This window comes from Oceanobacillus sp. E9 (assembly GCF_001741975.1).
In the GTDB taxonomy this organism is placed as follows: Bacteria; Bacillota; Bacilli; order Bacillales; family Amphibacillaceae; genus Oceanobacillus; species Oceanobacillus kimchii.
On sequence record NZ_LSNA01000009.1, the window covers coordinates 57,672 to 115,342 of the forward strand.

At 34.1% G+C, this 57,671-nt stretch carries 59 protein-coding genes, 1 pseudogene, 1 riboswitch and 1 other annotated feature (2 of these 62 cut by a window edge); of the genes and pseudogenes, 18 read left to right on the forward strand and 42 right to left on the reverse strand.

What is annotated here, in order from left to right; all coding sequences use genetic code 11:
- The 3 genes from AQ616_RS16505 to AQ616_RS16515 form a co-directional block, all read right to left on the reverse strand.
- Nucleotides 1–513: the 5' portion of an RluA family pseudouridine synthase gene (locus AQ616_RS16505; RefSeq protein ID WP_069686297.1), read on the reverse strand. Its footprint begins 399 nt before the window's first position; 513 of the gene's 912 nt are visible here — the first part of the coding sequence; the start codon lies at nucleotides 511–513; its stop codon lies off the left edge, out of view.
- Between the two features lie 80 nt (nucleotides 514–593).
- A complete protein-coding gene (locus AQ616_RS16510; protein WP_026133724.1) occupies nucleotides 594–824 on the reverse strand; it encodes an excisionase family DNA-binding protein in 231 nt (76 codons plus the stop codon).
- Between the two features lie 24 nt (nucleotides 825–848).
- The gene (locus tag AQ616_RS16515) at nucleotides 849–1,136 is read right to left on the reverse strand and encodes a GNAT family N-acetyltransferase (RefSeq protein WP_011065253.1); all 288 of its coding nucleotides are present in this window, start codon (nucleotides 1,134–1,136) and stop codon (nucleotides 849–851) included.
- A gap of 240 nt (nucleotides 1,137–1,376) precedes the next feature.
- On the opposite strand from AQ616_RS16515, the gene AQ616_RS16520 reads away from it, so the two are divergent.
- On the forward strand, nucleotides 1,377–2,279 hold the full coding sequence (locus tag AQ616_RS16520) for a GNAT family N-acetyltransferase (protein ID WP_069686298.1): 903 nt from the start codon (nucleotides 1,377–1,379) through the stop codon (nucleotides 2,277–2,279).
- Nucleotides 2,280–2,463: 184 nt separating this feature from the next.
- Here AQ616_RS16520 and AQ616_RS16525 read toward each other — a convergent pair whose 3' ends face one another.
- The 3 genes from AQ616_RS16525 to AQ616_RS16535 all read right to left on the reverse strand — a co-directional run bounded on the left by AQ616_RS16525 (nucleotide 2,464) and on the right by AQ616_RS16535 (nucleotide 5,704).
- Nucleotides 2,464–3,687: an MFS transporter gene (locus AQ616_RS16525; RefSeq protein WP_069686299.1), complete on the reverse strand. Its 1,224-nt coding sequence runs from the start codon at nucleotides 3,685–3,687 to the stop codon at nucleotides 2,464–2,466.
- Between the two features lie 64 nt (nucleotides 3,688–3,751).
- A complete protein-coding gene (locus AQ616_RS16530; RefSeq protein WP_069686300.1) occupies nucleotides 3,752–4,324 on the reverse strand; it encodes a DUF2087 domain-containing protein in 573 nt (190 codons plus the stop codon).
- Nucleotides 4,325–4,750: 426 nt separating this feature from the next.
- A complete protein-coding gene (locus tag AQ616_RS16535) occupies nucleotides 4,751–5,704 on the reverse strand; it encodes a D-2-hydroxyacid dehydrogenase (protein WP_069686453.1) in 954 nt (317 codons plus the stop codon).
- A 171-nt stretch (nucleotides 5,705–5,875) separates the two neighbouring features.
- Here AQ616_RS16535 and AQ616_RS16540 point away from each other — a divergent pair, with 171 nt between their 5' ends.
- Together AQ616_RS16540 and AQ616_RS16545 are read left to right on the forward strand one after the other, a co-directional pair.
- Nucleotides 5,876–6,748 carry an ATP-binding protein gene (locus tag AQ616_RS16540; RefSeq protein ID WP_069686301.1) on the forward strand — a complete coding sequence of 291 codons (873 nt, stop codon included), beginning with the start codon at nucleotides 5,876–5,878 and terminating at the stop codon, nucleotides 6,746–6,748.
- 12 nt (nucleotides 6,749–6,760) lie between these two features.
- Nucleotides 6,761–8,677, forward strand: a complete 1,917-nt coding sequence (locus AQ616_RS16545) for a vWA domain-containing protein (protein WP_069686302.1) — start codon at nucleotides 6,761–6,763, stop codon at nucleotides 8,675–8,677.
- 98 nt (nucleotides 8,678–8,775) lie between these two features.
- Here the strand turns inward: AQ616_RS16545 and AQ616_RS16550 are convergent, their stop codons facing one another.
- Nucleotides 8,776–9,804 (reverse strand): PTS sugar transporter subunit IIC, encoded by a 1,029-nt coding sequence (locus AQ616_RS16550; RefSeq protein ID WP_017795992.1) that lies wholly within the window; start codon nucleotides 9,802–9,804, stop codon nucleotides 8,776–8,778.
- Between the two features lie 389 nt (nucleotides 9,805–10,193).
- Here AQ616_RS16550 and AQ616_RS16555 point away from each other — a divergent pair, with 389 nt between their 5' ends.
- The 3 genes from AQ616_RS16555 to AQ616_RS16565 are packed head-to-tail and all read left to right on the forward strand — an operon-like array spanning nucleotide 10,194 to nucleotide 13,753.
- Nucleotides 10,194–10,940 carry a DeoR/GlpR family DNA-binding transcription regulator gene (locus AQ616_RS16555; RefSeq protein WP_069686303.1) on the forward strand — a complete coding sequence of 249 codons (747 nt, stop codon included), beginning with the start codon at nucleotides 10,194–10,196 and terminating at the stop codon, nucleotides 10,938–10,940.
- Nucleotides 10,941–11,852, forward strand: coding sequence for a 1-phosphofructokinase (pfkB, locus tag AQ616_RS16560; protein ID WP_069686304.1), 912 nt, complete (start codon nucleotides 10,941–10,943; stop codon nucleotides 11,850–11,852).
- Nucleotides 11,853–11,872: 20 nt separating this feature from the next.
- Nucleotides 11,873–13,753: a PTS fructose transporter subunit IIABC gene (locus AQ616_RS16565; protein WP_069686305.1), complete on the forward strand. Its 1,881-nt coding sequence runs from the start codon at nucleotides 11,873–11,875 to the stop codon at nucleotides 13,751–13,753.
- 173 nt (nucleotides 13,754–13,926) lie between these two features.
- On the opposite strand, the gene AQ616_RS16570 is transcribed toward AQ616_RS16565, so the two are convergent.
- Nucleotides 13,927–14,136 (reverse strand): DUF2187 family protein, encoded by a 210-nt coding sequence (locus tag AQ616_RS16570; RefSeq protein ID WP_017795988.1) that lies wholly within the window; start codon nucleotides 14,134–14,136, stop codon nucleotides 13,927–13,929.
- Between the two features lie 202 nt (nucleotides 14,137–14,338).
- Here AQ616_RS16570 and AQ616_RS16575 point away from each other — a divergent pair, with 202 nt between their 5' ends.
- A complete protein-coding gene (locus AQ616_RS16575; RefSeq protein ID WP_017795987.1) occupies nucleotides 14,339–14,722 on the forward strand; it encodes an SLAP domain-containing protein in 384 nt (127 codons plus the stop codon).
- 289 nt (nucleotides 14,723–15,011) lie between these two features.
- The gene (locus AQ616_RS16580) at nucleotides 15,012–15,635 is read left to right on the forward strand and encodes a response regulator transcription factor (protein ID WP_017795986.1); all 624 of its coding nucleotides are present in this window, start codon (nucleotides 15,012–15,014) and stop codon (nucleotides 15,633–15,635) included.
- 41 nt (nucleotides 15,636–15,676) lie between these two features.
- Here the strand turns inward: AQ616_RS16580 and AQ616_RS16585 are convergent, their stop codons facing one another.
- The 9 genes from AQ616_RS16585 to AQ616_RS16620 form a co-directional block, all read right to left on the reverse strand.
- On the reverse strand, nucleotides 15,677–17,608 hold the full coding sequence (locus AQ616_RS16585) for an FtsX-like permease family protein (RefSeq protein WP_069686306.1): 1,932 nt from the start codon (nucleotides 17,606–17,608) through the stop codon (nucleotides 15,677–15,679).
- Nucleotides 17,598–18,359, reverse strand: a complete 762-nt coding sequence (locus AQ616_RS16590; RefSeq protein WP_069686307.1) for an ABC transporter ATP-binding protein — start codon at nucleotides 18,357–18,359, stop codon at nucleotides 17,598–17,600. Before AQ616_RS16590 ends, AQ616_RS16585 begins: the two co-directional genes overlap by 11 nt.
- Before the next feature lie 113 nt (nucleotides 18,360–18,472).
- Nucleotides 18,473–19,477, reverse strand: a complete 1,005-nt coding sequence (locus AQ616_RS16595) for a sensor histidine kinase (protein WP_069686308.1) — start codon at nucleotides 19,475–19,477, stop codon at nucleotides 18,473–18,475.
- 5 nt (nucleotides 19,478–19,482) lie between these two features.
- On the reverse strand, nucleotides 19,483–20,166 hold the full coding sequence (locus AQ616_RS16600; RefSeq protein ID WP_069686309.1) for a response regulator transcription factor: 684 nt from the start codon (nucleotides 20,164–20,166) through the stop codon (nucleotides 19,483–19,485).
- Nucleotides 20,167–20,185: 19 nt separating this feature from the next.
- Nucleotides 20,186–20,893, reverse strand: a complete 708-nt coding sequence (locus tag AQ616_RS16605) for an N-acetylmuramoyl-L-alanine amidase (RefSeq protein ID WP_069686310.1) — start codon at nucleotides 20,891–20,893, stop codon at nucleotides 20,186–20,188.
- Between the two features lie 189 nt (nucleotides 20,894–21,082).
- The gene (locus tag AQ616_RS16610; protein WP_017795980.1) at nucleotides 21,083–21,337 is read right to left on the reverse strand and encodes a spore coat protein; all 255 of its coding nucleotides are present in this window, start codon (nucleotides 21,335–21,337) and stop codon (nucleotides 21,083–21,085) included.
- 12 nt (nucleotides 21,338–21,349) lie between these two features.
- Nucleotides 21,350–21,535 (reverse strand): hypothetical protein, encoded by a 186-nt coding sequence (locus AQ616_RS16615; RefSeq protein WP_069686311.1) that lies wholly within the window; start codon nucleotides 21,533–21,535, stop codon nucleotides 21,350–21,352.
- Between the two features lie 75 nt (nucleotides 21,536–21,610).
- Nucleotides 21,611–21,787 carry a hypothetical protein gene (locus AQ616_RS19680; protein ID WP_017795978.1) on the reverse strand — a complete coding sequence of 59 codons (177 nt, stop codon included), beginning with the start codon at nucleotides 21,785–21,787 and terminating at the stop codon, nucleotides 21,611–21,613.
- Nucleotides 21,788–21,845: 58 nt separating this feature from the next.
- A complete protein-coding gene (locus AQ616_RS16620; protein ID WP_069686312.1) occupies nucleotides 21,846–22,907 on the reverse strand; it encodes an NAD(P)H-dependent flavin oxidoreductase in 1,062 nt (353 codons plus the stop codon).
- Nucleotides 22,908–23,074: 167 nt separating this feature from the next.
- Here AQ616_RS16620 and AQ616_RS19320 point away from each other — a divergent pair, with 167 nt between their 5' ends.
- Nucleotides 23,075–23,314 carry a DUF2651 family protein gene (locus tag AQ616_RS19320; RefSeq protein ID WP_240490520.1) on the forward strand — a complete coding sequence of 80 codons (240 nt, stop codon included), beginning with the start codon at nucleotides 23,075–23,077 and terminating at the stop codon, nucleotides 23,312–23,314.
- Nucleotides 23,315–23,352: 38 nt separating this feature from the next.
- On the opposite strand, the gene fosM is transcribed toward AQ616_RS19320, so the two are convergent.
- The 3 genes from fosM to AQ616_RS16635 are packed head-to-tail and all read right to left on the reverse strand — an operon-like array spanning nucleotide 23,353 to nucleotide 25,079.
- A complete protein-coding gene (gene fosM, locus AQ616_RS16625) occupies nucleotides 23,353–23,772 on the reverse strand; it encodes a FosM family fosfomycin resistance protein (RefSeq protein ID WP_069686313.1) in 420 nt (139 codons plus the stop codon).
- Complete coding sequence (locus AQ616_RS16630; RefSeq protein WP_069686314.1) at nucleotides 23,768–24,328, reverse strand: GNAT family N-acetyltransferase; 561 nt, start codon at nucleotides 24,326–24,328, stop codon at nucleotides 23,768–23,770. The genes fosM and AQ616_RS16630 overlap by 5 nt, the downstream gene beginning before the upstream one ends.
- A gap of 16 nt (nucleotides 24,329–24,344) precedes the next feature.
- Nucleotides 24,345–25,079 (reverse strand): sulfite exporter TauE/SafE family protein, encoded by a 735-nt coding sequence (locus tag AQ616_RS16635; protein ID WP_069686315.1) that lies wholly within the window; start codon nucleotides 25,077–25,079, stop codon nucleotides 24,345–24,347.
- Nucleotides 25,080–25,412: 333 nt separating this feature from the next.
- On the opposite strand from AQ616_RS16635, the gene AQ616_RS16640 reads away from it, so the two are divergent.
- Nucleotides 25,413–25,709 (forward strand): hypothetical protein, encoded by a 297-nt coding sequence (locus AQ616_RS16640; RefSeq protein ID WP_017795973.1) that lies wholly within the window; start codon nucleotides 25,413–25,415, stop codon nucleotides 25,707–25,709.
- On the opposite strand, the gene AQ616_RS16645 is transcribed toward AQ616_RS16640, so the two are convergent.
- From AQ616_RS16645 to AQ616_RS16670, 5 genes are all read right to left on the reverse strand, one after another.
- On the reverse strand, nucleotides 25,702–26,229 hold the full coding sequence (locus AQ616_RS16645) for a DUF4269 domain-containing protein (protein WP_069686316.1): 528 nt from the start codon (nucleotides 26,227–26,229) through the stop codon (nucleotides 25,702–25,704). The genes AQ616_RS16640 and AQ616_RS16645 overlap by 8 nt on opposite strands.
- A 324-nt stretch (nucleotides 26,230–26,553) precedes the next feature.
- On the reverse strand, nucleotides 26,554–27,024 hold the full coding sequence (locus AQ616_RS16655; RefSeq protein ID WP_017795970.1) for a GNAT family N-acetyltransferase: 471 nt from the start codon (nucleotides 27,022–27,024) through the stop codon (nucleotides 26,554–26,556).
- 275 nt (nucleotides 27,025–27,299) lie between these two features.
- Nucleotides 27,300–29,210 (reverse strand): threonine--tRNA ligase, encoded by a 1,911-nt coding sequence (gene thrS / locus AQ616_RS16660; RefSeq protein WP_069686317.1) that lies wholly within the window; start codon nucleotides 29,208–29,210, stop codon nucleotides 27,300–27,302.
- A gap of 689 nt (nucleotides 29,211–29,899) precedes the next feature.
- Nucleotides 29,900–30,586: an SRPBCC domain-containing protein gene (locus tag AQ616_RS16665; protein WP_069686318.1), complete on the reverse strand. Its 687-nt coding sequence runs from the start codon at nucleotides 30,584–30,586 to the stop codon at nucleotides 29,900–29,902.
- 1 nt (nucleotide 30,587) lies between these two features.
- Entirely contained in the window at nucleotides 30,588–30,893 is a 306-nt protein-coding gene (locus AQ616_RS16670) for an ArsR/SmtB family transcription factor (protein WP_017795967.1), read from the reverse strand.
- A gap of 129 nt (nucleotides 30,894–31,022) precedes the next feature.
- Between AQ616_RS16670 and AQ616_RS16675 the strand changes: the two genes are divergently transcribed.
- Nucleotides 31,023–31,946, forward strand: a complete 924-nt coding sequence (locus AQ616_RS16675; RefSeq protein ID WP_069686319.1) for a MazG nucleotide pyrophosphohydrolase domain-containing protein — start codon at nucleotides 31,023–31,025, stop codon at nucleotides 31,944–31,946.
- Nucleotides 31,947–32,259: 313 nt separating this feature from the next.
- Here the strand turns inward: AQ616_RS16675 and AQ616_RS16680 are convergent, their stop codons facing one another.
- Complete coding sequence (locus tag AQ616_RS16680; RefSeq protein WP_069686320.1) at nucleotides 32,260–33,195, reverse strand: NADP-dependent oxidoreductase; 936 nt, start codon at nucleotides 33,193–33,195, stop codon at nucleotides 32,260–32,262.
- A 305-nt stretch (nucleotides 33,196–33,500) separates the two neighbouring features.
- On the opposite strand from AQ616_RS16680, the gene AQ616_RS16685 reads away from it, so the two are divergent.
- Nucleotides 33,501–34,541, forward strand: a complete 1,041-nt coding sequence (locus AQ616_RS16685; RefSeq protein WP_069686321.1) for an enoyl-CoA hydratase/isomerase family protein — start codon at nucleotides 33,501–33,503, stop codon at nucleotides 34,539–34,541.
- 77 nt (nucleotides 34,542–34,618) lie between these two features.
- On the opposite strand, the gene AQ616_RS16690 is transcribed toward AQ616_RS16685, so the two are convergent.
- The 5 genes from AQ616_RS16690 to AQ616_RS16710 all read right to left on the reverse strand — a co-directional run bounded on the left by AQ616_RS16690 (nucleotide 34,619) and on the right by AQ616_RS16710 (nucleotide 41,567).
- Nucleotides 34,619–36,079: a CoA-acylating methylmalonate-semialdehyde dehydrogenase gene (locus AQ616_RS16690; RefSeq protein ID WP_069686322.1), complete on the reverse strand. Its 1,461-nt coding sequence runs from the start codon at nucleotides 36,077–36,079 to the stop codon at nucleotides 34,619–34,621.
- Nucleotides 36,076–36,975, reverse strand: coding sequence for an NAD(P)-dependent oxidoreductase (locus tag AQ616_RS16695; RefSeq protein ID WP_017795961.1), 900 nt, complete (start codon nucleotides 36,973–36,975; stop codon nucleotides 36,076–36,078). Before AQ616_RS16695 ends, AQ616_RS16690 begins: the two co-directional genes overlap by 4 nt.
- The gene (locus tag AQ616_RS16700) at nucleotides 36,968–38,620 is read right to left on the reverse strand and encodes an acyl-CoA dehydrogenase family protein (RefSeq protein WP_069686323.1); all 1,653 of its coding nucleotides are present in this window, start codon (nucleotides 38,618–38,620) and stop codon (nucleotides 36,968–36,970) included. Before AQ616_RS16700 ends, AQ616_RS16695 begins: the two co-directional genes overlap by 8 nt.
- A 137-nt stretch (nucleotides 38,621–38,757) precedes the next feature.
- Nucleotides 38,758–40,482, reverse strand: a complete 1,725-nt coding sequence (locus AQ616_RS16705) for a sigma-54-dependent Fis family transcriptional regulator (protein WP_069686324.1) — start codon at nucleotides 40,480–40,482, stop codon at nucleotides 38,758–38,760.
- Between the two features lie 356 nt (nucleotides 40,483–40,838).
- Complete coding sequence (locus tag AQ616_RS16710; protein ID WP_026133721.1) at nucleotides 40,839–41,567, reverse strand: MurR/RpiR family transcriptional regulator; 729 nt, start codon at nucleotides 41,565–41,567, stop codon at nucleotides 40,839–40,841.
- Between the two features lie 91 nt (nucleotides 41,568–41,658).
- Here AQ616_RS16710 and AQ616_RS16715 point away from each other — a divergent pair, with 91 nt between their 5' ends.
- The gene (locus AQ616_RS16715; RefSeq protein WP_069686325.1) at nucleotides 41,659–42,981 is read left to right on the forward strand and encodes a 6-phospho-beta-glucosidase; all 1,323 of its coding nucleotides are present in this window, start codon (nucleotides 41,659–41,661) and stop codon (nucleotides 42,979–42,981) included.
- A gap of 63 nt (nucleotides 42,982–43,044) precedes the next feature.
- Here the strand turns inward: AQ616_RS16715 and AQ616_RS16720 are convergent, their stop codons facing one another.
- From AQ616_RS16720 to AQ616_RS16735, 4 genes and pseudogenes are all read right to left on the reverse strand, one after another.
- Nucleotides 43,045–43,902: a lytic polysaccharide monooxygenase gene (locus AQ616_RS16720; RefSeq protein WP_017795956.1), complete on the reverse strand. Its 858-nt coding sequence runs from the start codon at nucleotides 43,900–43,902 to the stop codon at nucleotides 43,045–43,047.
- Between the two features lie 435 nt (nucleotides 43,903–44,337).
- Nucleotides 44,338–44,906, reverse strand: a pseudogene (locus AQ616_RS16725) (AAA family ATPase).
- Nucleotides 44,907–44,926: 20 nt separating this feature from the next.
- Entirely contained in the window at nucleotides 44,927–45,424 is a 498-nt protein-coding gene (locus AQ616_RS16730; protein ID WP_069686326.1) for a DUF3221 domain-containing protein, read from the reverse strand.
- Nucleotides 45,425–45,436: 12 nt separating this feature from the next.
- Nucleotides 45,437–45,994 (reverse strand): phosphotransferase-like protein, encoded by a 558-nt coding sequence (locus tag AQ616_RS16735; protein ID WP_240490523.1) that lies wholly within the window; start codon nucleotides 45,992–45,994, stop codon nucleotides 45,437–45,439.
- 122 nt (nucleotides 45,995–46,116) lie between these two features.
- Here AQ616_RS16735 and AQ616_RS16740 point away from each other — a divergent pair, with 122 nt between their 5' ends.
- The 5 genes from AQ616_RS16740 to AQ616_RS16760 all read left to right on the forward strand — a co-directional run bounded on the left by AQ616_RS16740 (nucleotide 46,117) and on the right by AQ616_RS16760 (nucleotide 50,191).
- Nucleotides 46,117–46,362: a phage holin gene (locus AQ616_RS16740; protein ID WP_069686327.1), complete on the forward strand. Its 246-nt coding sequence runs from the start codon at nucleotides 46,117–46,119 to the stop codon at nucleotides 46,360–46,362.
- A gap of 75 nt (nucleotides 46,363–46,437) precedes the next feature.
- Nucleotides 46,438–46,539, forward strand: a riboswitch (TPP riboswitch).
- Between the two features lie 96 nt (nucleotides 46,540–46,635).
- Nucleotides 46,636–47,226: a YkoF family thiamine-binding protein gene (locus tag AQ616_RS16745; RefSeq protein ID WP_069686328.1), complete on the forward strand. Its 591-nt coding sequence runs from the start codon at nucleotides 46,636–46,638 to the stop codon at nucleotides 47,224–47,226.
- Between the two features lie 13 nt (nucleotides 47,227–47,239).
- On the forward strand, nucleotides 47,240–47,845 hold the full coding sequence (locus AQ616_RS16750; protein ID WP_017795950.1) for an ECF transporter S component: 606 nt from the start codon (nucleotides 47,240–47,242) through the stop codon (nucleotides 47,843–47,845).
- Nucleotides 47,826–49,409 carry an ABC transporter ATP-binding protein gene (locus AQ616_RS16755; protein ID WP_069686329.1) on the forward strand — a complete coding sequence of 528 codons (1,584 nt, stop codon included), beginning with the start codon at nucleotides 47,826–47,828 and terminating at the stop codon, nucleotides 49,407–49,409. Before AQ616_RS16750 ends, AQ616_RS16755 begins: the two co-directional genes overlap by 20 nt.
- Nucleotides 49,376–50,191 carry an energy-coupling factor transporter transmembrane component T family protein gene (locus tag AQ616_RS16760; RefSeq protein ID WP_240490524.1) on the forward strand — a complete coding sequence of 272 codons (816 nt, stop codon included), beginning with the start codon at nucleotides 49,376–49,378 and terminating at the stop codon, nucleotides 50,189–50,191. The genes AQ616_RS16755 and AQ616_RS16760 overlap by 34 nt, the downstream gene beginning before the upstream one ends.
- 266 nt (nucleotides 50,192–50,457) lie before the next feature.
- Here AQ616_RS16760 and argS read toward each other — a convergent pair whose 3' ends face one another.
- From argS to AQ616_RS16795, 7 genes are all read right to left on the reverse strand, one after another.
- On the reverse strand, nucleotides 50,458–52,146 hold the full coding sequence (gene argS / locus AQ616_RS16765) for an arginine--tRNA ligase (protein WP_069686330.1): 1,689 nt from the start codon (nucleotides 52,144–52,146) through the stop codon (nucleotides 50,458–50,460).
- A 43-nt stretch (nucleotides 52,147–52,189) separates the two neighbouring features.
- Nucleotides 52,190–52,410 (reverse strand) — a binding site (T-box leader).
- Between the two features lie 219 nt (nucleotides 52,411–52,629).
- A complete protein-coding gene (locus AQ616_RS16770; RefSeq protein WP_069686331.1) occupies nucleotides 52,630–54,261 on the reverse strand; it encodes a purple acid phosphatase family protein in 1,632 nt (543 codons plus the stop codon).
- 103 nt (nucleotides 54,262–54,364) lie between these two features.
- Nucleotides 54,365–54,952 carry a CalY family protein gene (locus tag AQ616_RS16775; RefSeq protein ID WP_069686332.1) on the reverse strand — a complete coding sequence of 196 codons (588 nt, stop codon included), beginning with the start codon at nucleotides 54,950–54,952 and terminating at the stop codon, nucleotides 54,365–54,367.
- A gap of 73 nt (nucleotides 54,953–55,025) precedes the next feature.
- Nucleotides 55,026–55,598, reverse strand: a complete 573-nt coding sequence (gene sipW / locus AQ616_RS16780) for a signal peptidase I SipW (RefSeq protein ID WP_084822500.1) — start codon at nucleotides 55,596–55,598, stop codon at nucleotides 55,026–55,028.
- 73 nt (nucleotides 55,599–55,671) lie between these two features.
- Nucleotides 55,672–56,112, reverse strand: a complete 441-nt coding sequence (locus tag AQ616_RS16785; protein ID WP_069686333.1) for a hypothetical protein — start codon at nucleotides 56,110–56,112, stop codon at nucleotides 55,672–55,674.
- A 550-nt stretch (nucleotides 56,113–56,662) separates the two neighbouring features.
- On the reverse strand, nucleotides 56,663–56,851 hold the full coding sequence (locus tag AQ616_RS16790; RefSeq protein WP_240490525.1) for a hypothetical protein: 189 nt from the start codon (nucleotides 56,849–56,851) through the stop codon (nucleotides 56,663–56,665).
- 90 nt (nucleotides 56,852–56,941) lie between these two features.
- Nucleotides 56,942–57,671: the 3' portion of a diacylglycerol/lipid kinase family protein gene (locus AQ616_RS16795; protein WP_069686334.1), read on the reverse strand. It continues 176 nt past the right edge of the window; only the last 730 of its 906 coding nucleotides appear in the window; the start codon falls outside the window, past its right edge — the gene reads right to left on this strand; it ends in the stop codon at nucleotides 56,942–56,944.

The following is a 57,671-nucleotide window of genomic DNA, read 5'->3' on the forward strand; positions in this document are numbered from 1 at the left end:
TTTTACAATATTTTTCCAATTATTCTGAAGCTTGCGTTTGACTCCCTCATTTTTGGCAAACATCATTACCCCAGATGTATCCTTATCAAGTCGATGAACAACAAATACACGATTAGCTGGATGTTGTTGCTTCACGTAGTGCATTAATTGATGTAACGCCGTATGTTTTCGTTCTTTTTCCGTTGCAATCGAGAGTAACCCAGACTCTTTCTCAATTACAATAATATCTTCATCCTCATACATAATCGACATTCCTACAAATACATCCTGTTGAATTGCTGCTTTGTTTTTCAAGATTCGCACAGTACTACCCTTTTTCAACATGAAATTATGTTTCGTCTCGATATGGTCATCTACGGACACTTGCCCTCTCGTCAAAATCGACTTAACGGAATTCCTGCTCCGGTTATTCATTACCTTTAATAAAAATGGTAAAAGCTGTTCTGGTTCTTCTACCTCATACGTGAGGGAAGCAGATTCCTTCTTCGATCGGGGAGGTTTTCTTTTCTTCATATATCATAACTCCTTATATAAAAAAGTTAAGATGATAACTCACCCTAACTAGAATAGAGCTTTATTCCTTTCACCTTTTTCTAATCTTCATCATTTACATCTGGATCTTCAGGAATTGGCTCTTGTAAATATTCTTCTATCATTTTTCTATATTTTTCCACTTGTTCAAAGTGAGTTGTGAACTGCTGCTTATTTACTAAATATTGCTTGCCGTCATGTATTGCATTAATTTTCCCTTGCAGGACAAGTGCAGATACTGTTGATTCGCTCATTGATAAGTATTCAGCTGCTTCAGGAATAGTAATGTACATGTCCAAGCACCTTTCTCCATTATATTATATATGTTGTACGTTTAGTACATCATTATACTTTGCTTGTTTTTGAATCTGCCCTTTAGCAAATGGACATAGAGGCACAACTGTTTTCCCCTTTTCTCTAGCGTAAGTCACCACATGGTCTAGTAATTGTTGGGCAATACCTTGGCCACGAAGATCAGTAGCTACATAGGTGTGATCAATGACTAAACGATTCTCCCCAGATTCGACAAATGTTATTTCAGCTTGAGGATTACGAATATCTTCACCTACATAAAATTTATTTTCACCCTTACTAATAGTAGCCACACTACCCCTCCTATTATTTAAGCATCTATTACATTATACTCCTATCATTTTATTGGAACAAGCATATATTTTTTCCTATCTTCTTTCATTTATATTGATAGTAATTGGAAGGTACTAGTCAACCTTAGTAGAAAAGGTTGTCATTTCAAATATTAATTTGTCTAAAAAGGATGAAATTTTATTGATAGACGTATATGTTTTCCAACGGCTATAATAATCTTATCTAGAGGAGGTGTCATGATGAAAGAATATATTAAAGTACTGACAACAACTGACTTACCATTACTATTATCCATGGATACTGGTATTATAGATGATTATGTCATTCAAGTTTTTGAACGATTAAGCACTGGTCAAAATCGTATATACGGGTTATTTGTTGATGAACAACTGGTAAGTATTGCTGGTTACTCAATATTTGCCAATCGTTATGTAATGCTCGGCAGACTGCGGAGCGACCGCAGATACCGAGGGAAAAACTACGCTACAAAAATAATGAAATACATTAGAGACATTGCTTTCCAGTTGCCAAATATAACTTGGGTTGGAGGGAATACACAAGAAAATAATCTTGCAGCAAGACGTGTATTGACGAATATCGGTTTAACCGAGCAAGAGACATTATACCCTGCGATAACAAGAGAAATTGATATGTTTATTAACGGAAATAAGAAATGGCACTCCATTGAGAAATTTAATGATAAAGTTAGCTTACTTAAAGATACTTATATCCAGGATGAGCGTATATTTCCTTTTGAATGTTACTATCCATTTCCAGCGACAAATACATTATTTACCAATTCATATATCGATAATTGGAACGTATATGAAAGTCGTCAACATGATTATCCTCTTGTTACGAAGAAAGATGTAAAAAAGGATATATTTTTACAAGTTATTTATCCATTTGCAGATGTTTTTACACAACCAGGATTGTGGGAAACGGTATATGATGACTACCTTAATCTTAATTTTACTCATCCTGAACAGAAAGTATATATTTGGTTAGATATTCCAGAAGCGCATATACATCATCTCCCATCTAATCATCCATTCAGTATTGATTCACCATGGATATTACATGGAATGAGTATAGATAATTGGAAACAATCGAATAAGCACTCTTTATTGGAATATAATTAATCGTAAACTTAAAATTGTAAACTAAGCTAGCAGTTAAAATTTCCTTACCTGTAGTAAATTAGTATCAGAATCAATTTCATAACTCCCAAGCACATTCAATAAATGAGAGTCATAAGTTCCCAGAGGAATAACACGAGATGAAAATCGTATATGGAAAAACTTATTTAATTATGAAATTGATTCTTTAAGTAATGTTTTTTAATTTCATTAGTGAATGACGAATATTTATTTGTTTAAATGCAATCATGAATACAAGAGCAAAGATTACATAACTAACTCCAACCAAAAGTGCACTAGACAGTGGAGAAAGCCATTCCGTTAAAAATCCTGCTAATATCATTGCAATTCCCATTGAACTGTTTTGTATCATAGAAAAAGTACCAAATAAAAAACCGCGTTTGGACTTCGGAAGTATTTTCATTAACACTGTATCGAAACAAATATTGCTGATCCCCCCTACAAAGCTAATCATTATTGCTAATAAAATAGCTTGGTAAAAAAGGTAAGATTGGCTTAGAAAAAGGTGTCCTATTCCTTCAAAGAAAATCATTACAACTGCGATAATAATGTATTTTCCTCGAATCCATTTCGTAATAAACGAACTCAAAACAAAACCAATACCTAACGCACCATAAATTAGTCCCACTCCAATATTACCTTGACTAAATACATCTAATGCGATCAAATTAAAAACGACATTATCAATACCATTTGCGAGAGGCATCACTGCGAATACAATAAGTAATACACGTAACAATGCAACGTTAAGTATTAGTCTGCTCATTTCACTAAAAGAAGTTTGAGGTTTAACATCTTTTATCCTTTGATAAAAGCCAATCTTTTTGAGACGCCATAAGAGACACGCAGCACATAAAAGAAATAAAGAATGAAAGAAGAATAAGATAATGACATCAAAAAAATAACCCATTAGCCCACCTAGTAATGAACCAAATACGAGTGTGATTCCAATTGCATTCTGTTCTAAACCATTAACGGAAACCAAATTCTTTTTCTGTACAATTTCAGGTATAATCGCAAAACGTACTGGCCTGTAAATAGCATTTCCAATAGAAATAACTAATGCACTAAAGTATAATAACCAAAGTTGCCCCGTACTTACAGCTACTATTGGAAGTAACGCAAAGGGGACTCGCAATAAATCTGCCCAGAATAATAGATTTCCTTTATGAAATCGATCCGCTAAATAACCGCTAATTGGAGCAAAAACAATAGTCGGGAGGACTTGCAAGGATAACAATATACCTAGTGCCATTCCTGATTCAGTTAATTCGTAAAGCAAAGCTAATGACCCTACTTGTGCAAAGCGACTACCGATTCCATTTAAGATAGAACTCCAAAATATCATTTTATAGGTGGATTCTTCATACAGAATCTTTGGAATCATCATAATAGACTATTCTCCTCTTCTAATTAGACATTCATCTAATTAGTTAATTTAAAAATAGACCTGATTACACAGGCCACATTTCTATTGGATTAAGTTCATAAATACCATTTTGTCGAAACATAAAATGATTCATAACGAGTTCACGCCTCACTGTTGCATAATCTTCGTGATATTGCATGATATATTCGTTAATCTCTTTTTCCTTATATGTTTCTCCATGATTTAATCCTCGTATCATATACTCCAAAATAATTAACTTTTTCTTTCTCTGTGCTGGTAGAGCCTCTATCCTTCCTTTACTATCTACAAAGTTTTTTATGACATTTGCTTTCTCTTGATCGGTAACATCAAAGTTCCCAAGCATTTCTTTACCTCCTAATCGAGTAATTGCTAAAGCCGTTCTTTCTAGTTTGTCTTCATTTAGATAGAAATAGATGGTATTTTTATCACGTCGTTGATAAACAATATCAATTTCCTTTAATTTTGCTAAATGATGAGAAATTGTTGGTGGCTTTAACCCTAATTTTCCTGCGATTGCTTGACCGTGAAGCGGACCTTGTTTTAATAAAGTAATAATACGAATTCTAGTTTTATCTCCTATTGTCTTATGAAAATTAACGATACGATCTAATTGCATAATGACACCTCCTCATCTAATTAGATTATAATCTAATTAGATGTATATGAAAACACTTTTTTTTCAATCTATATAATGAATTAATTTCATAATAAGATATTTTAAGTAAATTCGTATGTTAGCTGTTTTGTTTTTCATTACAGACGGACGCTTTTTAGCAGGCACCGGTTTTTAGCAAACTTGAAAAGAAGAACACTTTTCAAGTGGAACTTCAGCTCGCTATTTTGAGCAGGAATTTCCGTTTTTCATAACAATCAAAGCCAAGTTATTGCTTTAATCTAAACATATTAAATTGATTCAAGTATATAGAATAGGATTAATACATTGCGTTGCTGTATACAACACGAAAAAGCACGAGTCAGAAATCTATCGTGCAACATTGTCTTTACCATAGATTTTAGACCGTGCTTATGAAAAGGTTATAATTTAATATCCTAGGTTATGCTGAAACACATTGATAGTAGGCGCTCCTTTAACAAGATAGCTCTTCAAATTAGGAATAAAAATATCCTGTATCACTCGATTCGTGTAGTATTCTGTCGCACCAGCTGAATGCGGTGTGATAATTACGTTGTCCATCTCCCATAATGGACTATCCGATTGAAGCGGTTCTGATTCAAACACATCAAGTCCTGCTCCCCCTATTTCTTTTTGTTGCAAAGCAGAAATTAAAGCAGTTTCATCCACTATCGACCCTCTTCCGATATTGACAAAGAATGCACTATTTTTCATTTGTGCAAATTGTTCTTTACCAAACATATGATGTGTTTCTTTTGTTAAAGGTAACGTGACCACTACAAAATCACTTCGCTCTAAAACTAGTGATAAATCTGAAGGAGTATACATTTCATCCACATAGTCAACATCTCTTCCAGAATGACGTACTCCTAGCACTTTCATTCCAAATGCTTGAGCAATTTTAGCCGTTTCCTTGCCAATTTCTCCTACTCCTACAATTCCAATCGTTTTCTCATGAATTTCTGCTTTTAAATTTGCATGATACCACTTTTTCTCTTGTTGTTGTCTAATATACGTATGTATTAAACGTGTAAAACCTAACATATACGCAAATATCGTTTCAGAAATCGGATAAGCATGAACTCCACTAGCACTTGTTAAATGTATATCGTTCTTTTGTAAATGATCAAGATCAAGATAATCTACTCCAGCACTCCATGATTGAACCCATTTCAATTTGTTACTATTTACATATTTATTTGCTTGTGATTCACGCCAATGTACCAGTATCTCTGCCTTATTTAAATTTTCCTCTGCTATATCTTTCCCGGTATAAATATCCCAATCTGGAACGACTTCCTGAATTGCTTGTAAGTTTTGTTCATCTAAATTTAAATTAATTGCAATTGATCTCTTTGTCATAGTTCCTCCCGTCCAGAAATCCATCATACAAAGGACTTCCATTATAAGTAAGTTTTCGAAAAATCTAACTATTAATTATCTTATCAACCTTCCTATTAAATCGCAACGAACTGCGCATTCTTTGTTTTTTTACCAGACTAGTAATACAATGTCATGGAAAGGAGTAATGAAATGAACACCGATTCTTTACCACAACAAATACAACAACTAGTTAAAAATAATCAATACAAACATGAACATTTTCAAGATTTAATTAGAGATGGTGGATATATGCCTCCTAATGAAGAACTAATTATTGATGCGATTACTGCTCTAAGTATGGGGAAAAATATACTTTTAAAAGGTCCAACTGGAGCTGGGAAAACTAAGTTTGCTGAAACACTCTCTTCTCTTTTTCAACAACCGATGTTTAGTGTTAATTGTTCGGTTGATTTAGATGCTGAGAGCTTGATGGGATTTAAAACATTAAGTTATGAAAATGACAAACAAACAATTGATTTTGTACCAGGTCCTGTAACTAATTCGATGAAACACGGTACGTTTTTATATATCGATGAAATAAATATGGCTAAACCAGAAACATTACCATTAATTAATGGTGTCCTAGATTATCGTCGTACGATTACTAACCCATTTACCAATGAAATAATCACTGCACAGGAACAGTTTGGTGTAATCGCAGCAATTAATGAAGGATATATAGGAACTGTTCCATTAAATGAAGCATTAAAAAACCGTTTTATTGTTATCGATGTTCCTTACATTCAAGGAGATCAATTAAAACAACTAATATCTAATAGCACAAAGTTAGAAGATGAAACTCTTATCAATCTGTTTGTTACTTTATCAAAAGATTTAATAACTGCTGTGGAACAAGGTAAGCTATCAGAAGATGCCGCATCTATTAGAGCTTTGTTAGATGCATGTGATCTTACTACCTTCATTCCTCCAAAACGCGCGATACTTCGCGCAATAGTAGATAAACTAGATGAAGATCGTGAAAAAGCCTTTGTACAAAATCTTGCGGATACACTATTTGATTAAGGAGAATATGAAATGTATCGATTTCATGAATCCAAAGTAGATACGCGTTTATTTATGCAATTACAAGATTTAACTACTGTACTGTCTGGTAATGCTCAGTTGCAATTTGAAAATAGCTATGGCTCGTTTGTCGATATTGCTGACAATAAAATTACTGCTAGTCGTTTTTGGGATAAATTAGATATAGAAACAAAAACAGCGGGAACAAAATCAGATGTACTTCTTCGTACAGTCGGAACAATGATGGAAACCCATATTCCAACAATGCAAACCTTTAAAGAAGATGTATCCGAGTTAATGATACCTAAATTTGCGAATCAAATAATAACACTATTAGAAGATATACGCTTAGAAGAGATTATTCGAAAAAATCGTCCAGGATCAAAACAATGGTTTGAAAAACGTCATCAATTCTTTCAACGCTATTTTCAAACTCAATTACAATCGAACATAACGAGAAGTTATGCTACCGATGAGCTTTTTTGTATGATATATCTTCTTATACATGCTGATGGACCTGACCCCTCATTTCCTAGAGTTCCTCAGGCGCAATTAGATATGCTAGAAAAATTAAAACCATATCTCTATCGTGTGTTTGAAGCAAAGAAAACATTAGATAATACCAATTTATGCTTGTCTATTGTTCGTTTAATTCAAGCAGCGGACTATAAAGATAGCATCCATGAATACTTTGTATTTCCCATTGGGCATATCGAAGTTTATGAAAAGAACACTTTGTTTGATGAGTTGACACGCACAGACGATGTTGTGAATGATGATGAACAATGGCTAGACGAAGATGATGAGAATGAATACTTTGATGAGACTTTTTCAACATGGCATCGTGAGAACAAAAATGAGAATAGGAAGCAAAATTTCCTGCAATTTGAACTTGAACAAGGTACGAAAACCAATATGATGGGTGGAGGAGCTCGTGAAACAGAGGATGCTGATCAAGCCATGGCTTCTGTTCAAGGTTCTTCCGTTCAAAGTAAACAACAGGATTATTCAGATAAAGAAACCTTATCCAAACAAGAGGAACAACAATCTGGTAGTAGTGGTTCTGAATTTGGAAAAGAAAATGAAGATGCAGTCATGCTTATCGAAAAAACAGACCCGCCTTCTCTAGATCACCAAGAAAAATATGACCAATATTTAATGGAGATTGACCCTTATAAACGAAAACTAGCAAAAACCATTCAATTAACATTAGAGCACAAACGTAATTTCCCAAGAACCGAGCTTTTATTTGGTCGACTATCTAAGAAATTATTACCAATCATAGTAGATGAGTCCCCTCGAGTATTTTATAAGAAGGAACAAGAATCAAAAGAGTTTGATGCAGTATTCACTTTACTTATTGATTGTTCTGCATCAATGGTAAATAAAATGGAAGAAACCAAACGTGGAGTTGTTCTTTTCCATGAAGTGTTAAAAGAATTACGAATACCACACGAAATCATTGGTTTCTGGGAAGACGCCAATGAAGTAAAAGCGAATTATCAACCTAACTATTTACAATATATTCATGAGTTAAAAGATTCTTTATATGAAAATAATGGTGCAAAAATTATGCAACTTGAACCACAAGAAGATAATCGTGATGGTTTTAGTATTCGTTATATCACAAAACAATTAATGAAGCGTAATGAAAAAAATAAATTCTTGCTCGTATTTTCCGATGGTGAACCTGCCGCAAGTGGGTATGATCAAAATGGGATTCTTGATACTCATCAAGCAGTAACAGAAGCAAGAAAGCATCATATCGATGTAATCGGTATGTTTTTAGCCAATGGAGAAATCCAGGAGAAAAACGACACCACGATGAAAAACATTTACGGAAAAGAGCGAATCATGATCCCTCATGTTGAAGAACTACCAGAACATTTTACTCCTCTTCTCAAAAGATTGCTTTTAAAAGCAATGTAATGAGAGTAAAAATAGAGAATAAACAATAAACATAGGAGGATGAGACATCAATATACAGTCTCATCCTCCTATGTTTTATCTAACTCTCTGTAAATGAATTATTGTATTTCCATATGTAAGTCCCCTGTTTTTGCCCACCCTCTTGATTTTAACGAATGGTAAACAGTAACTGATATCACCGCTGGAATAACAACTCCGATAACGATATACATTAACAACACTCCTGGACCTTGATTTGCTAGTATATTTAACGGTGCAATAAATGAATTCAGACCAAGACCAGCTAACTCATACGGCACTTGAAAATCAAATACTAAAATGGCGATTGGAGCACAAATGATCGATGATAAAAAAGGCCCTGCAACTAAACGTGGATTCTTAACAATATTTGGAACTTGAACTTTTGGTGTCAGAAATGATTGTGCAATGTTTGCTCCTAAATTATTTTGTCTCAATGACATAGCTGTAAATCCAGCAAATTGCGCCGTACACCCAATTAACGCTGCTGCGCTAGATACGGGATCAAGTTGTAAAGCTATCGCCAACGCTGCTGATGACGCAGGTGACATTAAGAAAATACTCCATATAAGTGCAATAACTACAGATGTCACAAGTGGTGATCCTACAGTTGAATTGGCAATAATACGACTAATCTCCTCTAATACTGGTGTGGTTACTGCAGCCAAACCAACTCCTGCAATTCCTCCCACAAAAATAGCAGAGAAAGGAATGGACATCATATCAAGTTTCGTTTTTCCAGCAACTTTCTTTCCTATCCAGATAGCTACAGCAGCAGCTAATACAGCGCTAATAGGTTGTCCAGTGGTTAATACCCAGGCTCCATCAGGCGTCATCGCCAGCGCATTTGCACCTACTGTACTAGCAGCCATAGCACTAAATATAATTAGTGTATTTCCACCTAACTGATAGGCTATTCCTGCACCAATTGCCGGTGCTAACATTAGTTGTGCGGCATTCCCAATCGTAATAAATCCTTCCCAACCAGTAAATGTACCAAATGTTTCAATTAGAAGGCCTATACCTAATGTTACTAACACCGCATTCGCTAATCCTTGTGAACCTTTATACATTCTATCGATAATATATTTCTTTGTTGATTGCTTCATCTATAGACCCTCCTAATTTTCTCTGTTTTAATCCTGCAGATATGAAAAAAAGCCCTTCTCTTCATGGGCTTCGATAAGACTACAAGAATCAGATATGGTTATAATAATTCCAATCTGTAGCATCTTATCTTATAGTCATATAATTAAAATTCCTATTTGGTTTACAGCTGTTTCACACATTGAATTTATGCCCCTTTCATGTTGTAAATTGTTACTATAGTAAACCTATTTTAAATTAGAGTCAATAGTTATTTTTTTCAGAATAGATTCGTTTATCTGGAAGTGGTTTATATTAAACATATATTAATATGAATGAAAATGATTGTTTTTGAATGTTTATGATTGTTTAGGGATGGTAATAATGTTATTATTATGTTTGAGGTGATGATGTGCTAACCGATGAAAGACATAGACAAATTTTAAAGAAACTAAATGAAAGCGGTGTAGTTAAATCTCTTGATCTTATAAGTGATCTGAATTGTTCTGAATCTACAATAAGAAGAGATTTAGCGCAATTAGAAGAAGATGGACTGCTTACTCGTATACATGGTGGAGCAAAAAAACACTATTCATTTGATAAAGAACCAACCTACCAAGAAAAAACAATCAAAAACGTTCAACATAAAGCTTCTATTGGAAAATTTGCAGCATCCTTGATTGAGGAAAATGATGTCATTTATTTAGATGCAGGAACAACCACTCTAGAAATGATACCCTATTTGCCAGATATTTCATTTACTGTTGTTACGAATGGAATAGTTCATGCATCTATGCTTACAAATAAACAAATCCCTTCTTATTTAGTTGGTGGAAAATTAAAGCACTCTACAAACGCAATAGTTGGGTCAAGTAGTCTACGCCAATTAAAAGAATACCAATTTACCAAAGCATTTCTAGGGGTTAATGGCATTGATTTGCGATATGGGTGTACTACTGCAGATCCAGAAGAAGCTGCCATGAAAAGTTCAGCACTTCAACAAGCATCAACCGCATATATGCTCGCTGATGAGAGTAAATGGAACAACGTTAACTTTGCAAAAATCTGTAATATTAATGATGTTATTTTTATTACAGAGAAACTTACATCCTTACACGAAGCTTTTCAACTTCATACTAACATCTTGGAGGCAACGTAAATGATTTACACAATCACACTTAATCCATCCATTGACTTCATTGTACCAGTGGATCAATTGAAACTCGGAAAGTTAAACTACATGAACGATGAGTATAAAGTTCCTGGCGGAAAAGGAATTAACGTATCTCGTATCTTACAGGAACTTTCAACCTCCTCCACCGCATTAGGATTCATCGGTGGTTTTACCGGAAAGTTTATTATTGATTTTCTTGAAAAAAGAAATCTTAAAACTGATTTTATATCTGTGAGCGAAGATACAAGAATCAATATTAAATTGAAGTCAAGTGAGGAGACCGAAATTAATGGTCGAGGACCTTCCATATCTAATGATAAGGCCAACAAACTTCTTTCACAGTTAGAAAAAATTACTGCAAACGATTTTGTAGTTATGTCTGGAAGTAAACCTCCTTCTTTACCAACTGACTTCTATGAAAAAGCCATCAAAAAAGTGTTAGCAGCTGGCGCACAATTTGCAATTGATACAACAGGAGATGCATTAATGCAATCACTTGCTTATCAGCCGTTAGTTATCAAACCAAATAAACATGAGCTTGAGGAATTATTTGGAGTATCTATTTCAACTGATGAAGACGTCACTAAATTCGGAAAAAAACTGCTAGAGAAAGGAGCTCAGCATGTCATTGTTTCTATGGGAGCTGATGGAGCTATTTTGATAACGAATAATGGAATATATAAAGGTACTTCTCCAAGTGGAACATTACGTAATTCTGTCGGAGCTGGAGATTCTATGATTGCTGGTTTCCTTAGCATCTACTTAAAAAATCAGAACGTACTTGAAGCATTCAAAATGAGTATAGCCGCTGGAAGTGCCACTGCTTTTTCGTATGATCTAGCAACCAGAAATAAAATTGATAATTTACTTTCAGAAATTGAAGTAACGATATTATAAATATAGAAAGGATGTTATAAATGGCCGTAACTGATTTATTACGCAAAGATATTATGATTATGGATTTGAAATCGACGGATAAGCAATCCGTTATCGAAGAAATGATCAATAACCTTCATAAATATAGAGTTATCAACGATGTAGATACGTTTAAAGAAGCAATTCTTAACCGTGAAGTACAATCTTCCACTGGACTTGGTGACGGTATTGCTATGCCACACGCTAAAACAAGTTCAGTAAAGGAACCGGCTGTATTGTTTGCTAAAAGTAGTCAAGGAATAGATTACGACTCATTAGATGGACAACCAGCTCACTTATTCTTTATGATTGCTGTTCCTGATGGAAATAATGATACACATTTACAAACACTTGCTTCTTTATCCAAACTTTTAATGGAACCAACGTTTGTTGAGAAATTAAACGCTGCTTCTACTCCAGAAGATGTACAACAACTCTTTTTAAACGAAGCTGAGGAAAATACTCCTAAAGAGGAGATACAGAAAGACAATTTTCAAAACGATTCGAATGAACGACCATTTGTTGTAGCAGTAACTGCTTGTCCAACAGGTATCGCTCATACATTTATGGCAGAGGATGCACTTAAAAAACAAGCAAAGAAAATGAATATTGATATTAAAGTGGAAACGAACGGCTCAGATGGAGCGAAGAATAAATTAACTTCTGATGATATTCAACGTGCTAATGCAGTTATTGTCGCAGCTAGTAAAAAAGTGGAAATGGAACGATTTAATGGCAAACATGTCATTGAACGGCCAGTAAGTGACGGTATTAAGAAAACTGAAGAACTTTTAACTAAAGCAATTAATCAAGATGCACCAGTGTATCAGGGATCATCTTCATCCAGTAAAAGTGAAAATGAAGAAAATCAATCTACTTCTGTATGGGGAAAAATATATAAAGACTTAATGAACGGTATTTCTCATATGCTACCATTCGTTATTGGTGGCGGAATTATTATGGCCATCTCTTTCTTATTCGAAAGTGTACTGGGTTCAGAAAGTGAAATATTTAGTTTCCTAAACGATCTTGGAGGTAGTGCTTTTAATTTCCTTATACCGATATTAGCAGGTTATATTGCAATGAGTATTGCTGACCGACCTGGCCTAATGCCTGGTATGGTAGCAGGGCTATTGGCTTTTAATAGTGATGCGGGCTTTATCGGTGGACTAGTTGGTGGTTTCCTTGCAGGTTATATCGTCGTTGGATTGAAATATGTATTTAAAGGTCTTCCCCGGTCCCTTGATGGATTAAAACCAATTTTATTGTATCCTGTATTTGGCCTATTCTTCACAGGATTATTTATGTACTTTATTATAGGACCAATTTTCTCCGGATTAAATGGTTTAATGGTAGATTTCTTACAAGGATTAGGGACTGGAAATGCAGTAATATTAGGAGCATTACTTGGTGGTATGATGGCTATCGATATGGGCGGTCCATTTAACAAAGCTGCATACACATTTTCTATTGGTATATTTACAAGTACAGGTGACGGTAGTCTTATGGCCGCTGTAATGGCTGGTGGTATGGTCCCGCCTCTAGCAATCGCTGTTGCAACTACATTATTCAAAAATAAATTTGATGAAGCAGAACGTAAATCAGGTGTTACAAACTATGTAATGGGGCTTTCCTTCATTACAGAAGGTGCAATTCCATTTGCAGCTGCAGATCCATTACGTGTCATTGGTTCTTCTGTAATAGGTGCCGCAATCGCAGGTGGACTTACACAATTCTGGAATAGTGCCATTCCAGCACCCCATGGCGGAATTTTCGTCATACCATTGGCAGAAGGACCTCTATTCTTCTTGTTATCCTTAATAATCGGTACAATCATTACCGCAATAATTTTAGGATTTTGGAGAAAAACTGTAACGAAATAAGAATCACTTACGGGCATACATTCATTAATGTATGCCTTTTTTACATTTACAGTTATTTACAAGTGCATTCATTTATCTTACCACTTTCCTTGCTCTTCCTTAATTTTAGATATATAAACTTATCACAACTAAAAAGGCAAGTATGTTTTATCATACTTACCTCTTGCTCGTTATTATTTTCTTTTATAGTTCTTATGATTAACAACTGTCTTAACAGGTTCCCCTGTGGAGGGATGATTGCCAATATTTACAATTACAGAGTTTTCTCTCACAATTAAGACCTTAGCTTTATTGCCTTTGTGTTCTCCTCGAACAATATCAATTGTTTCCCCAACCTCTGCCATATCTTCTTTTTTCACTGGTTGTGTGTTTTCTTGTTCCATGTTTGGGCCTCCTTCAAACATTTATTTCATATTAGGAAATTTTATTCCTTTCATTCGATAGAGATTTATTTACATTTTCTTGAATCCCCTCCAATAGTATCATAAGTTTAATGGCATTTTCATCATTTTTCAAGAAAATGATCGGAATACTTGTAAGTCATTCTATTTTATATAATTATGGTTAATATAGGAGGTATAAAACATGCCACAAACATTGAAATTCGAGCCCTCATGGGATAAAGCTTTACCTGACCAAGATCGAGTAAAGATTAAACAAACTTTTCAACAGATTAATCATAACACTACTGAGCAGTCCATTACTTTCACACCGCTTTGGCAAGCCCGAAATTACAAAGGCGAGCTTCTAGTAACCGTTATTATTAACAATTATAGTGAGGACAAGTTAACATTTGATCAAACACCAATTAATTATATGGAAGACGATCAAGTACTCGCGACCCATTTCTTTACCTTAAACACAGTAACTATTCCCTCTAAGACAAGCATGCCTTGGGCTTTCATTTTCCCAATAGAAAATATCAGCCAGCAAGCTACATTTGATAATGGAATTCTCAGTTGGGCATAACAGCACTGTTTTTCTGATACTTCATCAAACACCTGGACCAATTAGTCTAGGTGTTATTACACATTTATTTCCAAGCTAAAGTATTATATATAAATTATCTTAATTTTATGATATATTATAATATGATTACAACTTTATAAATTCCTAGTAATTCGCTTTAAAAGGGTTGAAAATATTCTCATAACAACATAAAATTATTCAAGTCAATAGAATTTTTATACAACTTTATTTATATTTTCGATATATTAAAAAGACCAATTACTCAAATCAAAGATAGGAGCTGATCATAATGAGTATGGCACCTACTACAAATGGACAGGCTTACCATTTTAATTCTTCAACATTAACTCAAATTACGAATCTAGCTACATATGTTAAAACCCCAGTTGAATTATTTCATATGACAGAAGAAGAGCTAACAAAAGCTGACTTTTTAATCGTAATGATTAAAGACCATAAAGATAGTGAACAACTGATAAAAGAATATAATCCACTCCCTACACCTGTTGCTATTGTCATTTTTGATATTGATATGGCTCATGTAACAAGATTGTTTGAAATGGAATTTGATGGATATTTTTACCATTCTATGTTGGAAAAAGATATTATATCTGGCATTGAATTTATTAAGAGCGGCTATACCTATGTATATCCCGAACTCGCAAAACTACTTCATGAAGAATATGTTCGTATCGCTAATACATTACAAGCACGACCAGAGGGCTTGCTTACAGATAGAGAATGGGATATATTAATTGAAATTGCAAAAGGGAATAACAATGACCGGATCGCTTTAAATCTAGAAATATCAGATAAAACGGTTAAAAATCATGTCACTACCATTCTTCGTAAACTGGACGTAAACGATCGTACGAATGCTATGCTGTTAGCATTTCGCAAAGGATGGATATAAATTTTAAAAAGGTTCAGAGCTGATAACAGCTCTGAACCTTTTTAAAGTGATGCTTTTATTACTTTTTTATAATAAGAGATAGATAATATTCCAAACAAGGAATAAAGGAGTGTATAAATTAATATAACAACTATCATCGGTGTCCAAAGTTCTGTACCAAAGAAAAACCATCCAGATCTAACAGCAAAATAACTATGACTAATTCCAAGAATTAAAGGTATTCCGAAATTAAATAATTGTTTTATCCGTATGCCACGTTGTAAGTCAAATTGAGTAAATCCTATTTTCCGTAAAATAGTATAGTTTCTTTTTTCATCTTCCGATTCATCCATTTGTTTAATATAAAGGATACATCCCGAAGTAATGAGGAAAGTTAGTCCTAAAAATCCTACGATAAACATAATCATTCCCATTGTATATTTCTGAGATTGAATTGATTGTAGGTATGAACCATATCCTCGGCCACTCTCACCATAAATAGAATTATAAAGATCATTTGCTTCTTCTAGTTCTCTTTCATTTTCAATATCAATTCCTGCATACTCCTCATAACTTTCTAAGCCTGTTGTTAATTGTTTATATACAGAGGAATCCACAACAGCTAACGGAAACCCTCCATTACTATATGAAAATGGAACAATACTTTCTTCTTTTCCTTCTATATAGTCTAATGTAATGTTTTCAGTTTCAGTGAAGAGCGTAAATTCTTCCTCTGCATCCATTTGCATAAATTCATCTAAAACACCTTGTACATTCATAAAAATAGATTCTTCTCGATTTAAATCTACATCAGTAATATATTCATCACTGATCACGATCATTGTAGTATCGTCCGGTTTGAAAAAGTTATCATCTGTTGGTCCATTTATAACGTTACTTAAATCTGCACCAACTTCATATAATTCCATTTCTATAGTTTTATAGTTAATGTCATTATCTTCTAGTGCAATATAAAAATCCTCTGCTTCCTCAAAGCTTGGAATAGAAAAATGATTGGGATTTGTGTTCTCCGCTTGTTTTTCAATAGAGTAATAAGATATATATGCTAGAGATAAAAATCCGATTGCCAAAGCTGAAATTGTTGTTATTACCGTTAATAAGAGAGAGTTTGAACGCATTCGAAACATAATTGACGATAGTGAAAGTACTTTATTAATAGTTAAATATCCATTATTTTTCTTTCTTATCAAATAAAATATAAAACTTACTGATCCTTTGTAAAATAAATACGTACCAATGATTACTGATGCCAATATAAGAAGCATCACGGCGAATAAACTATTTATTGTGACAAAATCACCATCAAATAATTTAGACGACATATAATATCCAAACAAAATAGCGACAATACCTACTATTCCAATTAATAATTGCCATTTAGATATCTTTTTACTTTTTAACTCAGTAGAGGATTGAAGCTGGAATAAGTTTATTAACCTTTGTCTGTGAATAAATAAAGCACTTACTACCATAATAACGATGTAAATTACCATGAAAACTAAAAGTGTCTGTATTACTGCCTGATTAGAATAATTTAATTCAGCCACTTCATTTAAGTCCATTAATCGAATTAAAATCATCATCATAAGCCTTGAAGAAATAAATCCAATGAAAATACCTGTAATCAAAGCTATGGTATACATAATTATATTTTCAATACTAATAACCTGAAAGATTTTTCCTTTTGTAAAGCCAACTAATTGTAGTAATCCAATTTCTCTACTTCTACGTTTGATAAATAGATTATTTGCGTATATTAAAAATACTCCTACAATAATAATTAACATCACTGAAGCTGCCCGTATAGCTGCAGCCCCTTTGATAGAACCTTCTACTTCATTCATCGCCGGATCGTATTGCAATGTAACAAATGAAAAATATAATGCGACACAAAATGTCAGAGCAAATAAATATAAATAATAATTTTTGGCGCTCTTTTTTAAATTTGTAAAAATCAGCTTTCTAATAGTCATGATGTACGCCACCTAACACGCCTTGAGTTTTTATAATGTCATCAAAAAAAGATTTACGTGTCTCATCACCTTTATTTAACTGAGAGTATATTCTTCCATCTTTAATAAAAATCACCCTACTACAATAACTAGCTGCTAATGGATCATGTGTAACCATCACAATTGTAGATGCTCTTTTTTCATTTAAATCTACTAATCGATTAAGTAAATTTGAAGCTGCTTTTGAATCTAACGCCCCTGTTGGTTCGTCAGCAAATATCATACTAGGATTGTGAATAAAAGCTCGAGCAGCAGAAGTACGCTGTTTTTGTCCTCCTGAAATTTCATTTGGATACTTATCCCGTATATCAAAAATTTCTAATTCCTGAGCCACCTGTTGAAATCTAATTTGGGCATCTGTTTTAGATATTTTTTGTACAGTTAATGGTAATAAAATATTTTCTTTTACCGTTAAAGTATCCAGTAAATTATATTCCTGAAAAATGAATCCCAAATGCTGCTTTCTAAATTCTGCAATTTGCTTATCTTTCATACTCGTAAATTCTTTTCCTTCAATTTGAATTTTTCCTTGACTCACTTTATCGATAGAAGATAGCACATTAAGTAAAGTGGTTTTCCCAGACCCCGATGCCCCCATTATTCCTACAAATTCTCTCTTATCTACTGTTAAATCAATTCCTTTTAATACCTCTTGACGATTGAATTTATTTCCATAACTTTTATAAACTTGTTGAGCTTGTAATATACTCATTATTTATTACTCCTTTTTAATTCTAGTTTCTAGTATGAACCTATTTTATCGTATATAAATAAAGAAATTCCTTCGATTCTCCGAACAATATAATAAAGCATGTGACATTGCTGTCACATGCTTGTTATATGTAATAAATCATTCTTTTTTGGAAAAATCAACTGAAAACAAGTACCTCTATTCCATTCAGAAGAAACTTCTATTTTAATTCCTAATGAATCAGCAGCTTGTTTCGCCAAGTATAAACCCATGCCCGAGGAACTTTGATCAAAATGCTCCTTTGTTGATGTAAAACCTTTCTCAAAAATTCGCGGCAAATCTTTAGCGGGTATTCCCCGCCCCTTATCTGATATATAGAGTATATTTTGATTGTTCATGATTAAACTTCGAATCGTTATATCATTCTTTTCACTATACTTAACCGCGTTAGTAATAAGTTGACGGAGTATAAAATGAAGCCACTTCGCATCGGAAAGCAACTGAGTGATGTTTAGTTCAATTTGAAAACCTATCCCTTTCTGCATACACCAAGAACGCAATGTTCTAATTTCTTCATTAATTATAGATTCCAAATCAACATTTTCTATATACAAATCATTTTTCATAAAGGGAATTCTTCGCTGATGAAGTTGTTGATCTAATAACAAATGAATACGAAGCCATTCATAGGACAATTGAGAACGCAATTCTTTATCTTCTACCCGTTCTAACATTAACTGCATTGTGGTTAATGGAGTTTTTACTTCATGTATCCACACAAGGAGATCATCTTTTTCTCTTCGTACATCTAACTGGAGCTGATTATATTCTTCACGGTATATTTGAGATTGATCTTCTAGTGCATTAGTTACAACTCTAGAAAATAATGTGTCTCCTTCAGGCATATCTATTAAATCTATCTCTGGCTTCCATTCCATTAATTCTTTATAAAACTTAGTTTCTTTCCTGTAGCGTACTATAAAGAAAGTAATCCCAATAATAAATTGGATAAATATAATATAGTAAATAGATTCCATAGGTATAGTCATATCAATATATCCAACGATTAAGGTGGTTAATTGTAGCGCTAAAAACAATATAATCCAACTAATTCTTTCTTTCATATAACTGAAAATCATTTGCCTTACTCCTCTATTGCTATGTAACCTTGTCCAATCCTAGTTTCAATAAATTTCCCAAGTCCTAGATGGTCAAGGCTTTTACGAAGTCTATTTACATTTACCGTAAGTGTGTTATCACTAATAAATCGCTCATCATCCCATAATGCTCGAATAAGTTCATCTCGAGATACAATCTGATTTTTTTGGTCGACCAAAATGCGAAGAATACTATTTTCGTTTTTACTTAACTCCACCCTACCATCCTTATAATGAATATCACCTTTACTAAAGTTGATGGTAGCTTGATTCCAAATTCTTATATCAACATTTGCAGATTGACTATAACGATACGTTCTACGAAGAATAGCTTGAATTTTAGCAAGTAATACCTCAAAATGAAATGGTTTTTGAACATAATCATCTGCCCCTAGTTGCATTGCCATAACCATATCCATAGGATGGTCTCTACTGGATAAAAAAATTATAGGTACATCAGAGCGAGATCGTATCGTTCTACACCAATGAAAACCATCATATTTTGGAAGTTGAATATCGATAATAAGCAGATCAGGTTGAATTTCATTATAACGCTCCATTACAAAATTAAAATCTTCAATCCCAAAAGTTTCATAATCCCATTGATTTAACTGACTAATTAACTCTTTTAACAATGTTTGATCATCTTCAATTATAAGAACCCGAAACAAATGTACTATACCTCCTTTTTTAATTCTCAATCCCGCTCATTAACCTTTCCCAATCAAAGAGTGCACCTGGATCAGTTTTTCGTTCTGGTGCATATTCCTGGTGACCAATGATGTGGTTCCGATCCAGTTTTAATTTATGTTGTCTTGTTGAAATATTAATTAATAGATCTTGTAAAGCTTCATACTGTTCATCTGTATAACCTACATGTTTAGAACTTATTGTATCATAGTGTTCAGCACTCAGCATTGGCAACATTTCTTCTTTTGTACCAATTGCCAATAGTTCAATTCCTATAGAATAAGGATTCAAATTGTTTTCATACTTTAGAATCCCTTCTATCTTCCCTTCACCAGCATGATAAGCAATTCTTTCTTCTGACACAAATCGATATATTTGACCCGTTCGATCAATTACATAATGTGCAGATAGCCCATAATCACGGAATAACTCATAGATATCTTCCACATGAAAGGGATCCTCTGGCTTCTTTAGTACATTACTACTAAAGTGCAACATTACGTGAGTTATTAATGTTTTTCTTGGTTCTGAATTCTCTTCTGGAAGATACATATCTATTATAGTTTCTTCAAAACTCACTTCTACAGATTCTACTTTTTCCTCCTTAGCTGCTACTTCTACGTGATCTTCCATTGCTTCTTGTTTACATGCTACTAAAAAAAATAATGCTGCTACAACTATAAAACTTGTTCTCCATAAATTAAACATTTTCTATCCTCCAAAGTGATCTACTTTCACTATCGGAAAAAAGAAAATTTTGTTTAATTTCAAGAAATGCCTAATAGAATAGTGAGTAAACGATAGAATGACCATATTTGCTAGAAATTCTAACTTTAGGAAAAGTAACTTTTAGAATTTTACTTTAAAATAAAAAATAAGCTGGGTATCACCAGCTTATTAACTTCCTTGGTTTAATTCAGTTTGTACTTGCTGTATTTCTTGTGGAGTAGCTTGCTGTGCAGGCTTATATAAACCTTTTTGTAATGCATATTGATATACATTTAACTGTCTTGCCTCATCACCATTACGTAAGCTGATTAATTTTTGACGTAGTTCTGGATTATTTGCCTCTGTAATATATCCAGCATAGCTTTTCATACTCGCATTTAACCCATTTAAATAATCATTAACAATATCCTTATCTTGTAACATGTACCTCTCTCCTTACTGTAAAAATGGGAGTAACTGTTGTTGTGCTTGTCGAGCTGCTTGAGCATCACGTTGTAAAATTGACTTTAATTCCGGATCCATTGCATCTTGAGCATAAGATTCTAATTTATTGGCAATCATCCCATGCTCTCCAATCATTTTCCGCAGATTTTCTAGTTCTGTTTGTGTTAATTGGTTCATCCAACAAGCTCCTTTCGATGATATATCACCGATAGTTTACCCAACACATTACCATCTATACAGAGAAACAGATGACTATTTCTTACTATCCTCGCTATTTTCTAACTCATCTAACCTTTTCTCTAAATGTTTAATCTTTTCTTTTACTTCTTTACCCGAATTTTGAATTCGATGAGTTATTGATTTGATTAAGGCAATAAACGCAAGTAATAGAACCACGAACCCTATTACAAATATTAATATTACCTCCATGTAATCACTCCTTAGACGAATCATACTCATCTATCTAAAAATCTATATTCTTCCATATCTAATAATTTAATTCTCTAATCAGTCGATCCATGAACGTAGTAACATCAATATTTGTTGCTAAACGTGGAGCCTGCCCGGACCACAATGACATATATTCAGGCTTCTTTTGCTTAGCAGCTTCTTTACGAATTGATTGTGTCAATGTATTTTGAATAGGAAATGGTAAAGTCATTGCTTCATTTGAATTCATTTCTTCTGTAAATTCATTCTTAATTCCCCTTGCCCATTTTCCAGAGAAAGCTTTTGTAAATACCATTTTATCCTCAGTAGCGTAAAGAACAGCAGTTTTATGAAGGTCCTGTGCGCCACTTTCTTTTAATGTTAAGAAAGCTGTTCCCATTTGGGCAGCTTGAGCTCCAAGTTGTAAACACGCTCGTACCCCTCTCCCATTCATGATCCCACCAGCAGCGATAATAGGAATATTGATTTCCTCAACTGCTTGAGGAACAAGGGCCATTAAGCCGATATTACCTTCTTGAAAAGAACTTAAGAAATGGCTACGATGTCCTCCAGCTTCACTACCTTGCATTACGACAGCATCCATTCCTAGCTCTTGTATAAAAAGAGCTTCTCTTACAGTAGTAGCTGTTCCAATTGTATAGACACCTGCTTGCCTTAACTGTTTTATCTGCTCTTCGCTTGGCAATCCAAAAGTAAATGAGCACACTTTTATTGCTTCTTCGAGAATCACCTGCAAATGTTGTTCGAATATTGCTTGTTGATCTTTAAATTTTGGAAGTTCACCTACTTTATAGTCAGTTATTTGAAGTTCATCATATATGCTTTTCATCATTAGTTGCATGTTTTCCACATGTTGAGAAAAATATGTAAAATCATTGGGAACAAATAAATTAACCCCAAAAGGTTTATCCACTCTTTTTTTTACTTCTTGAATGGCAACTTTTAATTGGTCAGGATCTAAATAACCCGCCGCTATCATCCCTAATCCTCCATTTTTGGAGACATTTGCTACCAATTCTGGAGTTGTAATTCCTCCTGCCATTGGCGCTTGGATAATAGGATATTCAATCCCAATAGTTTCTAATAAGGACGTAACCATAACATCTCTCCTGTTTTTACGACTTCCATATTTACTTCTATATCAATCTGTTAATTCCTGCACTCTCATTTGTTTTTAATTTTTTCTTACCAATTGAAATAAAATTGGAATATTCAGATCTTTGGATTTAATGTATACTAAGATAAAAGCCCAAGGAGCTGATAGCTTTGGAATTTCTATTAGTTCTTATCGTTTATCCGATTTTTGTAATCCTTGCATCAGTTTTTGGATATTTTTTATTCCGAAAATGGTTTGTCTTTCCATCCATCACTCTCATTGTTTTTATGACTCTTACCTTTTTTGTATACAACTCAAGCTTTTTTATCTGGACCATTATTTATACTTTTATATCTTTAACTTTTAGCTTAATCATTCATTACTTTCAAAAAAAAGAACTGCAATATTAAAAAATGGCATAGAAAAGAAAATTCTATGTCATTTTTACTTAATAAAAAGTCATATGCTTTTTTTGATTACGATAATAGTCTAATCTATCTTGCAATGTCCCTGTGTGAAACTCAAATTTATGCCCATCTGGATCTGTAAAATAAATGGATTGCTTATCTTGCTCAGCACGTTCTCGACCTTTTAGAATGTTAACATTCAACGCTTTTAATTGCTGATAAGTACTTTCTAGCTCTGATTCATCGATAGAAAATGCCATGTGAGTATAAGATTCATTAATTTCATTTCGCGGGACATGTTTTTCTTCATTTAACGCTAACCAGATCCCATTCAAATCAAAATATGCTGTTGATCTTCCTTTAACTAACAGCTTTGCATCAAAAACCTGTTGGTAAAAGTCGATAGATTGTTCCAAATTAGACACAGAAAACAGCAAATGATTCAGTCCTTTAATATTAATTATAAAATCCCCCTTGATTTTTTATCCAAATTACATCTGATATTTGTTTAGGCTTATATCCATATATTTCAAATGCTTTATACGTATGGATTTCTTGATAAACGGTTCTCATATGTTGATATATTTCATTATCTGTCTTCTCATAACTATCCCAATACATAATACTAAGTGGCGTCTCTGCATTCGCCACAAAAGCCTGGAATACATAACCTATGTTTGATGCAAGCTTAAATCCTTCTCTTGTATAAAATCGCAATCGCTTTTCCGTATCCTGATTATTTTCATCCACAGGTTCAACTTCAAGCAAGATTGTTTTACCTTTATCCTTTAACATTTGAATTAGTTTTTTTCCGATACCTTTTCCTCTTGCTTTTTCAGAGACCCATAAAAAATCAATAAATACAAAATGTTCAAATTCAGCATACATCAAAATATGTACATCACTTTCATCTTTATGATAGTGGTCTCCTTTTTCTTTAAGCAGTATATCCATCTGTTGTTTTGCTTTCATTTCATCCTCTGGAAAATAATTATTTAATCGTTCAAACCAATCCATAATTTCTCCTCCATATCTAAGCTGTTAAAATTGAATTCATACTATCAAATAATAAATATATACCTGTTATTAGCAACAAAGCATAAGTAATGACTGTAAATATTTGTTGGTTCATCTTTTTAAATAAGTATTGTCCCAATCCTAAACCAATAATCACTAGAGGTATAGCATACAAGCTTGAGAGCCAAACCGATGTTGTCGTCCCGCTAAATGTTATTTGCGTAATCAGACTAATACTATAAATGAATAGAAAGAAAGCAAGTGTAGTTGCACGAAGCTTTTCTTTTGTTATTTTAGTACCAGTAAAATACAACAATAGGGGAGGTCCTGGCATGCCAATACTAGTAGTTAAAATACCAGAGATCCATCCAACGAAATAATCTCTTTTGGGTGTTGAAATCATCTTTACACGACATAAAAGAAGGAGTGTTAATAACAATAATATAATACTAATCATTAATTTAAATATTATAATATCCACCGTCATATAAATAATAATCCCAAGCGGCACCCCAATAATACTTCCAACTACCATCCGCTTCAATAATATTTTGTCTACATCTGCTCTAATCTTCCATATCAATGAAATTGATATAATTAACGAAAGTACAATGTTTAGCTGAATAGCATCCTGTGGTAAAAATAATAAAAGTAAAAAAGGAGTGGCCATAATTGAAAAGCCAAATCCAGTACTTGTTTGAAATATACTAGCGATTATAATAATACTAATAAAAGCTAAAATCGTCCCCATCCTCACACTCCTTATAACCCAATATGGATGGTGGTTCCATCAGAACAATAAAGAAATTATCTTTCTCTCTGGCTATACTTCATTCTGGACTCTCATCTTACTTATGAGTTACCTTTTTCCCTTGCTACGCTGGGCATTCATCTCAATTATGTGTTACTTCTTTTCTGGTTACGCTTCATTTTGATACTCGTACATTTTCAATAATATTCATTGAAAAATCACCTAGTTGTTATATCTATAAGTATACCACGAGTAATAGTTGAATCGAAGGAGAGCACTTGATTCTTTTTGGTGTTACAATGTATTTAAAAATAAACAAATGGAGGATAAAATATGGAGTTGACAATCATTATTTTACTTATTCTCATCGTACTTTATTTGACAATTCAATTAATGAAAACTCGAAGTAAATTAAAATCTATTGAATCAAATACCCAAATTGTGAATAAAAAGGAAAACTTCCATCATACTGATCATCCAATACATCAACAATTATTACTGCTCATTGATCAACAACAAGATGTAAAGGCAGTAAAATTAGCACGTGAAACGTTTGGATTTTCTTTACTTGAGGGTAAACGTTATGTCGATTGGCTAAAGAGGAAAGAGTCTAGTAGAAATATTAAATAATCCCTTGATCTATCCCATAACTAATTAATTCCTCATATGGATCTCCTGCAATTCCCAACAACATACAAAAAGCAGGCTCTGTTTTGATTCCTGCTTTTTTTAATAAGCGAATCTCATCTTTCATCGAAGGATTTAACTTCAATATATGATTTTCAATTTTCATATGTAAATACGCGTATTGTTCAGAAGTAGGAACATTTTGACCAAATAATTCAAACTTGTATCCTTTGAAATCAAATTGCGACTTAACAACTTGATTGCGACGAATGAATTTTTCTTTTACATTAAATGTTCTTAAGTGACAATAATGCAATTGTAGTTTTTGCGAAAATAATTGAAAATCTTCAACAAACATGATGATATCAATATCGGATTCTTCGGTATAAACATCAATTGGATATGTACCACAAACCACAGGATGATATGTGGTGAAATCTTCTAAAACTTGTAATTTCTGCACAGCCTGATATACCTTTTTTTGTTCTGAGTTACCATCTTTTAAAATTTGTAGGCTATTCATTTCCAAACTCCTTTATATAAATTTACGGATCATTAAACCCTAAAGCCATAATATTAATTACAGCTAATATGATTACTAATGAAAAATTTATTAATTGTAAAACTAATTTCCATTTATTATGAGAAAAGATTGCCATTATAAATGCTAAGATGGAAAAGGCTAATGAGGTTAATATAAAAAAATTTCCCACACGAATAAATGTGATGTTCATTAAGTAATTCCAGTCAAAATACAAAGTCATCATTAAAACGACAGAAAAGATGGTTAATATCAACGCGAGAAGTGTAATTATTTTTTTACCCTGCACACTATCACCATACCTTACTATTTTTTAAATCTTGAATATGATAACTCTAAAACTATCTCTTTACCCACGTATTCTCCAGTCCTCATGAATCCAACTTGTTCATACAATGTAAGGGCAAGATAATTTTCAGGGACAGCAGAAATAAGAATGTCATTAACTTTATATTTTTCAAAAAAGTATTTCAAAAATTGCTTTAATGCTTTCTTACCGTAACCTCTTCCTTGAAAATCCTTTCCAATCATATAACGTTCCAACCACCATGAGTCACGTGGATAATCTTCATCAGCAGGATAAAAACAGTACATGAAAAAACCGACAAGATCCTCATCATTATAAATCGCATATGGATGCTTTTCATCTGATTCATAATTTGCTTCCAATATCGAGAACCAGTTCGGTGCTACAAAGTCTGCTTGATTCTCATTCACCTTTAAGGATATTGCGTTTTTATAATTAGAAGCATCTATTTTCCTAAAAGTAATTGTCATTACAATTCTCCTTTATCATTTCATATCTATATATTATCTTATATTTCTGAATATATAAAGCTTGTTTAAATTCGATAGTCTTTTAGTTAATAGCTCATCCTTTACGATTATCATGAAATTCTAAAGCTTTTTCTGTTTATAGACCGGTTCTATTCACCACTTTCATCGCATTCTGTAGCAACTCTCGTTAATAGAACCGAACTAAAACTGACCACAAACTCTTATGTTTGTATCCTATTCTTATAGACGAATATTCACTCAATAATCAGCGAATATTATCTTTTTGTCTTTATCTCATCACATACTTTTGAAATAAAATCCTCAACATTTACAATCACCGATGTTTTTTCTCCATATTTTCTTACATTAACAATATTTTCATTTACCTCTTGATTACCAACTACTAAAACATACGGAAGTTTTTCTAACTGTGCTTCCCTGATTCTATATCCTAACTTTTCATTACGGTAATCAATTTCCACACGAATATTGTGACTAAGCAAAAGTTCTTTTAGAGCATTAGCGTATTCTTCATGCGCCCCGGCTACTGGTAATATTTTGACTTGAGTCGGAGCTAACCATGTTGGAAAAGCACCAGCATAATGCTCGATTAGAATTCCTAAGAAACGGTCAATTGATCCAAAAATTGCGCGATGAATAACTACTGGTCGCACTTTCTCATTATTCTCATTAATATAAGACAAATTAAATTTCTCTGGCATTTGATAATCCAGTTGAATCGTTGCACATTGATGACTCCGATGTAAAGCATCCTCGATATGGAAGTCGATTTTTGGGCCATAAAATGCACCATCCCCTTCGTTTAGCACATAGTCTATGCCCAAACTATCCAGCACTTGTATAAGTGCTGCCTCAGAATCGTTCCAAAACGCATCATTTCCTAGTGATTTTTCAGGTCGAGTAGATAATTCTACTTTGTATGAAAAACCAAATGTTTGATATACCTCATCAACTAGTCGAAAAACATTGCGTATCTCTTCTACCATCTGATCCTCACGTATAAATATATGAGCGTCATCTTGACAAAAAGTTCGTACACGGAGGAGTCCATTTAATGCACCACTAAATTCATGCCGATGCACTTGACCAAATTCTGCGATTCGTACAGGAAGATCACGATAAGAATACAATTTATCTTTAAAAATCAGCATATGACCAGGACAATTCATCGGTTTTAAAGCAAAGTTCGTTTTATCTACTTCCGAAAAATACATATTTTCATGATAATGATTCCAATGACCGGATTCTTCCCATAACTTTTGATTCATCATAGACGGTGTGCGTACTTCATTATATCCCGATTTACGCTGTACTTCTCTTGAATAATCTTCTAAAGCTTGTCGTATTATTTGACCTTTAGGTAAGTAAAAAGGCATACCTGGCGCTTCATTTGAAAACATGAATAATTCTAGTTGTTTGCCTAAATTTCGATGATCTCTTTTCTTAGCTTCTTCTATCCTTTTTAAATGTTCATTTAATTCTTTGTTGTTACGAAAGGCAATACCATATACTCGTTGCAAAACATCATTTGTATCTTCTCCTTTCCAATAAACTCCGGATACTTCTAAAAGCTTATATGCTTTTAACCAACCTGTAGAAGGAAGATGAGGACCTTCAAAGATATCAACAAATTGTCCTTGTCGATACACACTTACCATATCTTGTTTATACTCATTTATAAGTTCCACTTTGTAACTTTGATTATATGATTCAAATAGTTGAATTGCTTCCTGACGTGAGAGCAATTTTGCGACAATCGGGATATCTTCGGAAATAATCTTTTTCATTTCTTCTTCAATAACGTTAAAATTTTCTTTTGATATACGATAATTTGAGTGAAAATCATAATAGAATCCATTCTCTGTTTGATTCCCAACTCCTAAATTTGCATCGCCAAATACTCTTTGTATTGCATGGATGAATACACGTGCTGCTGTTTGTCTTATAGCGGATAAGCCTTCATTTGAATCGATGCTAATGATTTCTAGCTTGCCAGACTCCATTAATAAATCGTTTATTGAGACAGGTAAACCATTGAAATTACCTGCAATTGCTTTTTTACCCAAACTTGTTGCAATCTTCCTTGCCACTTCTATAAGTGCCGTACCTTTCTCCACCTTTATTTGTTGATTATCTGCTAATTCGATAACTATGAACTCATTCAATTTCTTTCACTCCTTTTTTTAAATATATAAAAAAACATATCCATCCCTATACAAGGGACGAATATGTTCTATCCGTGGTTCCACCCAAATTTCCGAATAGCTATTCTAACTATCCTCGGCTTCATTGCTATAACGTCGCATTCACGGTGTTGGTTGTTACCCCAAACACAACTCCAAGGTGGTAAGAAACTTACAAACAATTAGGAAGTTCTCAGCTATCTTCCTTCTCTGTAAATGTAGTAAAGCTTCTCATGTCCTCTTCAACATTTAATATAAATTTATACTTGATTTAATGGCGGGTTTGTTCTTCCCCTACTTATCCTGTCTGACTAAGCTACATAGACTTGCTACCTATTACATGCGAGAAAAAATTGTAAAAAAAACACATTCTCCCTATAACAAGGGACGAAATGTGTTTTCCGTGGTTCCACCCAAATTTCCGAACAGCTGCTCATAGCTATTCTTGGCTTCATTGCTATAACGTCGCTAACGGTGTTAGTTGTTACCCTAACACAACTCCAAGGTGGTAAATTACTTTTACTAATTAGGAAGTTCTCACCAATTCTTCCTTCTCTGGGAACTATACCAAGTAATTCATGTCCTTATCTTCGCACTTCTTAATATTAAACATATCTTACACAATTTTAAATTAATTCGCAAGGCTATTTTCAGAAAAAGGCAATAATCTATTATTTTATTATCGTTCCAAAAGGAATGGTGTTTGCTGTAACTTTGATTTTTTCATCATTTCTTACTATATCAAGCTTTATTTTTGTTCCCACCGGCTGATGTGTTATTGCAATCTCACAACCATCATAATGATTCACAACTTCTCCATTTACAGCATGAATATAGTCTCCCTCTTTAACTTTACCCGAAGCAGGAGTATTTTCATACACATGAACAACTTTAACTCGATCTATTTCTGTTCGAGTATTTAATCCTAACCAACTGTTCCAGAACTGCTTACGTTGGTCATAATTGTCCTCGATTACAGTTTTTAGATTTAACATGAACTGAAATGTTCCAAAAAGCATATTTTCCATTTCTGCAATACCGTGATCACCAATCCAATTTCCTGTGTATTCAATGGAGACTTTCGTTCCTTCTCCCTGTGATTGAAGCGTCCATGTAGTATGAAAACCATCTACATCTTCTAATACTAATTTTTCATTTTCTATAAATTCAATAATTACCCCTTCATAAGTTACATTCCAACCATAATCTAAATATATCTTACCTCCTTTTCGCAAATCAATTTCACACTGCCTTGTTTCCCATTTATTTCGAAGCTCAGGTATCGTTACTGCTTCCCAAACCTTTTCAATACGTGTATTTATAACTATTTCCTTTTTTGCTATACTAACCCATTCCATTCTATTCCTCCTCTAAAAAATCGTTTAGACGATCTAGTTTAGACTTCAGTATATGATTAATTTCTTTCTTCGCCTGTATTGCTTCTTTTTCAAACAATGATTGATTTAAACGATAGTAATTGTACTTTCCCTCCCTTCTTATTAAAAGTAATTTTTCATCAATTAACATATCAATATGTTTCTTAATTCCAGGCTGACTCATGTCAAATGACGAAACCAGTTCTTTTTGTGTATACTCTCTCTTCGCTGTTAGGGAGAGTATTTTTTTTCTAGTTGGATCTGCAAGTAATTTATATAAATTCACCATATGTGTGTTACTTCCTTTAGATAACTTTTTAGTTATATGTATTGTATACGATATTAAAATTAAAAGGAATAATTGTTTGAATAATTAGATTAAAACTTTTTGTTATACTTACGAAAAGGAGGGGTATATATGCATGACATTTATATATATCAGAGTAATATTGACAAACATATTCAAAACTTAGGCGGATACTGGCGATCCATATCTGCGCTTGCCAGGCTACAAGAAGAGATTGGGGAATTAGCAGAGTTAATTTTAGAAAAAAATTCTAAAATAGATGAGTTGAAAGAAGAAATAGCGGATATTTATATTATCTCCACTTGCTTAGCTAACCAATATAAAAATAATTTAGAAGAAGTATATAATAAAATAGATATTCCAACAAAAACAAAAGAATTACAAGAGCTAAGCAGTGATCATTCTGTCACGGATCTATTTTTTTATATCCAAATTCAAGCAGGTAAAATTGCACGAATCATTAATCATTATGATGGAGACAAAATAAAAAAACCTACTGAAAAAGATCGAAATTTAGGTTTGGAAGTTGCTTTTTTACATAAATATCTCTTTCTTCTTGCAAATAACTTTAAGTTTAACTTATTCCATTCTATTGATCGTGTGTTAAAAAAATCTGCTAAAAGAGATAAAAACCGCTTTTCCTTAATGCATGATCCAACAACAACATTGTCATTAAAAAGATATAGAGCTCTTATCAATCAATCGACTGGTAAAATTACAGAAAAGAAACTATGGGGCAGTTATGAATGGAATTCTAATAGAAGTATAGAGAACAATATTGAGAAAAGCGTCCCTTCTTTTATACATTTTTGTAAATGTGCCCAAATAGAAGGGTTAGATGGATATGTTTTCGAAATTTCAGCTAGTGATAATACCAATATAGAAGTTTTGAATAATCTCCTAGATGTTCTTTCTATATATAAATTAAAAGTAGTAAGAAGCTCTAATTTAATTTGTATACAACAAATTCCTTTTCTAGTGGAATTGTATAAAAACAAAGATGGCCTACAATATATTGTATTTCTAACTCATTAGACAATTTAATCATTCAAAAGGAGGGGACAAAAGTATACATACAAAAGCTAAATCCGAATAATTGAATTTTGAAAACCCGCTTCAGAAATATACTTCGTTTTTCGTGGGTGGCTGATGAGCCTCCGGTTGCTAATGCATCGGGGCCTCACCTAGTCCTTTTTTCTCACAGGACAAGGAAGACCTCGACAGCATTGCATCGCACGCAGAAAATCAATTTTTGATTTTCAAGGAGTCCTATATTTCTTACGCTTATTCTAGATATCCATCCGTCTTTTGAGCAAAGCTTTTAATTATGTCCCATCCTCTTTCAATTTTATTTAATTTTTATTACAATTTTCCCTCTAGCATGATGTGTTTCACTTAATTGATGTGCTTCTCGCAATCCTTGTTCCGTAAATGGGAATGTGTGACCAATAACCGGTTTTGCTTCACCTGTTTTCAAAAGCTCAGCTATTTCACTAAGTTGTTTGCCGTTCTCTTCTAACCAAAGGAACCCAGCTTTTATCCCTTTTTCTTTTGCTTTTTCTTCATCTGGATTACCAGCAATGGAAACTAGTTTTCCACCTTCTTTTAATACTTCAAAACTTTGTTCTAATATGTCTCCACCTAATGTGTCGACAACAATATCATAATCCTTTAGAACTTCGTGAAAATTCTCTTCTTTATAATTAATGAATCGATCGGCCCCTAATTCTTTTACTAATGATTCATTTTTGTCACTTGCCGTAGTGGCTACATAAGCACCAAAATGTTTGGCAAATTGAATGGCGAAGCTACCTACCCCACCAGAACCAGCATGAATAAGAACGTTGTCACCTTTCTTTATATTTGAGAAATCTATCAGACATTGCCAAGCAGTAAGACCTGCCAGAGGAACACTTGCCGCTTCTTCAAACGATACATTTTCTGGAAGTTTCGCCACTCTCGATTCATCTACAGCTACGAATTCTGCATAAGTTCCTTGAGCTGTTGTTGCTGGTCGTGAAAATACACGATCACCAACCTTAAACTGACTTACATCTTTTCCAACTTCAGCTACGACACCAGCAGAGTCCCAGCCTAAAATAACTGGAAAATCGAAATTAAATCCATCCTTAAAATAACCTTCACGTATTTTCCAATCGATTGGATTAATAGATGTTGCATGTTGTTCGATTAAAATTTGATTATCTTTTAATTTAGGTTCAGGGACATCTTGTTCATAAAGTTCATCCGCGTGTCCATAGTTATGAATTACAATTGCTTTCATCTTATCCCTCTTTCTTTTAAGTTCTACATCTTTTGTTCCCTATAATAAGATAATTTAATCATTATTATACAATGTGATTTTATTCCGTATGTAAGATGCAGTAATCCTTGCTTATCAAAGGTGATAAAAGTGGATAAACTGATCGTTCATTCAGTGGAGAATACCCATTGAATGAAGTTTCACTTTATAGTAATGAATGGTACAATATAATTAATAGAATACTTAGAATAGATGATTAAATTCAAGATTTGATCTTCGGTTATGTAAGCGTTATCCAAAAATCGAAGAGTGAAGGAGAGATTGAAATGGAACAAGATGTTGTATTATTTAGTGAAAAAAATGGGGTTGGAACCATAGAGTTAAATCGTCCAAAAGCGATTAATTCGATATCTCAACGCATGATTGAATTGATTTATCAACAATTAAAAAGTTGGAAAAATGACTCCAGTATTAAATTTATCATATTCTCAGGGAATGGCCCTAAAGGATTTTGTGCAGGAGGAGACATCAAAACACTTTATCAAGCAAAAGAGAGTGAATCTAAATATCAACAAGCTATTCGTTTTTTTCAACTAGAATACAAGACAGATGCTCTTATTTATCATTATCCAAAACCTATAATAGCGATTCTAGACGGTGTTACGATGGGAGGAGGAGTTGGATTAACGTACGGGGCAAGTCACCGCATTGTAACAGAACGAACAAAATGGGCAATGCCAGAAATGAATATTGGCTTTTTCCCTGACGTTGGAGCATCCTACTTTTTTAATCAAGCTCCAGGAAAAATTGGTTATTATCTTGCTTTATCTGCATCCGTTATTTCTGGGACTGATGCGATTTATGCAAATGCAGCAGATCACTATATTACAACAGATAACTTAGACACGTTCATCCAAGAAATTATGGAAAAAGATTGGACAACAGAGAAGGATATTAACCATTCTATAGATAATATTGTGCAGAAATTCACTTCATCATTAGGTCAAAGTAATTTAGAGAATCACCGTTCTGCAATCGACAAATATTTTTCTCATTCCACTTTAGAACAGATTTTTGCATCTTTAGAGAGTGCGGATAGTGATTTTTCCAACAAAACTAAACAACTATTATTAACAAAATCACCTATTTCCTTGAAAGTAACATTAGAGCAATTAAGGAGGGGGAAAGAAAAATCTTTAGAGGATTGCTTTAATATGGATTTAATACTTGCTAAGAACTTCTTAAAATCAAATGATTTTTATGAAGGAGTGAGATCTATCGTTATCGATAAAGATAAAAAACCAAACTATCAATATAAGAAGTTAGATGACGTTAAAAGTGATTTAGTAGATTCCTATTTTAATTAATAATCCGGCTCCACGCACTATAATAATGGGAGAGGTCATCCAGATGACCTCTCCCATCAATCTTAGTTAATCTAAATTTAAAACCATCTTTCGGTAACTACTTTCTTACGAGTATAGAATTGTACACCATCTTTTCCGTTCGTTCCTAGATCACCATAGAAAGATGCTTTATTTCCTGCAAAGGAGAAGAAAGCCATCGGTGCAGGAACATTCACATTTACCCCTATCATCCCTGCATCTATTCTGTTACGAAACTGTTGAGCAGATTTGCCGCTATTTGTGTAAATCACAGCACCATTTGCAAATTTCGATTGATTGGTTACCTGAATACCTTCTTCCAAATCTGATACACGTACTACGCTTAAAACTGGTGCAAAAATCTCATCTTGCCAGATTTTCATTTCTTGTGTTACATGATCAAAAATCGTTGCTCCAACATAGTAACCATCTGGAGTATCTTCTTTGATTTTCCTTCCATCAACTAAAAGATGCGCTCCTTCCTCTACACCAGAATCGATGTAACGGAGTACTCGTTCTTTATGGGATTCTCGAATAACTGGTCCAATAAAATTAGCGTCATCCATTCCATCCCCAACTCGAAGTTTATTAGTTTCTTTTACTAACTGCTCTAAAAATTCATCAGCTATATCATCAGCTACCGCAACTACCGAACATGCCATACATCTTTCTCCACTACTTCCAAATGCTGCTCCAATAACCCCTTGAATTGTCTTTTCCATGTCACAATCAGGCATTACTACTGCATGATTTTTTGCTCCAGCAAGAGCCTGAACACGTTTCCCGTGGGCAGTTCCTGTTTGATAAACATGTTTAGCCACAGGCTCCGAACCAACAAAAGAAATTGCTTCAATATCTGGATGAGTTAAGAATCGATTAACGACTTCTTTTCCGCCATGGACTAAATTTAAAACTCCTTTTGGAAATCCAGCTTCATAAAATAATTCAACGAGTCTTTCTGCTAATATTGGTGTTCTTTCTGAAGTCTTTAATACAAATGTATTTCCACACGCAATTGCTAAAGGGAACATCCATAGTGGAACCATCATCGGAAAATTAAAAGGCGTAATTCCAGCTACTACCCCTAAAGGATAGCGCCATATCGAACCATCTATACCTTTTGCAATACTAGGAAGCGCATCCCCCATCATCATAGAAGGAGTGGAAGTAGCTAATTCAACTACTTCAATTCCTCGTTGCACCTCACCTTGTGCATCTCTCAGTGATTTTCCATTTTCTAAAGTAATGATCTTAGCTAACTCTTGCTTATTATCTTGTAGTAACTTCCAATAATCGAGTAGATATCTTGTACGATTTGGTACTGGTGTGTCTGACCATTCTGGAAACACTTCTTTTGCCGCAGCAACTGCCATATCGACATCTTCTACATCAGAGATAGTGACCGTAGCTATTGTTTCTCCAGTTGCGGGATTAGGAATCACTTCTTGCTTCCCACTTTTGGCATCTACCCATTTCCCATTTATATAATTTTGCATATGTTTTGTTTCAGAACTGATCATGTCGTCGCCTCCTTATTTTTATCAATGGTATCTTTTAAATATTTATATAAAACTGCCATATCTTGATCTCCATAACCTTGTTGTTCTAAATTCCTATACAAATCTAACAACGATTTACTAATTGGCAAATCCAATTGATTATTGTCTGCAACTTCCATAGCAAACTCTAAATCTTTTCTTAATAGCTTTAATGCAAAACCTGGATTAAAATCATTGGGCTCTATAAATGTTTTATAATTTCTTTCATAAATTCTACTTTGTCCGTAACTAACATTCATCATCGAAAATAAATCATTTAAATCAATGTCTTTTTGATTAGCAATTTGAAGTGCTTCACTTACTCCTGCAGTATAAAATCCAATCAATAGATTATTGATAAGTTTAACAGTCGTTCCTTTATCTATTTGTTCGCCAACATGAAAGACGTTTCCTCCAATGACATTCAGAATATCTTTTACTTTTTGGAAAGACTCTTTCTTCCCTCCCACCATCACGGTTAAGGTTTGGTTTTCTGCACCAACCACACCACCGCTAACCGGAGCTGCTAAGAATGGAATCGATTTTTCCGACAAGGAGGCTTCCAATTGCTGATTTAACTCAGGAGCAACTGTGCTTGTATCAATCACTACTTGTGAAGAATTACAATGAACAAGCAAGCCATCTTTGTCTAGGTATACAGCTTCAACCGCTTTATTAGATGGCAAACTAGTAAGGATTACATCACTTTCTGCAACTAAGTTAGCGCATGAAAGAGCAATATTTCCTCCAGACTTTTTAAAAAGCAGCGACCTTTCCTCATTTACATCATAGCCTATGACTTCATATCCACTGTTCATTAATCCAATAGACATCGGTAACCCCATATTCCCTAATCCAATAAACCCGATTTTAGACATAATATCCCCCTTTTCTTATTAGTGATTTTGCTATATTCTCCTTAGCTTCATATATATTAATATAATTAGGAATGATTAATTCCTCGATTTCATCTAAATACTTCTGTTGTACTAATTCATCCTCCACTAGAGCTACAATTATACGCTTGGTTCTTTCAAGAATACGTTGTAAATTCTCTTCTAATATTATTTGTGCCATTTGCTTTGTTACTTCGGAGTGATCACTATTAATCTCAGCCGTTATCATCACATAAACATCCATCACACTGTCTGCAATTACTCCCTGATAAATTTGATTTACTTCATCATCACCCGAAGTAACCGCTTTCAACATTTTGTTTAATAATAATTTCCCGTATCGAATATATACATTTTGTTCTAATTCAATTTCCTTATTTAATTTGTCTTGATTATATTGTTTCAAAAACGATTTCGCTATCGTTAAGCGATTAATTTCAGATGTACCTTCAAATAAACGGTTGATTCTCGCATCACGGTACAATCTTTCTACCTCATATTCTTGCATATAACCATATCCACCATGGATTTGTAATGCTTCATCTACAATCATATCAAGCGACTCAGATGCTAGCACTTTATTGATGGAACAGTCCATAGAATAACGCGCAAGTAATGTTATAAAATTATCTTTACCATTATCTATTAAATGCTGATCAAGTAAACTAGCAGTGTAGTATGCTGTACACTCTGACTTATAGATGGCTGTAGCCATATTCGCTATTTTCTCCTGAATTAATCCAAATTCAACAATATTTCTGCCAAACTGTTGACGTTCATTTCCGTATTTAATAGCAAGTTCAAGTGCTTGTTTTGACATACCAATGTTGGAAAAAGCAATTTTCAACCTTGCTAGATTTAATATATTTAAGGCGATATAATGACCTTTTCCAATTTCTCCTAGAACCTGTGCAGAATCCAATTCTACATCCTCTAAAATTAATGTTGCTGTGGATGAACCTTTGATACCTAGTTTCTTTTCTTCAGGCCCTATGGATACTCCTTTAAACTTTCTCTCAACAATAAAGGCAGTAATACCTTGTTCTGTATTAGCAAATACAACATATACATTTGCAATATGTGCATTTGTAATCCATTGCTTCTCTCCATTTAATGTCCACACCTGCTTCTCTTCGTTCCATTTTGCAGTCGTTTTGGAAGCTAATGCATCGGACCCAGCGTTTGGTTCGGTTAGAGCGTACGCCCCCACCCATTCTCCTGAAGCAAGTTTTGGTAGATATTGATTTTTCTGATTTTCATTTCCAAAATATACATATGGTAACGTACCTACACCAGAGTGAATATTAAATGCTACACTAAAGGAAGCAGCATACCCCATTTTTTCTGCAATAATTCCAGACATACGTTTTCCAGCTTCAAGTCCACCATATTTTTCAGGAACTTCTGCACCCATTAAACCTAATTGGCCAACTTCTTTCATTCTCTTTTTCTGTAACGTATAATCATGATCTTCCAATTGGTCCATATAAGGGAGAATTTTCTCGTCCACTAATTGATGTATCGTTTTAGAAATTAGTTGTTCGTCCTCACTTAAAGTAATGGAATAGCTAATTTTTTCTATTCCTTTTTCTTCAGGAAACAAAGATCTCGTTTCAGTAAGTTTCACGCTAAAAACCTCCTTTCAATTGTATACATGCAAAAAGTATGCCAACTCAGGTCAAAGTTACTGCATCTCCATTTCAAGGATTTATTATTGTCTAACTGTCTAGACACTTAATGTCAGCACTGCCTAATTTGACATGTTTATTCAAGGGTATAGCGAGATATTTTATTATAGAGCGTAGCACGGGATATTCCTAATAATTTTGCAGCCTTTGTCTTATTGCCATTTACATGTTCCAATGTTTCTTTTATACGTTCCTTCTCTTCTTCTCCCGATAACGACTCCGATGCTTTTTTATTTGTTAGAAAGTTATAAGATGTTAATCGTTGTCTGTCATCTAGATCAGGTATATTTTCTAATGTCATATGTTGATTTTCTGCTAGCACATATAATCTTTCTAAAAAATTGATAAGCTCTCTAATGTTTCCTTTCCATGGTTGAGTATACATCCATTGAACTACTAATTGATCAATCGTTTTTTCATCACCATATTCATTATTTAATTCGGCTATTTTATGTGAAACAATGATTGGGATATCCTCCGCCCTCTCTCGTAAAGGAGGAATATGAATAGGTATAACATACAAACGATAATACAAATCTTCTCTAAATGTTCCATCAAGTACCATCTGCTTGATATCTTTATTTGTTGCAGTTATCAACCTGAAATCGATATTTGATTGATGATTACTTCCTACCCTTTCCACACTTTTCTCTTGAATAACACGCAAAATTTTAGCTTGCATTGTTAATGGCATGTCACCAATTTCATCTAGAAAAAGCGTCCCCCTATGGGCTAATTCTATTTTTCCAGGTTTCCCGCCTTTTTCTGCTCCTGTGAATGCTCCCGAACTGTAACCGAACAATTCTGATTCTAATAATGCTTCCGGGATAGCAGCACAATTTACGCTTATAAATCTTCCGTTAGTTAAAGGACTCTCATTATGAATAGCTTTTGCAACCTGTTCTTTCCCAACTCCGCTCTCTCCTGTTATTAATACCGGAGCTTTTGATTGCGAAGCTTTTCTAGCTATTTTTTTGGTCTTTGTAAAACAAGGGCTATCGCCTAGTAAATCTTCAAATCGCGTCAGCAAATTTTTCTTATACGGTTGATCCTTTTTTAATTTACTATGCTTCCCTTTATCTAATTCTTCCATCTGATCGATTACTTGATAAATTTCAGATACACCTTCATAAACCAAAATACCAGCTGCTGCAATCACCTTATTATCTTTCCATATTGGTATTCGATGCACGACTAAATTTTGCCCTTGTAATCGATGCGCCTGACTTCGTTCTGGTACACCTGTTTTTAATACCACCGGTAATCGCGTATTTTCTATAATTAATGCAGCATCTTTTCCGATTGCTTCTTCTGTAGGTACATTTACATATCTACTATATGCTTCATTAAATAAACGAATTATTCCTTTATCATCTACCACCGTCAAACCTTCGTATGCCGTATCAAAAACCATTTCGTACAAACTTAACATTTCATCTTTTTGTTTTAATTGTTTTGTTATCTCTGTATGATAATGAAACAATTCCTTAGCTGTTATTTCTCCAATTAATTCTCCTTCATCATTAACAATATATGTAGGAATATCCTGAAGCTTATCAATTAGTAAATCAGCAGAAGCGACACGATCACAATTCCTTACGAATAAGCTAATTCCTTTACCACTACTATCTTTTTGAATCACATCTTGTAACTTAATAATTCCTTTCCATTTCTGTTCCTCTACTACTGCTATTTCTGTCCTATTATTTTCCAATAGGATGTGAAGCACACGTTTTAAAGGGTCTTCTGGATGTACAAAAAGTGGATTTGGGTGCATCCAATCAATGATTTTGTTAGTCATGTGTGGCCCCCATTCTGAATTTAAATTATAAAAATTCTGTTATTTAATTATAGCACTATTGTGTACAAAAACTAATACGCTTGAAATCTAAAAAACTTTCATAAAGGTGAGTTAAAGTTTTCCATATGCATTGGAAATCAAGCAGCGTAACATTGGGATTTCATACGAAATATCTTATTATGAAATTCAAGTACAAAAATTAGCATACTTAATATAAAAAAATAAAGGTACACCCTGTTCCTACTTTGAAACAGCTCCCAACATGATGAAACAAAAAACAGAACATCGTATATCTATTTACAGAAATTAGTTATCTCATATAAGTTAGATATAAGCGCTTAACTATTGAATAAAACTTAAGTATTAATATATTTATACGTTTCTTTAGCTAGACTTTCTAATAAATGAATGACAGGTATTTGCGTAGTCAGATTGAATGTTTCACGATACTCGGTAGAAACGAAATAAGAAAGATTGTAATCGGATAACTTTGCCAAAGTACAGTCGGGGTAATTGGTTATACTAATTATTTTTGTTCCTTCTTCCTTTGCTCTATTTGCAATATTTATGATAGATTCCGTTTCACCAGAAACAGATAATACAATAGCAACACTATTTTCCAAAGAAGAAGTGTACATTGGAAAATAAGGATCATTTATATGCAGTGAAAATTTTTTTAAAGCAGAAAAATACCTAGAACCATATTCTGCTAGAATACCCGATGTTCCACTTCCAATAAAAATAATTGTTTGTGCAGCAGCAATGGATTGAGATATTGTACTAATTCGCTGATTATAGTCATGTTGCATTGTACGTTCTAAGTATTCTGTTAAAGAGGTAGTAGAATGAATAAAACTTAAATTTTCCGTTTGATTCATGTACATTTTTAGTTGAACTTTGAATTCGGTAAATCCATCATATCCAAGCTTTTTACAAAAACGCAAAATACTAGTTGGTGAAACATGCGTTTCATTAGCTAAGTCTCTAATACGCATATAAATCACTTTTTCTGGATGAGTTACGATAAAATTATATAAAGAGAACTCTAGATCGGAGAATTCAGTAATTTCAATATTGGTAAACATCATGCATTCACTCGCCATTTCTTTAGTATGTATATTTATTATAAATCAGATTTTGATAATTTAAAATTATTAGAAGGGATGTTTTCATTTTATGAATGGAATTAAAATTGTCACTATAGGTGGAGGATCAAGCTACACTCCTGAACTTATTGAAGGTTTTATTAAGCGTTATGAAGAATTACCCGTGAATGAAATCTGGTTAGTAGATATTGAAGCAGGAAAAGAAAAGTTAGAAATTGTAGGTGAATTAGCAAAAAGAATGGTAAAAAAAGCAAATGTACCTATCGATATTCATCTGACACTTGACCGAAAAAAAGCACTTAAAGACGCAAACTTTGTGACCACACAATTTCGTGTTGGACTGCTTGAAGCTAGGGCAAAAGATGAACGGATCCCTTTAAAATATGGAGTAATTGGGCAAGAAACAAATGGGCCAGGTGGATTATTTAAAGGACTTCGAACTATTCCTGTCATTCTAGATATTGTCAAAGATATGGAAGAACTATGTCCAGATGCATGGTTAATTAACTTCACAAACCCAGCCGGAATGGTTACTGAAGCTGTGCTGAGACATACAAATTGGAAAAATATTGTTGGTCTGTGCAATGTGCCAATCGGAATGAAAATGATGGTTGCAAAATTTTTAGAAGTTGAGGCACATCGAGTGGAAATTGACTTCGCTGGCCTCAATCATATGGTCTTTGGTTTACATATTTATGTAGACGGAAAAGAATCTACATCTGATGTATTAAAGCGAATGACAGAGACAAATTCGACTGGAACAATGGAAAATATCATTGACTTAGGTTGGGAACCCTCTTTCATTGAAGGACTAGGTGTACTACCATGTCCATACCATCGTTATTATTTTAAAACAGATGAGATGCTTGACAATGAAAAAGAAAATGCAGCTTCAAGCGGTACTCGTGCAGAAGTAGTAAAAAAATTAGAAGATGAATTATTTGAACTGTATAAAGACCCGACTTTATCAATTAAACCACCTCAATTGGAAAAGCGGGGCGGAGCATACTATAGTGATGCTGCATGTAGCTTAATTGATTCAATATACAATGATCGTAGAGACATTCAACCAGTAAATACGATTAATCGTGGTGCGATTCAAAGTATTCCTTATGAGTCTGCAGTTGAAATCAGTTGTGTTATTACCAAAGAAGGACCAAAGCCGCTTATCATGGATGAGCTTCCTGTATCAGTTCAAGGATTAGTAAGTCAAATCAAGTCTTTCGAAAGAGTAGCATCTGAGGCTGCTATTTCAGGTGATTACAACAAAGCGCTTTTAGCAATGACGATTAATCCCCTTGTACCATCGGATACGATTGCTAAGAAGATTCTAAATGAAATGTTAGAAGCACATAAAGATTATCTACCGAACTTTTTTAAAAAAGTTCAATAACAATGAAAAGTTCCGACCATTTTAGACTAGTGATCGGAACTTTTTTCTTATTATATAATTCTATTAATACGCAAAAGTATTCCAAGCAGTAATTGATTCAAAAGCATCTTGAGATGTAGTCGCGCTTGTAACTACTTCTTCCCAAACTTGAGAGTTACCAGGAGTCTCTCCTCTGGTCCACCATTTCGCTTGATATAATTTACCATTATAAGTTACTTGATCACCACCAACATATACCGTACTAGCATTCCATTCCGGCACATCTGGTAATTCAGGTTCTTCTGGATTACCTGGATCTGGATCAGGATTACTAGATTCACCACCAAAATTAGCATCAATAACATTATAGAAAGCATTTGCCGTATCATCTACGTCCCAAACTCCCAAGATCACATGATATCCTGATCGTTCTGGTATAGTTACTTGATGCGTAACTGTTTGCCCTGGTCGTGCTCCACCATCATAGATTTCATAAAATGGTACTAATTCAAATTGATCTCTTGTAAGTGGTTCATTTGGATTCCAATCGGGTTTTGTAATGTAATAATGCCATTTTGTAGTTGCATGCATCGCAGTTAGATGCCAAGTAAACGTGTTGGTTCCCCAGTTCAAATTAACTTTTTCCCAACGGTCTGCAGATTGCTCATCTAATTCTGGAAAAGCTCCTCCAGCAGATGCAATTTGTCCATCAGGAATACTTGGCCCTGGAAATCCTTTTGGTGCTTCAAGACTTTGCGGTTCCCATTGAATCGCTCCACATTCCGTATTCACTTGTTCGTGACATAATAGACTCCTTGATTGTGGTTCTTCGATGTAACCATGTGCAGAAGCTGTTTGCCAAGCAACAAACGTAAAAAAGGCGAGTGTAGCAATAGATGTTCCCAATAATTTCATCGACTTTGTTCTAAACACTGCTTTCATGTTACTCCTCCTTTAAAAATATTAGCGGTATTAATACATGAGAAAACAATTTCATAATTGAATGAGTTTGTAAGCGCATACGAATAGATTTCAGTCAAAACGAAGTATTATTTGCTTCATTTATAAGTGGAGTATCACAGCTATGAAATTGATTAAATTGCATTAATTTTCTGAACCGCCTATATTTTTATATCTTACATGGACGTTTTGAAAGCGTCAACAAAGATTATAATGTTTTACAATAATGTAAAATTTTAACATGAATGTAATTTTAAAGGATTTTATTCTTTACGATTTCAATTAATAAGTCATCATTAATTGCTATAAGTTATAAATAATATGTTATTAAACATTATAACGATATCATATTTAAATATTATGTTTTACTAGTATGTGAATAATTCAAAAAACAGTTCGTTAGAATACTATTTCCGACTAATTTTCGAATTGAGAACTAACTATTTCTTGTATTTTATGAATAACTAGATCTGTATCCATTTCATGTGTTATGCGGAAAAAGTAATCTGCTTCATTTTCATTAGGTTCTTGAATATCGTCATCTTTAGCATCTTCACATTGACGTGCCAAAACCTCTTCAAAATTACTAGCAAATCGAAATATATTCGTTTTACGTGTAGATGTTTGAACCCGTTTCAAAAGAACGTCATCTGGTATATCAAAATGAACGATAACTGGGATTAATTCATTATTTCTATACCACTGGATTAAGTGTTGTCTTCTAATTTTGTTTCGATTCGTGTTACAAATAATTAGGTGATCGTTTGTGTGTTCCACCGCATAAGCAACCACTAGCTTTGATACGGCGTGTTTCATATATTTGGTCCCGATTTGGGCTGCAAATTCGAGTAATATTGATTAATGAATTCTGCATGGTTATCTTGATCGATAACAATTGAATTAGTAAGTTGTTTATTCAATAATTTAGCAAAGGTAGATTTCCCACTATGTGTCTTTCCTACAGTGATAATGACATAGCGTTTCATCAAGTCACCCTTTATCCATATTAATTAATTACTTCTAAGTTCGTTACCTCACCAATTTGGGCTGGGTAGGATTCCATAATTCCTCCCTTGAAGGTCACTTTTATATAGTCACCATTTTGTAGGTCCGTTTTTGTATTGTTAGAGAAAGAGACAAGAGCATTTAAAGGATCTAATTGCTTAAAATACTCTACATATTCTTCTTTTGGTTCATCTTTACCATGGGCAAAAGCTTGATTACGATAATAGTCAAAATGGTGACTCATATAGTAAATGTACTCTGATTCTTCCTCAAAATTTTCGAACGAATCACGCATATCGATATAACCATTGAAATAATATCCTTGCAGAGTTCCTTCTTGTTCATTTATAGGAATTTCATGATCTTGCATATCTGAATCGTTTAAGTTGGAGGTGCCCGAAGACGGTTGATTGGAACTAGGTAGTATAACAAATGTAACCATACTAATAAAAGTAAGTAATACCAATCCAGTCAAAAATATAATAAGCACTTTCTTCACCAAAGCCACCCTCTAATTGATTATTTGAAGAATCTTTTGAGCTATTTGTTTACTAGAGATACACGAAGTATCAAATTGATATGTTGATAAATTGCTCTTATAAACTGCGTGATCCCAACGATAAACATATTCTGGCACCTGTTTACTGTCCCATTCTTGTCTCCATGTTTGATTTCTTCTTTCCATCACAACATCAGGTGGACAATATATAGTAAAAAGATGCACATTTTCTTCGTTGAGGATTTTTTTCATTTCATCGTATGGATTAAATTCAATATGATAATCTGTATGAAAACCTACATCGACAATAACATGAAAACCTTGGTTACTATAACAAGCAACTGAATGAAACAAAGCAATGTATAGATTTTTTACGGTCCCTTCTATTTCAGGAAACTCCTTACCAGGTCTCAATCCCATTCCAGGCGAAAATTTTTTATCTATCATGGTTGCTGTTTGATCTACCCCTAGATTAATCCATATTTCCTTTGATAGTGATTGAAGTTCTTTTATAATACTTGATTTTCCTGCTCGTGGTACACCATTTAAAAATACAATCTTCCCTTTCAATTTTCATCCTCCTTTCCTTCTTCATATAACGATATCTGCTACATCAATTATAACAAAATTTTCCGAACTTAATCATAACTTATACGTGTGTTCCATATTTATTAATTAAGGAGGGATTGTCCATGAGAGCAGCATTAGAAAGTATTAACAATAAATGGGTCCGCCTGTTTATACTTATCGTTGTTTTTGCCAATACAGTATCTATGATATTTGGCCATCAACTCATTCCTTTTTCGAATGAAGAAATTGCCACGGGTTTATCAGTACTGGCATTAGCACTGTCGGAGATTTGGAATCACTGGAAAAACAATAGCTATACAAAGAGCGCAAAAGAGGCAGACAAGTATTTAAAACAATTAAAAATATAAAATAAAATGAATGGTTTACATTTGAATGAATATTGCTTATGATGAAACTACAATAAACAAAACTGCATATTCTATCGTACGCACTAGGGGTGCTATTTTTATGGCTGAGAAGGCAATGCCTGACCCTTATAACCCGAACTAGATAATACTAGCGTGGGGAAGTGTAGTTCGTTGTATGGATATATATTTACGATTCTTTTCATTGACATACACAAACTGCATTCCCTTAGGAGTGCAGTTTTTTTATTACCCAATAATAAGGAGGAAAACAAGATGACAAAAATTTGCAGTACAAGCAGGATTACAGGATGCCAATTTACTTTATTTCCAATGAGTAATGACTTTGTAGATATTATTTTATCTACCCTTGAAGAAGTGGACACGTCAAAAGTATGGAAAGAAACTGATGATGTAACTACATGTATTCGCGGAAAATCGATTCATATCTTTGATGTTACAAAGTCTATATTCTTACATGCAGCAAAAACTGGAGAACATGTAGCAATGAGTGGAACATTTTCTATTGGATGCCCAGGTGATTCTTCTGGAGATGTATATATGGAAGAGTCTGATATATTAATGAACGAATCCAATTCAATAAGCATGAAACAACAAGCAGGATGTAAATTTTCTCTTTACCCTCTTGGACGTGAAGATTATATGGATAAAATCTATGAACAAATCGATTTATCGAAAAATACAGGTGTAAAGGTCAGTCACTCTCATTATGCAACACGGCTTGATGGAGATGTAAATGCTATTTTCTCTGCACTGCAACAATCATTTGATAATGTGCAAAAAGTCGTATCACATGTGACGATGACGTTTACTATATCTGCAAATAGTCCTTCAAATAAAGATTAAAAGGTGGATAGCGATGACTAAAAACTGGAAATTAAAAGATGTTGTCTTAATGTCAATGCTAGGAGTGGTTTTTGGATTAATTTATCTTGCTTTCTTTGGAGTGGGAAATATATTGTTTGGAGCGTTAACTCCATTAGGGTTAGGCCCATTAGGTTATGAATTTATATTTGGGATATGGTTTATTGTATCTATTGTTGCTGCGTACATTATCCGAAAACCAGGAGTCGCTTTTACTTCTGAAACGATTGCCGCTCTTACAGAAGTACTAATTGGATCTACTTCTGGACCAACATTAATATTATCTGGTATGGTACAAGGTCTCGGGGCAGAACTTGCTTTCGCAGCTACTGGTTGGAAAGATTATCGCCTAAGAATACTTATATTTTCAGGAATCGGTGCCGCAGTGATCAGTTTTCCTTACCATTACTTCATGTCTGGATACGATGCATATGCCTCATGGTTAGTAGGATTAATGTTTGTCACTCGAATTATAAGTGGCGCAATCTTATCTGGTCTTCTTGGAAAAGTAATAGCTGATCAACTTGCCTCAACTGGAGTGCTGAGTGGATATCCACTAGGAAGGGAGCGTCAGAAAAAACGTGAACAAAGAGCTTCTTGACCAACCTCTTTTTAAATTAAATAATTTTTCATTCTTTTATAATACAAACCAAACTGCTAGTATTAACCAGCTATCTCTATCGATTTATGAGAATGAAATCACTATTCTTATGGGGGCCAGCGGTTCAGGGAAAAGTACTTTAGCGCTTTGTTTAAATGGACTTTATCCAGAAGCCGTAGAAGGAACCACGAAAGGAACTCTTTTGTATAAAGGGAAGACTATTGCTGATTATCCAAGAGGTGTTATTAATCAAGAGGTTGGTATCGTATTTCAAGACCCGGAAAGTCAATTTTGTATGGTTCGAGTAGAAGATGAACTAGCTTTTGTGTTAGAAAATCTTTCTATTCCACGTTCTGAGATGAAAAGAAAAATAACAAATGTGTTGCAACAAATAGGAATGCTCGAGTACATGAATACCGACATTCACCATTTATCCGGAGGACAAAAACAAAAAATCGCTTTAGCATCCGTCTTATTAATGGAACCAAGATACATTATCTTAGACGAACCAACAGCAAATCTTGACCCTATGTCAAGGTTAGAATTTATTGAGCTTATTATTGCAATACAAAAGGAAACAAATATCGGCATACTAGTTATTGAACATCAAGTCGATGATTGGGAAATCTATGCGGACCGGCTAGTCGTTTTGAGTAAGGAAAGTCAAATTCAACTAGATGAAAAGCCCGAAACAGCTTTTGAAGTACATCAAAATGTACTGGAAAAACATCAAATCGCAATTCCAATGAAGTATCTTGATAATCCATCAACGACTAGGAAAGTAGCGCACAAAAAAACTATGCCTGTGTGTTTAGAAGTTCATCATCTTCACTATTACCAGAAGAAGTCTGCTATATTGAATGAAATCTCTTTTTCTATTAACCAAGGTGAGTTTTTGGCGATTTTAGGAGAAAATGGTGCGGGAAAATCAACCCTACTGCAATGTTTAATCGGATTAAAAAAATATTACAGTGGCAGTATCTTGTTTCAAGGAAAAGAGCTACAAGGTTTGGATAGAAAAACATTATCGAAACATACTGGGTTTGTTTTTCAACAACCTGAGCATCAATTTATTTGTGATACGGTATTTGATGAAGTCGCTTTTGGTATGCGCTTAAACAATTATTCTACTAATGAAATTAATAAACGTACTATTCCGTTACTGCGGGCATTTCGTCTTTTAGATCATCAATGGAAGAATCCTTTTACATTGAGTGGCGGTCAAAAACGTCGTTTGAGTGTAGCTACGATGTTAGATGAAACACCAGACTTACTATTATTTGACGAACCTACATTTGGTCAAGATGCTCATACAACAAAGGAACTGATGAATATGATATTAGAACTTCAAGGTCAAGGGACCGCTATTATTTTTGTAACACATGATATGGATTTAGTAGATACATATTGTGAACGGGCATTAGTGATAAATGAAGGAAGAGTATGCTTTGACGGAAGCCCGCAATCACTTTGGAATCAGAAAGAGTTATTACAAGATGCTAGATTGAGAGAACCTTATCGCGTTCGTGAGTGCCGAAATCGAAATGTGGTGCATGTACGATGATAGAGAATAGAAATCCTAGCATGAAAGCTGTGGCAGTTTTAATTCCCGGGATATTTCTTAGTTTCTCTTTCGATATTGTTACACCATTAATCTATTTATTGTATATTTTAGCGATAACATTTTTTCTAGCAAACATCCCATTGAAGAGATGGTTACTCATTTTCATGCCACTTTCGTTGTTTGCGATATCACTCGCTTGGATGACGATGCTTTACACCGATGAATCCTATGCAACTGGAGACGTCGTATTTAAATTTCTTTGGTTTGAAATAACTACAGGTAGTGCTGAAGTCGGGATAAGTCTTGCACTACGATCTTTATGTTTTATAGCGTTATCCTTATTATTTGTATTCACTACCAATCCTACGAATTTCATGTTGAGTTTAATGCAACAATGTAAATTATCTCCAAAATTAACCTATGGTATATTAGCTGGTTATCGCTTTTTACCAACGTTACAACATGAATTTGAATTACTGAAACAAGCGCATCGTATCCGTGGAATTAGCAGAGCAGAAGGCTGGAAGAATCGAATACAAAATATGAAACAATATGCTATTCCATTACTTGCTAACTCGATAAGAAAAGCCGAACGAGTTGCAATTGCAATGGAATCCAAAGGTTTCACAGGAGAACGTGAGCGTACGTACTATCATCAAATGAAGATTAATAGGAACGACTGGATATTCCTATTTGGAATGATTTCTGCATTAATCGTAGCTTATTACACATCGTATGAGCTAGGTTACTTGAATATATTTGGGAATGAGGTTGGGAGATAGTAAAAAGTTCAAAAGACAAATAGTAAGAAATAAGCGTAAGAACTATACGGAACTCGTACAAATAAGGAATTCAATTTTCTGTGGTGTATAGCTATTTTTTAGGATACATGGATGACTGTTGGAGGAAGGCATAGATGAGTCCCGGAATGCGGAGCACCCGGAGGCTCACCAGCCGCCTCTGATAAGCGGAGTATATTCCTGTAACGGCGACGAATTGTATTACTATAATCGCCAAAAATACTACTTATACATTATCCTGATTTTTTTTACATAGCATCTGGCGCTTGAATTCCTAATAATCGCAGTCCTTCTTTTAAAACTGTTTTTACCGAATATACAAGTTGTAATCTCGCCTGTTTATTCTCCTCATCCCCTAAAATTCGTACATTCGCATAATACTTGTTGAATTCTCTTGCTAGCTCAATAAGGTATTTTGCTATTTTAGAAGGATCAGAAGCATTGTAAGCTTTCATAACTGTATCTTGAAGAGCCATAAGACGCGTAATTATAGGCCATGCTTCATTTATATCAACTACGCTAACATTGTTCGTTTCACGATATCCTCCTTTTTTCAGCAATGAATTCATTCTTGCATGGGTATATTGAATATACGGACCTGTTTCCCCTTCAAAACGCAACATGTCTTCTAAAGAAAATTCCACATCGTTGTGTCGATCATTTTTTAAATCATGGAAAATAACAGCTCCTACGCCAACCTGTCTTGCTACTTCCTCCTTCTTCTCTAATAAAGGATTTTTCTCCATAATATTATTATTTGCTAACTGAATTGCTTCTTGTAGTACTTCTTCTAATAACACAAGTTTTCCTTTTCGAGTAGACATTTTCTTTCCTTCTTTTAACATCATACCAAACGAAATATGCTTCATATTCTTAGCCCAATTATATCCCATTTTTTGTAGTACATAAGACAGCTGTGTAAAGTGCAGAGTCTGTTCATTGCCTACAACATATAAGGATTTTGCAAAATGATATGTTTCATAACGATAAATAGCAGCAGCTAAATCACGTGTTGCATATAACGTAGTTCCATCACGTTTTTGAATCAAACAAGGTGGTAAGTTTTCTTCCTCTAACGTAACAACTTTTGCTCCTTCCGATTCAATTAATAAACCTTTTTGCTGCAGTTCATGAACGACACGATCCATCTTGTCATTGTAAAAAGCTTCCCCATTATAAGAATCAAATGAAACCCCTAATAGCTCATAAATTCTTGAGAAATCTTTTAACGATTCTTCACGAAACCAACCCCATAATTCTTCAGCTTGTGCATCTCCATCTTCTAATCGCTTGAACCATTGTCTTCCTATATCATTGAGCTTAGTATCAACTTCCGCTTCTTCGTGAAAACGAATATAAAGTTGAAGTAATTCTTTAATTGGATTCGCTCGTACTTGATCCTCATTTCCCCATTTTTGATATGCCACCATTAATTTACCAAACTGTGTTCCCCAATCTCCTAAATGATTGATACGAACCGTTTTATATCCTACTTTTTCTGCAATATTAGCAATTGCATTTCCAATTACGGTTGAACGTAAATGTCCCATTGAAAAAGGTTTTGCGATATTAGGAGACGAGAGGTCGATTGTGATTACTTTTTCTTCACCAAGATTTGAATAACCAAAATTTGTTTTTTCCTTACTAATTTGTTGGAGAATTTTTTTTGTGAATAAAGCTTTATTCAGAAAAACATTGACATATGCTCCCACTGCCTCTACCCGCTCAAAGTAAATAGAATTTATTTCTTCGACTAGCTGTGTCGCAATTTCTTGAGGATTTTTTCTATAATTACGTGCTAATTCAAAACAAGGAAAAGCTAAATCCCCCATCTTTGCTTGTTTTGGTTTTTCAATTAAAGAATATAATCGTTCCTTCTCTAAATTCCCGTCCATGCATTCATATAATGATTGAACGAAGATTTGTTTTGCATCCATTAGTTATTCCTCCTAAAAAACTCTCGCCTCTTTTTCTATTTGAAAAAGAGACGAGAGTCTATAATCCCGTGGTACCACTCCACTTGTAATTTAATAATTATTACCGCTTTAGTTGATAACGAGGTCATCCCCGTCTTATTCTACTCCAATTTTTCGAACAAGAGTCTCCAAAGTGCGGTTCATTACTGCTTAATGACTAGGCTCTCACTTCCCCTAGTTCGCTGTGCACGCTACAGCAATTACTCTCTTTGTCATCGACGATGTAATATTTAAGATTATTATACTTATTTTATGGATAAATGCAACAGTAAAATACAATGACTAACCTAGCTAGTTTAATCATTTTACACATTAAAATATTCTAGCTTAGGGAACAGTTGTTGTCACCCTCTTACTATAATTAAGATTAAGAAACAAAATAGAACATCCCTTGCAGCAAATTTTCATTCGGCCACAAGAGATGTTTTTTAATTGGTTTTAACTTTATCCCCACTGCTCAATTAATTCTTCCGCGCTAGCTTTAAGTGAATTAAAAGCATTCTCAGTGATTAATTGTTCTTCTTTTATAACTTCCAATAACTCTATAAAACTATTCATGTGTTTTATCGCCTTATCCACTGATTGTGCCTCTTGGTAATGCCCTACGGAGGTCAAGTGAGTTTGTAAATGTCTACCTGTTTCTTGACTCGTAATATCTCCCGAAACTAAAAATTCGTCCACTTGTGTTTGCACTTGTTCGATAGAAGATTCAATAGGTTCTTCTTCCGATCCTTCTGCTTCTGTAACTTGTTTTTGACCATCAGACTGTTTTGTCATTGTAAACTCATCGAATAATTCACCCAAAGCGTTATATGATTCATATTTCAGCTCTTCACCATCAACGTAAATATGTTGATACATCTGGGTATCTTCTGCGCCGCTTCTCACATATGCGTTATTTTCCTCCCAAACTACTTCAGATCTATCATACATTTTTGGACCAGATACAGAGTTAACGAACATCGTACCAGTAGTGTACTCTCTTTCCCCATTTTGTTCATTATTCAAATGTCCTCGAGCGTACGTGTGATCATGACCTTGAAAAACTAAGTCTACATTGTGCTTTTCGATTACAGGAAGTATCGCTTCACGAAGCTCTACGTTATCACGTCCCTCTCCAGAAGAAAAAATGGGATGGTGAAACGTAATGACTGTCCATTGATTCGGATTATTCTCAAGAACTTCATCTAACCATTCTGCTTGCTGATCAATATCTGCATATCCGACATTTGAATCTAAAGAGATAATTCGCATATCTTGGTAATCCCAGTAGCCCACTTGCTTTTCTAATCCCTCGGGACCGTTACCAGGATATGCAAATTGAGGCCCCCAATATTCGGACAGTTTTCTAGGTTCATTTGTAGTTCTATAATACTCATGGTTCCCTGCTGTCGCAATACTAGGTACCATACCGTTTATCCATCCAGCTCCTTCGTACCACTCACCCCATTGCTGATCTGCGTCACCGTGATTAATCATATCTCCAGCATGCACAATAAAGCTCGCATCAGCTAAATCTGAATAAGCACTACGCATCACGCGTGACCAATGTTCTTTTATATCATTTTGAGCGTCACCCATGTAAATAAATGAAAATGGCTCATCTTCAGCTGCTGCTGTAGTGAACTCATACCACTCACTCCAGTTTGCACCATCACCTACGCGGTACAAGTATTGCGTACCTGGTTCAAGACCTTCAAAATTCACTGTATGGTATTGATTCGTATAGCCAAGGTTTGCCTCAATTTCTTCACTAGTTTCTGCCTCAACCGTTAACGTATTACTTGTAAAATTAGGACCTTCTTCAGCTGCTGCAATCTCTGCAACAGGAGTCGTAACACTATCATCCGTTCTCCATGAAACAGACTGAGTAGTAGTTGTATCGCCTTCCCATCCTAATAAAACTCGGTCTGGAACCGGACTAGGTTTGTACGTTTCTGCATCTGGATGCTCTTGTTGATCGGCCACAGCTACTGCACTTGGTAAGATAATCCCCACTGCAAGCAACGCAGCTATGGAACGCTTTTTCAATTTCAAATCTTTCTCACCTTTCAAATCTCTTATTACATTTTTCATAATTAAGTTTCCTCCCTGAAAAAATCAAGATTCTTAGTTTATTAGAGCAATAAAAAAATTACATTATCAGTTCGCCAATTTAATAGATAATCACTTTTTTCATTTAGATATCTTTTCCATCACCTTGCGTAGCAATAAATGTCCATTCAAGGTTTAAAGCGTCACCCTGGAACTGATTTTGGTCTTCCCCGTTATCATTGAAATTGAATTGAACCACAAAGTCATGGGAGTCTCCTGCTGCAAGACCTTCATCACCAATTGCTGGATAAAAAATATGCTCATTAATCGCTTCCGGTGTCATTTCTTGCAATTCTGCCAATGTTGTTTGGTAAATCACTTCATCCAAGTTATTTACGTTATAAAGAAATTCTACTACTATGTGTTCTCCGAAATCCTCCGAATTATCACCCTGTGCATCTTCAACAGTATAATTAGTTTCTAAATATACTGTGTTAATGTCGAGTGTGCCACTGTTATGAAGTTCAAAGTCACGAACCATCGAATCTCCAGGGGCCATATTTCCAACATTAATAATCTCCGTTGGCTTCGCTGTTAGATCCAACGTGCCCGCAGCGAATGTGTTGCTTGTTTCTACGGTGTCACTAAAGTATGCGAATGTGCCCCCTCCTATTAATGATAACCCCAGTACTGCTGTCGCCACACCCATGCCCAATTGCTTTTTGATTCCCATCATGATTCCTCCTTAAGATATTTGATTTTATTTGTGAACGCTTCATCAGGTGAAAGACCTGAATAAGGCGGAGTCACTGATTATTACTTACTTCCGGTTCTTGTTTACTTGAGGCTTCTAATTGCCTTAACGCTCGTCCAATATTGATAATCGAATAGCCAACTAGTATTACGCCGGGTAAGATCAATAAGAAAAGTGCACCCTCTTTAGAATTGGCAAATTGAGTCACATATCCTGCATACGGAATGGTGAACCCGGTGTATTGCCCTACGATACTCTCAGCGAGCACCAACTCAGAATCTGCTCTATTGTTGTTATCACCTTTAGTCACATATTGCGCTCCATTATCCTTTACTTCATCAACTCTGTGAGTGATTACCATTCCATCAGAATTATGAAAAGTAATGATGTCACCCTTTTGAAATTCTGTAATATTTTCTTTTGCTTGAATAGCAATGATGGATCCGGTTTGAAATTCTGGCTCCATGGATCCAGATAAAACTGTTTTTAATTGATAACCGAATACATTTGGCTCTCCATCGGTTGCTTGATGAAAAATCACTGTGAACGCCGTAACAACCAGTAATATAGAGAGCACGGTTGTTATCAGACCACTGGTTAACTTTTTCATTCTTCTCCACATCATCGAATACCACCTCATATATTTTATTTCCTTGAATTTTTCTTATTTAAATGGCGTTGATAGAAAACTTTCTACGCTATGATGCATCGCCTGTTGTATCGTCAAGTTCTGCATCTGTATCTTTCTCTGGTGATTCATTTTCATCTTTCTCACTTTTCTCTACTGCATCTTCTGTTAATGGCTTGTTGGAATCGTTTGTTTCCTCAGCTGATTGCTTGTTCGTGCCATTCGTTGATTTATAATTTGGTTCATCTATTGATTGCTTGTTCATACTATCTGTTGATTCATTTTCTAATTCATTATCAATTGTTTCATCTGTTTTATTAGCTTCGTCATTATCCTCATAACCTGCAAATGGATCGGTAGCCAAAATATATCCTTGCAACAACTCCGTTTCAGCCCGGAATACGGCGGTTGTTGGTGATGTTACCAACGCAACAATATAAATGGATAAAAACAATATGGCGAATAATTGAAAAGGTATATTGAATTTTATCTTCATATGGTGTTTTTTCATGTAATCACTCCTAGAAATTTAGAGGTGTGTTTGGTGTGTGAAAGTACTCTTACATTTTTGAATATATGTAATACTATTTACACTTCCATTTTTAATAGATTCTCTTTCTCTATTTGAAGTATAGTGGAGTACTATTAATAGATTATGGAGTTAACGTTAATGTATTGTAAATTAAGAAAATAAAAATTTTTCATAATTATAACGTAATGGGTTTAAAGTATTGATTATCCAATACCATATAAAATAATTAGATATTTTGGATTATTAAAAGAGATTTATTTGGGTAAAAAGGTTTGTGTTAGAAGTGATTGGAGAACTGTGAAATAAAAGAGAAATCAATGATAAATGACAAAAATGCACCCTTCAATAAGGGTACATCTTTTTGTTACATAATTATTTAGTAATTTTTAATTGATAGCATCCACCCAGTATATTTACTTAATTTTCCACCTAAGCTTTTCATCCTTTTGCAATGAGCAAGCAATCCTGAACCATCTGTAATATTATCAAAAGGAAGTCCAAGCTAACCATAGCTTGGACTTCCTTTTGATTAATTTATGTTTAATTTTTTGCTGAACAACAATGTAATCGCATAAGCGATGAAAATGGATAAAACCCCAAAAATTAGGACAGGAGTTAAAGCAATTGAACTCGATCCGAAAGTAATTTCAGGTAAGAGTCCTTCAATACTAAGCCACACTTCCGATATATTAGGTACATATAATGTCGTTAAAATCATACCCGAGCCTACTTGTAAGACAAAATATACTATAATCACACTACAGATAAATAATGCTGCTTATTTCATACAATCCCCTTTCTTATTCATCTAAACTGTGCCAAATGCTTCATCACCTATAACTACATTTAGATGTTTTGGTAGTATTGTAATTTCAGAAGGTGTTTGCGTCAAAACCTCTCCATCACTATCAATATTTTGCTCTGGCGAACTCTCCACGTGAAGTTTACTTGTTCTAAAATAAATAACTTCATCGTTTCTATTATCTGGGTAATCATTTTGCATTTGCGTTTCTAACCATGTCCAAAAGTGTTGTAACTTCGCTAACTTAATAATAAGTACATCAAATTTTCCATTTTGAATATCAGCATGAGGGAAAAATGACTTCATACCACCTAGAAAAGGTCCATTGCCAACGACCATCATTACCGCTTCCCCATCATAGTTCATTTCCTCACTAGTTATTTTCAGTTGAAATGTTTCATTCTGAAAAACAACTTTGGAAGTATTGATGTAATATGACATTTTTCCAAGTAACTTTTTATTTCCTCCATCCATTTCTTCAGCTACTTTAGATATTAGTCCAATTCCCCAGAAGTTCAGGAAATAATAATCATTGTATTTTCCCACATCAACTGTTTTTGTTTGTTTTTGTACTATTTGTTCCAGTGCAACCAGCGGATTTTGATTCATTCCTATTGTTCTAGAAAAATCATTACATGTACCGCCTGGCAACACCGCAAAAGTTGGTCGATGATCTAATGGAGCAAGAGCATTTACAAGCTCAAATATTGTTCCATCTCCACCTCCACCAATAATT

Excerpts from the sequence above, each read along its gene's own strand:
- AQ616_RS16510 (WP_026133724.1), bottom strand. The coding sequence starts at position 824 with ATGTACATTACTATTCCTGAAGCAGCTGAATACTTATCAATGAGCGAA.
- AQ616_RS16520 (WP_069686298.1), top strand. The coding sequence starts at position 1,377 with ATGAAAGAATATATTAAAGTACTGACAACAACTGACTTACCATTACTA.
- AQ616_RS16525 (WP_069686299.1), bottom strand. The coding sequence starts at position 3,687 with ATGATGATTCCAAAGATTCTGTATGAAGAATCCACCTATAAAATGATA.
- AQ616_RS16530 (WP_069686300.1), bottom strand. The coding sequence starts at position 4,324 with ATGCAATTAGATCGTATCGTTAATTTTCATAAGACAATAGGAGATAAA.
- AQ616_RS16535 (WP_069686453.1), bottom strand. The coding sequence starts at position 5,704 with ATGACAAAGAGATCAATTGCAATTAATTTAAATTTAGATGAACAAAAC.
- AQ616_RS16540 (WP_069686301.1), top strand. The coding sequence starts at position 5,876 with ATGAACACCGATTCTTTACCACAACAAATACAACAACTAGTTAAAAAT.
- AQ616_RS16545 (WP_069686302.1), top strand. The coding sequence starts at position 6,761 with ATGTATCGATTTCATGAATCCAAAGTAGATACGCGTTTATTTATGCAA.
- AQ616_RS16550 (WP_017795992.1), bottom strand. The coding sequence starts at position 9,804 with ATGAAGCAATCAACAAAGAAATATATTATCGATAGAATGTATAAAGGT.
- pfkB (WP_069686304.1), top strand. The coding sequence starts at position 10,941 with ATGATTTACACAATCACACTTAATCCATCCATTGACTTCATTGTACCA.
- AQ616_RS16565 (WP_069686305.1), top strand. The coding sequence starts at position 11,873 with ATGGCCGTAACTGATTTATTACGCAAAGATATTATGATTATGGATTTG.
- AQ616_RS16570 (WP_017795988.1), bottom strand. The coding sequence starts at position 14,136 with ATGGAACAAGAAAACACACAACCAGTGAAAAAAGAAGATATGGCAGAG.
- AQ616_RS16575 (WP_017795987.1), top strand. The coding sequence starts at position 14,339 with ATGCCACAAACATTGAAATTCGAGCCCTCATGGGATAAAGCTTTACCT.
- AQ616_RS16580 (WP_017795986.1), top strand. The coding sequence starts at position 15,012 with ATGAGTATGGCACCTACTACAAATGGACAGGCTTACCATTTTAATTCT.
- AQ616_RS16585 (WP_069686306.1), bottom strand. The coding sequence starts at position 17,608 with ATGACTATTAGAAAGCTGATTTTTACAAATTTAAAAAAGAGCGCCAAA.
- AQ616_RS16590 (WP_069686307.1), bottom strand. The coding sequence starts at position 18,359 with ATGAGTATATTACAAGCTCAACAAGTTTATAAAAGTTATGGAAATAAA.
- AQ616_RS16595 (WP_069686308.1), bottom strand. The coding sequence starts at position 19,477 with ATGATTTTCAGTTATATGAAAGAAAGAATTAGTTGGATTATATTGTTT.
- AQ616_RS16605 (WP_069686310.1), bottom strand. The coding sequence starts at position 20,893 with ATGTTTAATTTATGGAGAACAAGTTTTATAGTTGTAGCAGCATTATTT.
- AQ616_RS16610 (WP_017795980.1), bottom strand. The coding sequence starts at position 21,337 with ATGTTACAAGATAAGGATATTGTTAATGATTATTTAAATGGGTTAAAT.
- AQ616_RS16615 (WP_069686311.1), bottom strand. The coding sequence starts at position 21,535 with ATGAACCAATTAACACAAACAGAACTAGAAAATCTGCGGAAAATGATT.
- AQ616_RS19680 (WP_017795978.1), bottom strand. The coding sequence starts at position 21,787 with ATGGAGGTAATATTAATATTTGTAATAGGGTTCGTGGTTCTATTACTT.
- AQ616_RS16620 (WP_069686312.1), bottom strand. The coding sequence starts at position 22,907 with ATGGTTACGTCCTTATTAGAAACTATTGGGATTGAATATCCTATTATC.
- AQ616_RS16630 (WP_069686314.1), bottom strand. The coding sequence starts at position 24,328 with ATGGATTGGTTTGAACGATTAAATAATTATTTTCCAGAGGATGAAATG.
- AQ616_RS16635 (WP_069686315.1), bottom strand. The coding sequence starts at position 25,079 with ATGGGGACGATTTTAGCTTTTATTAGTATTATTATAATCGCTAGTATA.
- AQ616_RS16640 (WP_017795973.1), top strand. The coding sequence starts at position 25,413 with ATGGAGTTGACAATCATTATTTTACTTATTCTCATCGTACTTTATTTG.
- AQ616_RS16645 (WP_069686316.1), bottom strand. The coding sequence starts at position 26,229 with ATGAATAGCCTACAAATTTTAAAAGATGGTAACTCAGAACAAAAAAAG.
- AQ616_RS16655 (WP_017795970.1), bottom strand. The coding sequence starts at position 27,024 with ATGACAATTACTTTTAGGAAAATAGATGCTTCTAATTATAAAAACGCA.
- AQ616_RS16665 (WP_069686318.1), bottom strand. The coding sequence starts at position 30,586 with ATGGAATGGGTTAGTATAGCAAAAAAGGAAATAGTTATAAATACACGT.
- AQ616_RS16670 (WP_017795967.1), bottom strand. The coding sequence starts at position 30,893 with ATGGTGAATTTATATAAATTACTTGCAGATCCAACTAGAAAAAAAATA.
- AQ616_RS16675 (WP_069686319.1), top strand. The coding sequence starts at position 31,023 with ATGCATGACATTTATATATATCAGAGTAATATTGACAAACATATTCAA.
- AQ616_RS16680 (WP_069686320.1), bottom strand. The coding sequence starts at position 33,195 with ATGAAAGCAATTGTAATTCATAACTATGGACACGCGGATGAACTTTAT.
- AQ616_RS16685 (WP_069686321.1), top strand. The coding sequence starts at position 33,501 with ATGGAACAAGATGTTGTATTATTTAGTGAAAAAAATGGGGTTGGAACC.
- AQ616_RS16690 (WP_069686322.1), bottom strand. The coding sequence starts at position 36,079 with ATGATCAGTTCTGAAACAAAACATATGCAAAATTATATAAATGGGAAA.
- AQ616_RS16695 (WP_017795961.1), bottom strand. The coding sequence starts at position 36,975 with ATGTCTAAAATCGGGTTTATTGGATTAGGGAATATGGGGTTACCGATG.
- AQ616_RS16705 (WP_069686324.1), bottom strand. The coding sequence starts at position 40,482 with ATGACTAACAAAATCATTGATTGGATGCACCCAAATCCACTTTTTGTA.
- AQ616_RS16710 (WP_026133721.1), bottom strand. The coding sequence starts at position 41,567 with ATGTTTACCAATATTGAAATTACTGAATTCTCCGATCTAGAGTTCTCT.
- AQ616_RS16715 (WP_069686325.1), top strand. The coding sequence starts at position 41,659 with ATGAATGGAATTAAAATTGTCACTATAGGTGGAGGATCAAGCTACACT.
- AQ616_RS16720 (WP_017795956.1), bottom strand. The coding sequence starts at position 43,902 with ATGAAAGCAGTGTTTAGAACAAAGTCGATGAAATTATTGGGAACATCT.
- AQ616_RS16740 (WP_069686327.1), top strand. The coding sequence starts at position 46,117 with ATGAGAGCAGCATTAGAAAGTATTAACAATAAATGGGTCCGCCTGTTT.
- AQ616_RS16745 (WP_069686328.1), top strand. The coding sequence starts at position 46,636 with ATGACAAAAATTTGCAGTACAAGCAGGATTACAGGATGCCAATTTACT.
- AQ616_RS16750 (WP_017795950.1), top strand. The coding sequence starts at position 47,240 with ATGACTAAAAACTGGAAATTAAAAGATGTTGTCTTAATGTCAATGCTA.
- argS (WP_069686330.1), bottom strand. The coding sequence starts at position 52,146 with ATGGATGCAAAACAAATCTTCGTTCAATCATTATATGAATGCATGGAC.
- AQ616_RS16770 (WP_069686331.1), bottom strand. The coding sequence starts at position 54,261 with ATGAAAAATGTAATAAGAGATTTGAAAGGTGAGAAAGATTTGAAATTG.
- AQ616_RS16775 (WP_069686332.1), bottom strand. The coding sequence starts at position 54,952 with ATGGGAATCAAAAAGCAATTGGGCATGGGTGTGGCGACAGCAGTACTG.
- sipW (WP_084822500.1), bottom strand. The coding sequence starts at position 55,598 with ATGATGTGGAGAAGAATGAAAAAGTTAACCAGTGGTCTGATAACAACC.
- AQ616_RS16785 (WP_069686333.1), bottom strand. The coding sequence starts at position 56,112 with ATGAAAAAACACCATATGAAGATAAAATTCAATATACCTTTTCAATTA.
- AQ616_RS16790 (WP_240490525.1), bottom strand. The coding sequence starts at position 56,851 with ATGATTTTAACGACATTATATGTACCTAATATATCGGAAGTGTGGCTT.